A 55,128-nucleotide genomic window follows, 5' to 3' on the forward strand; every position below is an offset into this window, starting at 1 on the left:
CTTGCTCGCGAAGAGGCCGGCACATTCACAGTAGATTCGGGCCTAGTTGAATTCATCCCCAACCGGATACCGGCTGTCGTTCAAGCTCTCCTTGATCTTGCGCAAGTGCGGTTGGAAATCCACCCCGCGACGCAAGGTCATGCCCGTCGCCAGTACATCCAGCACCGTCAACTGAATGATCCGCGAGGTCATCGGCATGTAGATGTCGGTGTCTTCCGGCAACGGAATGTTCAGGCTCACCGTACTGGCCTTGGCCAGCGGGGAATTTTCGGCGGTCACGCCCAGCACCGAGGCGCCGTTTTCCCGCGCAATACGTGCTACTTCCACCAGTTCACGGGTACGCCCGGTGTAGGAAATGATCACGAACAACTCCCCGGTGTGGGCCACCGAGGCGATCATCCGCTGCATCAGCACATCGGCGTGGGCCGTGACCGACAGGTTGAAACGGAAAAACTTGTGCAGCGCGTCCATGGCCACCGGCGCCGAAGCACCCAGGCCGAAGAAGTGGATCTGCCGAGCCTGGATCAGCAGGTCGACGGCCTTGCTGATCAGGTTCGGGTCCAGGGCCTGGCAGGCGCTGTCGAGGGACGCGATGGCACTGCCGAAGATCTTCTGGGTGTAGGCCTCCGGGTTATCATCGGCCTCCACCGCGCGGCTGACATACGCCGCGCCACTGGCCAGGCTTTGCGCCAGCTGCAATTTAAGTTCAGGGTAACCACTCACGCCGAACGAGCGGCAGAAGCGGTTCACTGTAGGTTCGCTGACCGAAGCGGCCTGGGCGAGGGCGGCGATAGAGAAGCGGGTCGCCTGCTGCGGGTTGAGCAGGATGACCTCGGCGACTTTACGTTCAGCCTTGTTCAGTTCTTCGAGGCGTTTCTGGATCTGTTCCAGTAGATTTCGCACGCGGTCCATTCATGTTTCCTTAGGGCGACGATGCAAATAAGGGTCGTCAACCAATCGACGAGCGGCCCTTTGCGGTGGCCTATCCTACTGAGGGTAGTTGAACACCACCACTCGGAATACGTTTTTCGGGAAAATGTTGTGGTTATTACTACATTTTTCCTTGAGTGATGCCTTAAAAAAAGGTATTTGTAGCTTAACTTGATAAAAGAACAAACATCATGCCTTCGATAACCGTAGAACCCTGCACCTTTGCCCTGTTTGGCGCCTTGGGTGATCTGGCGCTGCGCAAGTTATTTCCTGCCCTCTATCAACTCGATGGTGCGGGCCTGCTGCACGAAGACACGCGCATCCTGGCCCTGGCCCGTGAGGCCGGTTCCGAGCAACAGCACCTGGCCCACATTGAAAAAGAATTGCGTGGTTACGTTGGCAAGGAACTGGACGAAACCGTCGCCCAGCGTTTCCTGGCCCGCCTGACGTACCTGCATGTCGACTTCCTGAAGGCCGATGACTACGTCGCCCTGGCAGAGAACGCCGGCACCGAACAACGCCTGATCGCCTACTTCGCTACCCCGGCGGCGGTGTATGGCGCGATCTGCGAGAACCTGTCCAAGGTCGGCCTGGCGGAAAATACCCGCGTGGTCCTGGAAAAACCCATCGGCTCGGACCTGGATTCCTCGCGCAAGGTCAACGACGCAGTGGCGCAGTTCTTCCCGGAAAACCGCACCTACCGCATCGACCACTACCTGGGCAAAGAGACCGTCCAGAACCTGATCGCCCTGCGTTTTGCCAACAGCCTGTTTGAAACCCAGTGGAACCAGAACTACATCTCCCACGTGGAAATCACCGTGGCCGAGCAAGTAGGCATCGAAGGTCGCTGGGGCTATTTCGACAAGGCCGGGCAACTGCGGGACATGATCCAGAACCACCTGCTGCAGCTGCTGTGCCTGATCGCCATGGACCCGCCCGCCGACCTGTCTGCCGACAGTATTCGGGACGAGAAGGTCAAGGTGCTCAAGGCCCTGGCGCCCATCAGCCCGGACGGCCTGACCACCCAGGTGGTGCGTGGCCAATACATCGCCGGCTACAGCGCCGGCAAGCCGGTACCGGGTTACCTGGAAGAAGAGAACTCCAACACCCAGAGCGACACCGAGACCTTCGTCGCCCTGCGTGCCGATATCCGTAACTGGCGTTGGGCCGGGGTGCCGTTCTACCTGCGTACCGGCAAGCGCATGCCGCAAAAACTGTCGCAGATCGTCATCCACTTCAAGGAACCGTCCCACTACATCTTCGCCCCCGAGCAGCGCTTGCAGATCAGCAACAAACTGATCATCCGCCTGCAACCGGACGAAGGGATTTCCTTGCGCGTGATGACCAAGGAGCAGGGCCTGGACAAGGGCATGCAACTGCGCAGCGGCCCGCTGCAACTGAATTTTTCCGACACCTATCGCAGCGCACGGATTCCCGATGCCTACGAGCGGTTGTTACTTGAAGTCATGCGTGGCAACCAGAACCTGTTTGTGCGCAAAGATGAAATCGAAGCCGCGTGGAAGTGGTGTGACCAGTTGATCGCCGGATGGAAAAAATCCGGTGATGCGCCCAAGCCGTACGCGGCGGGGTCCTGGGGGCCAATGAGCTCGATTGCACTGATCACGCGGGACGGGAGGTCTTGGTATGGCGATATCTGATTTGAAACTGCCTCAGGGCGTGACTGCCCATGAGTACCGCAATCCGGTGCTGCTGGCGGATGGCTTGGCCAATGACGTGGCCGAACAACTGCGCGCGGCCATCAGTGCCCGTGGTGAGGCGACCCTGGTGGTGTCCGGCGGCCGCAGCCCGGTGGCGTTCTTCCAGAACCTCGCCAAGCAAGGCCTGGACTGGTCCAAGGTGACCATCACCCTGGCCGACGAGCGCTGGGTGCCGGTGGAACATGCCGACAGCAATGCCGGCCTGTTGAAGAAGTATTTACTGCAAGGCCCGGCGGCCAAGGCCAAGTTCCTGAGCCTGTACAGCGTCGCCGCCACCCTTGACGACGCTGCCGAGCAGGCTGATCGCCTGCTGGCCGAGTTGCCGACGATTGATGTGCTGGTACTGGGCATGGGCGACGACGGCCACACCGCGTCGCTGTTCCCCAACAGCCCGAACCTGGCTGAAGCGTTGAAGCCGGACGGCACCCGTCGTTGCTGGCCGATGCTGGCGCCGACCGTGCCGCACCAGCGCCTGACCATGAGTCGCGCGCTGCTGGCCACCGCCCACTACACCGTGCTGTCGATTTCCGGCAGCTCGAAATTGACCACCTTGAGCGCCGCGCTGGCCAGTGACGACGTTGCTGCCATGCCGATACGCGCGTTTTTGCAACCTACTCTAGAGATTTACTGGTGCCCATGAGCCAAGGATCAGCCGCGATGAACAGCCCTCAACCTACCGTTTCCATGGCGGACAAAGTTGCCTTGATCGACAGCCTCTGCGCCAAGGCGCGGATCCTGCCGGTGATCACCATTGCCCGCGAACAGGACATCCTGCCGCTGGCCGATGCCCTGGCAGCCGGTGGTTTGACCGCACTGGAAGTGACCCTGCGTTCGCAGTTCGGCCTCAAGGCCATCCAGGTACTGCGTGAGCAGCGTCCGGAGCTGTGCACCGGTGCCGGTACCGTGCTGGATCGTCATATGCTGGAAGCGGCCGAAGTGGCCGGTTCGCAATTTATCGTCACCCCCGGGATTACCCGTGACCTGCTGGAAGCCTCGGTACACAGCTCGATTCCGCTGTTGCCGGGCATCAGCAATGCCTCCGGGATCATGGAAGGTTATGGCCTGGGTTATCGCCGTTTCAAGCTGTTCCCGGCTGAAGTCAGCGGTGGCGTGGCGGCGATCAAGGCCCTGGGCGGTCCGTTTGGCGAAGTGAAATTCTGCCCGACTGGCGGGGTTGGCCCGGCCAACATCAAGAGCTACATGGCGTTGAAAAATGTGATGTGCGTGGGCGGTAGCTGGATGCTTGATCCGGAGTGGGTCAAGAACGGCGACTGGGCACGCATCCAGGAAACCACCGCCGAGGCGCTGGCCCTGCTGGACTGATTGGATTTACCGAATCGTTGTTGCTGTGTTCTACGGCATTTTTGCGGTGCACTTGGTCGGTGTGCCGCTTTTTTTTGCCTGCGGAAAATGGCCCACTCCCACTGTAGGAGCGAGCTTGCTCGCGAAAAAACCGAGAGCACCGCTGGGTGTCAGGTTTCCCGTGTCATCGTTAACGACCTTCGCGAGCAAGCTCGCTCCTACAGTGATATCGCGCTCAGTTCGGTGATGGCTTTGATCAGCGCATGAATGTCTGCCGCTGACGTCAAAAAGCCTGGTGTCACCCGAATACAACTGCCGAACGAGGCCCCGCTGCGGGTTGTGGTGAAGAGGTTGTATTCCTTGAGCAGTCGGTCCGCCATCACCTGTTGATCCGGCTGATGAGTGAACTTGAACGACGTAATCGCGCAGTACAGCCGTGGATCATCCGGCGTCAGCACTTCAATCCCCGGCAACTGCCGCACCTCACTCACCCACAAATCCCGCAGGTAGTTGAGTCGGGCACCCTTGGCCTTCGAACCGCCCAACAAGCGATGCTCCTCGAACACCAGCGGCAAGGTCATCAACGCCGGGAAATTCGGCGTACTGTATGGCGTGCGGGCACGTACATCGGTGGCCGGGTAATGAAACTCACCCATGTCCGGATCAATGTCCGCCAAGCGTTGTGGGTCGATGTAGATAAAGCCCAGGGTCAACGGCGCACCGATCCACTTGTGCAGGTTGAAACCGGCAAACGCGATACCCAACTGCGCCAGGTTGAACTCGATCTGCCCCAGCGCATGGGCGCCATCGAGGATCACATCAATTCCATGTTCCCTGGCAGCGCCGGCAATCGCCTCCACCGGCATCACCAGCCCGGTGCGGTGGGTCACGTAGGTCAGTGCCAGCAGTTTCAGGCGGGGATAGCGCAGGAACGCATCGCGATACGTCTGCACCAGGCTGTCGAAACTGGCCGGGTGTTCGTGGGCAATTTCGATCACTTCTACGCCACGATTCTGCGCCAGCCAGCGCATGGCGCCCTTGACGGTGTCGTACTCCAGGTCGCTGATCAGCACCTGGTCGCCGGGCTGCAAGCGGTTGTAGTTGCGGATCAGCGACTGCAACGCATCCGAGGCGCAGCGGGTGAGGGCGATGGCTTCAGGATCGGCGTCCATCAATTGCGCCAACTGGTTACGGATCTCGACGTTTTCGCCCTGCTCGAAACGCTGGCGCACATGGATAGAGTTGCTGCGGTTGATGAAGGCGACGTTGTCCTGATACTGCTCAAGTACCGCGCGGCTCATGCGCCCGAAATAACCGTTTTCGAGGTTGATCGGGCCGGGCTCCAGGTCGTAGCGCTGGGCGATGGCGTGCCAGTGTTGTTCGTCGCGGGTACTGTCCATGTGCGTGCTCTATTAATGACGAGGGGCGGGCTTGCCGTGCTTGGCGCGCAGGGGTTCCAGCAGTTCGGATAAACCGTTGTGGTCGATTTCCTGCATCAGGGCCAGCAACCCGCCCAGTTCGCCGTGGGGGAAACCTTCACGGGCGAACCAGTTCAGGTAGGGGCCGGGCAGGTCGGCAATGATCCGGCCCTTGTACTTGCCGAAGGGCATTTCGCGGGTGATCAGCAGTTCAAGTTTTTCAGGGTTCATTGCGGCTTCAGGTGTTTGAGTCGATGCCTTGGAAAATACAGGCATTCTGCATGGAGGCCAAATGACAGATCATGCAAATAAAGCGGATACAGATTTTTGTGTATTGGCTAACTTATTGAAATTTAAGCAATAAATTGTTTTTCAAAAGCTGGCACGGGCGCTGCAATTACTAATACACGTTTCTTAACCCGCGAAGGAATTGAAAAATGACTGATATCAACAAAGAATCGATCTCCGTACTCAACGACCTGATCGAGACCAGCAAAGACGGCCAGGAAGGCTTCAAGACCTGCGCAGAAGACATCAAGCACCCAGAACTCAAAGCCCTGTTTGCCAAACGTTCCGTTGATTGCGGTACCGCCGCTGCCGAACTGCAGACCGCAGTAAGAGCACTGGGTGGCGATCCGGAAGATTCCGGCAGCGTCGCCGGTGCCTTGCACCGTGGTTGGGTCGACGTGAAATCGATGGTGACCGGTAAAGACGAAGAAGCCGTGCTGAACGAAGCCGAGCGCGGTGAAGACCACGCACTGAAGGCTTACAAAGAAGCGATCGAGAAGATCAACAAGCACAATCTGCTGGGCATTCGTGACCTGGTAGAGCGTCAGTTCCACGGCGCGCAACGCAACCACGACCAGGTGAAAGCCCTGCGTAACCAGGCTCGCGCTCAGTCTTGAGCCCCGCCTGAATAAAAAAAGCCCCGCAGATGCGGGGCTTTTTCATGGGCGTTCGTTCAACCGATGCTGATGGCCGGCAGTTCGGTCAGGGTCACGGTCTGCTGCTTGCGTGGCGCGAGGATCTCGGCTTCGCCATCCACCACCAGTTCATCGCGCTGGTTGAATACGCGGGTGGCGATACGCACGCGGAATTTCGGCAGCTTCTCGAGGATTTCCAGACGCACGGTCAGGGTGTCGCCGATTTTGACCGGCTTCTGGAAGGTCATTTGCTGGCCGATGTATATCGTGCCGGGCCCAGGCAACTCGCACGCAACCGCCGCGCTGATCAGGGCGCCGCTGAACATGCCGTGGGCAATGCGCTCCTTGAACATGGTCGCCTTGGCGAATTCGGCGTCCAGATGCACCGGGTTGTGGTCGCCGGACATTGCCGCGAACAACTGGATATCGCGCTCTTCGACGGTCTTGCTGTAGCTGGCGGTCTGGCCGACTTCGAGGGCTTCGTAAGGCGTGTTGGTAACCTGGGTCATCAGTTGGTGCATCCTGTGGCTAATCAGAAATCTTAATATATTGATTTTAAACGAAAAATCATTCGCAGCGAGTAGGGCGGCGCAGCACTGCTGCCTGGGCCAGCCACGTCAGCACGTCGGCTGTGACCGCATCACGGTTGGTTTCGTTGAATAATTCGTGGCGCGCCTGTGGGTAAATGCTCAGCTCCAGCTGCTGGCAGCCGGCTTCACGCAACGCATTGGCCAGACTTTTGAGACGCTTGCCTTCACTGACCGGATCACATTCACCGCCCATTATCAGGATGGGCAGCCCCGGGTCTATCTGAGCGAGATTGGACGCTTTGCTGATTTGCTGCAAGCCGCCCAGCAGGTCGATCCACAGCTGGTTGGTGCAACGGAAGCCGCAAAGCGGGTCGCTGACGTACTTGTCGACCTCGGCCGGGTCACGGCTGAGCCAGTCGAAAGCGGTGCGATTGGGTTTGAACGCCTTGTTGAACGATCCAAATGACAGGAAATCAATCAGCGCACTGCGCCCGCGCAACCCCTGGCGCAGGCGTTCGACATGGGCAATCACCTTGGCCGCGCCGTACAGCGCCACCGGCTGGAAATTCGAGCCGCTGAGAATCGCCCCGTTAAGGCTCGCGCTGTGGTGCAGCAGGTACGCCTGGGCAATGTAGCTGCCCATGCTGTGGCCCAGCAGGATGATCGGCACCCCCGGCGCCTGCTGGCCGATATGCTGGTTGAGGCTCGCCAGGTCGCCCACCACCTTGTTCCAGCCGTCTTTCTCGGCGAACAGCCCCAGGGTGCCCTCGTCGGCGGTACGCCCGTGGCCGCGCTGGTCGGGGGCGTACAGGCCGTAGCCGGCATCGCACAACGCCTGGGCCAGGCGGGCATAGCGGCCACTGTGCTCGGCCATGCCGTGGGCCAGCATGATCAGCGCCTTGGGCGGCCCGTCCGGCAGCCACTGGTTGACGTACACCCGACTGCGGTCATTCGCGGTCAGCCAGAAAGTGATGTGGTTCATGGCGCTTCCTTTGCTCAGGGTCGTTGCAGTGTATAGCTCATTCACCGCAGGCCGCTGGATCAGCGCTGGCCTTGGCGGGGAGATTCACACAATCAATGACGCATCTTGTTGTATTTGCCTGATTGACCATAGCTGCTAACGTCCCCAAAGCTCCGCTTTCATCGCAACATCAAAAGCGGCCGGACCACTCAGGTAAGAGGACAAGAATAATGCAACCTGATTTCTGGAATGACAAACGCGCAGCCGGGGTTCCCAACGAGATCGACCTCACAGCCTATAAATCGGTGATCGAAGTCTTCGAGCGTTCCTGCAAGACCTTTGCCGATCGTCCGGCGTTCAGCAACATGGGGATCACCCTGACCTACACCGAGCTGGATCGGCGCAGCGCCGCGTTCGCCGGTTACCTGCAGTGGCACACCGACCTCAAGCCGGGTGACCGCATTGCCGTGCAGATGCCCAACGTCCTGCATTATCCGATTGCCGTGTTCGGCGCCCTGCGCGCCGGGCTGATCGTGGTCAACACCAACCCGTTGTACACCCCGCGGGAAATGCGTCACCAATTCAAGGATGCCGGCATTCGTGCGCTGGTGTACCTGAACCTGTTTGGCTCGCGTGTTGAAGAAGTCAGCAAGGACACCGAGATCGAATACCTGATCGAAGCGAAGATGGGCGACTTCATGCCCGCCGCCAAGGGCTGGCTGATCAACACCGTGGTCGACAAGGTGAAGAAGATGGTCCCGGCCTATAACCTGCCGCAAGCCATCTCCTTCAAGCGCGCCCTGCGCATGGGCGCCGGCCAGGCACTCAACCGCCACCCGGTGACCCTCGACGACATCGCGGTGCTGCAATACACCGGCGGCACCACCGGCCTGGCCAAGGGCGCAATGCTTACCCACGGCAACCTGGTGGCCAACATGCAGCAAGTGCGGGCGTGCATGTCGCAACTGGGGGACGACGGCCATCCGCTGATCAAGGAAGGCCAGGAGGTGATGGTGGCGCCGCTGCCGCTGTACCACATCTATGCCTTCACCGCGAATTGCATGTGCATGATGGTGTCGGGCAACCACAACGTGCTGATCACCAATCCCCGGGACATCGGCGGCTTTATCAAGGAGCTGAAAAAGTGGCGCTTCACCGGGCTGCTGGGGCTCAACACCCTGTTCGTGGCCTTGATGGACCACCCGGACTTCAAGAGCCTGGATTTCTCCCACCTCAAGCTCACCAACTCCGGCGGCACCGCACTGGTCAAGGCCACGGCCGAGCGCTGGCAGCAACTGACCGGCTGCGCGATTGGTGAAGGCTACGGCTTGACCGAAACCTCACCGGTGGCCAGCACCAACCCCTATGGCGGCAAATCGAAGCTGGGCACCGTGGGCATTCCGGTGCCGGGCACGGCGATGAAGATCATCGACGACAACGGCGCGGAGCTGCCGCTGGGCGAGCGGGGCGAGCTGTGCATCAAGGGCCCGCAAGTGATGAAGGGCTACTGGCAGCAACCGGTGGCCACTGCCGAGACCCTGGACGCCGAAGGCTGGCTCAAGACCGGCGATATCGCGGTGATCGACCCGGACGGCTTTGTGCGCATCGTTGATCGCAAGAAGGATCTGATCATCGTCTCGGGGTTCAACGTGTACCCCAACGAGATCGAAGACGTGGTGATGGCGCATCCGGCGGTGGCCAGCTGCGCGGTGATCGGCGTACCGGACGAGCGTACCGGCGAGGCGGTGAAGCTGTTTGTGGTGGCCCGTGCCCAGGGCGTGAGCCTTGAAGAGCTGAAGACCTACTGCAAGGCCAACTTCACCGGCTACAAGGTGCCCAAGCATATTGTGTTGCGTGAGTCGTTGCCGATGACGCCGGTGGGCAAGATCCTGCGGCGCGAATTGCGCGACATAGCCTGATTTGAAATAAGGTCAAAAAATGTGGGAGCGGGCTTGCTCGCGAAAGCGGTGTACCAGTCGACATATCCTGTGACTGACACTGCGCTTTCGCGAGCAAGCCCGCTCCCACATTTGGTTTTTATTCATTCAGTTTAAATGCGTAGAAGCCCATTCCAGAGCCCTTTCTTGGCTTATAGAATCTTTGCTCTAAAAATGACCATTAGATATTCTTGAGTCATGTTTATGACCGTAGGGGCCTCTTTTGGCTCTAGGCGGCCCTTGGCAAAGCTGCTACTCTCGGCGCGCTTTGTGACCTCTTGGCCTGCTTTTAACCGCCAGACTCACCCAAAAACAAACAAATAATAATCGCATCAAATGCGATGAATGAATTCGCGTCGCTGAGGAGTGGGCTTCCATGATCGAAGACTTTTGGAAGGATAAGTACCCCGCCGGGATTGCTGCAGAAATCAATCCAGACGAGTATCCGAATATTCAGGCGGTACTGAAGCAGTCCTGCCAACGCTTCGCCAACAAACCGGCTTTCAGCAACCTGGGCAAGACAATCACCTACGGTGAACTGTACGAACTGTCCGGCGCCTTCGCCGCTTACCTGCAACAGCATACCGACTTGCAGCCCGGTGATCGAATCGCCGTGCAACTGCCCAACGTCCTGCAATACCCGGTCGCCGTATTCGGTGCCATCCGTGCCGGCTTGATCGTGGTCAACACCAACCCGCTGTACACCGCGCGGGAAATGGAACACCAATTCAACGACTCCGGTGCCAAGGCCCTGGTCTGCCTGGCCAACATGGCGCACCTGGCTGAAAAAGTCGTGCCCAAGACTTCCGTCCGGCACGTGATCGTCACCGAAGTCGCCGACCTGTTGCCGCCGCTCAAGCGCCTGCTGATCAACAGCGTCATCAAGTACGTGAAGAAGATGGTCCCGGCCTATCACTTGCCCAAGGCGATCAAGTTCAACGACGTATTGGCCAAGGGCCACGGCCAGCCGGTGAACGAAGTCAGCCCCGCCAGCGACGAAGTCGCCGTGCTGCAATACACCGGCGGCACCACGGGCGTGGCCAAGGGCGCGATGCTGACCCACCGCAACCTCGTCGCCAACATGCTGCAGTGCAAGGCGCTGATGGGCTCCAACCTGAATGAAGGTTGCGAGATCCTGATTACCCCGCTGCCGCTGTACCACATCTATGCCTTCACCTTTCATTGCATGGCGATGATGCTGATCGGCAACCACAACATCCTGATCAGCAACCCGCGCGACCTGTCGGCGATGGTCAAGGAACTGTCGAAGTGGAAGTTCAGCGGCTTTGTCGGCCTGAACACGCTGTTCGTTGCGCTGTGCAACAACGATGCCTTCCGCAAGCTGGATTTCTCGGCGCTGAAAGTCACCCTGTCCGGCGGCATGGCCCTGCAACTGGCGGCGGCCGAGCGCTGGAAAGCGGTCACCGGCTGCTCCATCTGCGAAGGTTACGGCATGACCGAAACCAGCCCGGTGGCCACCGTGAACCCGATCCAGAACATCCAGATCGGCACCATCGGCATCCCGGTGCCGTCGACCCTGTGCAAGGTCATCACCGATGACGGCGTCGAGCTGGCGCTGGGTGAAGTGGGCGAGTTGTGCGTCAAGGGCCCGCAAGTGATGAAGGGCTACTGGCAGCGCGAAGACGCCACCGCCGAGATCCTCGACAGCGAAGGCTGGCTGAAGACCGGTGACATCGCGATCATCCAGCCGGATGGCTACATGCGCATTGTCGACCGCAAGAAGGACATGATTCTGGTCTCCGGTTTCAACGTCTACCCCAACGAGCTGGAAGACGTGCTGGCGACCCTGCCGGGCGTGCTGCAATGCGCGGCCATTGGTGTGCCGGACGAGAAGTCCGGGGAACACATCAAGATCTTCATCGTGGTCAAGCCGGGTGCCAGCCTGACCAAAGACCAGGTGATGGAGCACATGCGCGCCAACGTCACCGGCTACAAGGTGCCCAAGGCCGTGGAATTCCGCGATGCGCTGCCGACTACCAACGTGGGCAAGATCCTGCGCCGCGAACTGCGGGACGAAGAACTGAAAAAGCTGGGTTTGAAGAAGTAAATCGGCCCCAACAAAAAGCCCCGCAGATGCGGGGCTTTTTATTGAACGCTGATTTTCCCGCATTGAAATGCAATCCAAATGTGGGAGCGGGCTTGCTCGCGAAAGCGGTGTGCCAGTGATATACCGGTTACTGACACACCGCATTCGCGAGCAAGCCAGCTCCCACAGGTTTTACCGTATTCCTACAGTGCGAACTGCGCGAAGCTCACACCGGCACCGGCCGGGCGTACGTCCTTGAGGAACGAGTCCTTGTCGGCACTCAGCTCCAGGGTAATCTCCGGCTTGCGCTTGCCGGCATTGCGCACCACCAGGCCTTCCAGCTTCTCGCGCAAAAACACCGTTGGCACCTTCAGGTGCAGCAACTGGTCGCTCTCGGCGTTGTGCATCAACAAGTGGATCCACTCGTACTGGCCCACGGCAATCCGGCCCACCGGCAGGTCGAACCACCAGATGTTGCGTTTGCGGTCCAGGTCGGTGAAGTGGCAGTTGTTGACACCGAGTACGGCACCGCCCAGTTCCTGGTTTCTGCGGGCAATGGCCTGTGCTTTATTGAGTTTCATAACCTTCCTACGGGATCTGTTACCCAGCGCTTGCGCCTGGATGTGCCCGGCATTCTCGTGGGTTGGCCGCAAAACATAAAGCCAAACCTGTACGGCGCGATGAAATGCCGCTGAAAAAATAATTGAAACTCTCTGGAAAGGCCAAGGGTCAACGATTACGTAGTGACCAAAATCCTTGATTGTTCCCAGGAGAAATACCATGAGCAGCACATCGGATAAGGCAAAAGGTTTGGCGAACGAAGCCGTAGGCAACATCAAGCAAGGTGTTGGCAAAGTCACCGGCAACGACAAGTTGCGGGCTGAAGGCGTGGTTCAGGAAAAGAAAGGTGAAGTGCAAAAAGCAGTCGGCGACACCAAGGACGCAGTAAAGAAAGCGGTCAAATAGTCCCGACCTGGCTGCCTGCACTCCAGCAGCCCGACGGCCATCCACGGATGGCCGTTTTTGTGTCACCTGCAGTGATTAAAGTTTGGAAATTGTTTCAAGGTCGCCAAATGGGCTACCTTGATGTAGAAAACGGCCCCTGAGTCGCCCACGAACTCAACTTTTTGCGGCGAAAGGAGACGCTATGATTTTTCCGGTATTACAAGGCTTGCCCCTGCACAAAGTGCTGGTGCGCACTGTCACAGAGTTCCTCGATGACGAGATGCCTACGTACGCCTCGGCGCTGGCCTACCAGATGCTGTTCTCGCTGTTTCCCTTCCTGCTGTTCCTGATTGCCCTGATCGGTTTCCTGCACCTGCCGGACTTCTTCACCTGGCTGCGCATGCAATCGGAACTGGTATTGCCGCCCCAGGCCCTGGAGCAGGTCAACCCGGTGATCGACCAGTTGCAGCAATCCAAGGGTGGCCTGTTGTCGGTGGGTATCGTGATCGCGCTGTACACCGCCTCGGCGGGTGTGCGCCTGATGATGAGTGCGATGAATGCCGCCTATGACGTGGTGGAAGGCCGACCGATCTGGAAGCGCTTCCCGCTGTCGATTTTCTACACCGTAGGCTTCGCCGGCATGCTGTTGGCCGCCGCCGCCTTGATGGTGCTCGGGCCCCAGGTGATGGAATGGCTGGCGGGGCAGATCGGCATGCAGGAATTCGTGGTCACGCTGTGGACCATCCTGCGTTGGCCGCTGATCGTCATCCTGTTGATGTTCTCCGTGGCGTTGATGTACTACGTGATGCCTGACGTGAAACAGAAGTTTCGCTTTATCACCCCGGGATCGGTGCTGGCGGTGGTGGTCTGGATCGTCGCTTCCCTGGGGTTTGGCTACTACGTCAAAACCTTTGCCGACTACAACGCCATGTATGGCAGTATCGGCGCGATCATTGTGCTGCTGTTGTACTTCTACATCTCGGCTGCCGTGCTGTTGCTGGGGGCGGAGATGAATGCGGTGATCGAACACATGTCGGCCGAAGGCAAGGATCCTGGTGAAAAGGACTTTGGCGAGCACGACGAAAAAAAGCATGTCTCAGGCCTTGGCCGCGACCCTTCCCTAAAGCCCACTACCGATGAAGTCTGATCGATGATCCGTGAAATCCTGAAAATGGGCGATGAGCGCCTGCTGCGCATTGCCCCGCCGGTTCCGCCGGAAATGTTCGACAGCCCCGAGCTGTGGCAGTTGATTGATGACATGTTCCAGACCATGGAACACGTCGGCGGCGTCGGCCTGGCCGCACCGCAGATTGGAGTGGACCTGCAACTGGTGATCTTCGGTTTCGAGAGCAGCGAACGCTACCCGGACGCGCCCGCCGTGCCCCAGACCATCCTCATCAACCCGCTGATCACGCCCCTTAGCCCGGTGCTGGAAGAAGGTTATGAAGGGTGCCTGTCGGTGCCTGGTTTGCGTGGGGCAGTGGACCGTTACCAGCAGATTCGCTACGAAGGGTTTGACCCCAAGGGCGAGCCGATTGTGCGGATTGCCGAAGGCTTTCACGCGCGGGTGGTACAGCACGAGTGCGATCACCTGATCGGCCGGCTGTACCCGTCGCGGATTACCGATTTCAGCAAGTTCGGGTTTATCGAAGTGATGTTCCCGGATATGGATCCTACGGCAGACGAATAACCCTCAGGCAAAACACACATCAAACTGTGGGAGCGGGCTTGCTCGCGAAAGCGGAGTGCCAGTCACCGAAGATATAGACTGATCCACCGCATTCGCGAGCAAGCCCGCTCCCACATTTGTTCTGTGTGCATTCAGCTTATTTTGCGGGCTTCACAAACCGCAACGTCATCCGGTCCGACTCACCAATCGCCACATACTTCGCCTTGTCCTTTTCCCCCAACGTCAACGCCGGCGGCAAGGTCCAGACCCCATCCGGGTAGTCCTTGGTATCTTTCGGGTTGGCATTCACCTCGCTCTGCCCCTCAAGCTTGAACCCCGCATCCGTCGCCAGTTTCACCACATACGCGGTGGTCAGGTAACCGCTGTGCTTGATGTCTTCCAGCGATGCCCCGTCCTTGGCCCGGTGATCCACCACCCCCAGCACGCCGCCCGGTTTCAACACCTTGAAGAACGCCTCGAACATCGCCGGCGCCGTATCCGCCATCACCCAGTTATGCACGTTGCGAAAGGTCAGCACGGTGTCGGCCGAGCCAGGCTTGCCCAGCACCGGAGCCTTGGGGTCGAACTCGGCGAAGCCGGCCTTGGAATAATGCACCGGGTCTGCGGCGAATTTCTTTTTCAGGTTTTCTTCTGATGTACGCGCGTAGGCACTGCTGTTCGGCGCCTGCACGGCAGCGATGTAGTGGCCGTTATCCTTGAGCAGCGGCGCCAGCAGCTCGCTGTACCAGCCGCCACCGGGGGTGATTTCGATCAGGGTCTGGTCGGCCCGCAGGCCAAAGAATTCCAGGGTCTGCTGCGGGTGACGATACCCATCACGCGCGCTGTTGGCCGGCACGCGCCAACTGCCGGCGAGCACGGTTGCATACTGCTCGGCGGAAACCGGCGCTTCGGCTGCCTGGCTCAAGGCCGGGGCGAGGAGGGCTGCAAGGGATAAGGCTGCAAGGGTCGCTTTCATGATCATCCTGTAATGGGCCGCTGGTGCCGCCGAGGCTAGCATGGGGCCCACAACGGCTGATCACACTTTATTGAAGGTCGACCTCACCAACGGTTCTAAGCCCATGGCGATCATCGGCTTGTTGCGCTTGTAGCGCACCAGGCGCTCCGACAAGGACTGCGGCAGCAACGTGTCCTGGGTAAAACCCTGGCGTTGATAAAAGCCTTCCAGGTCCGGATGGCACAGCAGCCACACCGTGCCTTCAACGCTTGCGACCGAGGCGCGAATCAATTGCGCCGCCAGCCTCTGGCCACGCAGCGCCGGGTCGACAAACAGCCCGGTCAACCACTGCCCACCCACCACCGGCGTCAGGCACAGGCCCGCGACAATCTCGCTGCCCCTGGCCACCCACAACTGGCCACCCTTGAGGGCCTTCATCGGTGAGTTATGGCTGCGATAGAACTTGTTCAGCAGCGGCCACAACGGCTCTGCCAGTCGGTCAATGTGCAACTCGGGCATGGTTTTCAAACACGCGAATCCAGGGGGCGCAGATTATAAGTCGGGCAAAGCGCCTTCTGTTGGGCAATCGGTGTTATACCCAGTGTTACATCCCCTGTAAGTGGAGCACGCATCATGGCCAAAGGTCTGAATTCCAAGAAAGCTGACAAGAAGAAACCGGCAAAGACCGCCGATGAAAAACGCGCCGAGAAAAAGGCCAAGAAAACCGACAGCAACCTGTTTGGTCATTAAGTTCTAAGCTAAGCACCAAACGATCTGCAAGATTTTCCCGCCCCATTGCACAGAGCAGGATGAAGCCGACTTTTTCGTCGGCCACGCCTGCCCTGAGCTGCCGATGTCCAACTACCTTGATGAAACCCAGCGCCGGGAAATCGAAGCCCTGGCCCAGACCTTTACCGCCCGCACCGAGTGGCCGACCTGGCTGCTGTTGATCGGCGTCTATGCCGGCTGGTTTGCCGTGATCCTCGCCAGCCACTGGCTTGGCCTGTGGCTGAGTACCGCACTGTTGATCCCGCTCGTGACGCTGTGGATGTCCCTGCAACACGAACTGCTGCACGGCCATCCCACGCGCTTCACTGCTTTGAACAAACTCCTCGGCTACGCACCGTTTGCCGTCTGGTACCCCTACACCCTGTACCGCAACTGCCACCTGGTGCACCACAACGACGAAGACCTGACGGTGCCCGGTGTCGACCCGGAAAGCCGCTACCTGAATCAGCGGCAGTGGGATGACAGTTCGCTGTTCGAGCGCACCTTGCATTGGCTGACCAAGACCGTCCTGGGGCGCTTCCTGTTGGGTTCGCCGCTGGCGCTGTGGAAGCTGGCGCGCAACGAGGTCAGGCGCCTGCGCAAAGGCCAGCGCCAGGCGTGGCTGATGTGGCTGAGCCATGGCACCGTGACCGTGCTGATGCTGACCTTCATCGCCCACTACAGCGTGCTGCCGGTGTGGCACTACGTGGCGCTGGTCAGCGTGCCGGCCTTGTCGGTGGCGGCGATCCGTTCCTACTATGAGCATCGCCCGCACCCACAACCGGAACAGCGCACGGTGCTTAACGAAGCCGCCTGGCCGTGGACCTGGCTGTTCCTCAACAATAACCTGCACCTGGTGCATCACGACTTGCCGAAGCTGCCGTGGTATTTGCTGCCCACCGTGTACCGCGCGCGCCGCGAACAATGGGTGGCGCGCAGCGGCGGGTTCCTGGTGCAGGGTTACGGCCAGTTGATCGGCCGTCACGGGCTCAAGGCCATCGACAGCCCACGGCACCCCTTTGCTTGAGAGACGACCATGAGTGACCGCTACGCCGAACTGCTGATGTACGTGGCGCCGCAGCAGGTGCAACAGGCCAATGAGCGCTGGCTTTCGCGCATCCTTGAGCGCCTGGGCGCGACCCGCCGCAAGGCTGATCATCTCGACCTGCGCAGCCTGTGGCGCGCCCCGCAATTGCTGCTGACGCAAACCTGCGGCTACCCGCTGATGACCGAGCTGCGCGGGCAAGTCCAGGTGATTGGCCGCCCGCGCTACGAACTGCCCCACAGCAGCGGCGGCCAGCATTGCAGCCTGCTGCTGACCCGCGACGACAATCCCCGCGTTGCCTTGGCGGACTTCCAAGACAGCCGCGGCGTGATCAACGGCCATGACTCCAACAGCGGCATGAACCTGCTGCGCGAACGCCTGGCGCCGCTGCAGCAGGGCGGTCGGTTCTTTGCCGAAGTCGGCATCAGCGGCGCCCATCGCGAAAGCCTGCGCTGGCTGCGGGAAAACCGCGCCGACCTTGCCGCCATCGACAGCGTGACCTACGACTACCTCGCCCGTTTTGCGCCAGAGGAAGTGGCCGGGCTGAGGATCGTCACTCGCAGCGCGCCCAGCCCGACGCTGCCTTACATCAGCGCGCCGGGCTCAAGTGAACACCTGCGGGAGGCCATGAACCTGGCCTTGCAGGATCTGCCCGAAGTGGTGCAAACCCTCGGCGTACACGAAGTGCTGCCCGCCACCGAAGCGGATTACCAGGTGCTGCTGGATTACCGGCAGCAGGCTGAAGCCGTGGGTTATCCACGCCTCCAATGATCGTTCCCACGCTCCGCGTGGGAAGGCATCCTGTGACGCTCTGCGTCACCATTTCAAAGCAGACGCAGAGCGTCCAAGGCGGCATTCCCACGCAGAGCGTGTGAACGATTGGTTATATAAAAATACCTTTTAAATATTATTAAAGAATAAGCAGCCTTGCTAGGATCGCTCCACCGGAACACCGGACATAACGCGCAACCTACTCAGATGGAGCCACTATGTCCGGCGCCGACACTTCTCACAGCGATTACGTGGGCGGATTGTTCCGCAGTCATTACGACTGGCTGTGCGGCCGTTTGCACCGCCATCTCGATTCCCGTGCCCACGCCGAAGACATCGCCGCCGACACCTTCGTCCAGCTCCTGAGTTCCCCGGGCGTGGCGCCGATCCGCCAGCCACGGGCCTTGCTCACCACCATTGCCCAACGCCTGATGTACCAGCTGTGGCGTCGCCGTGACCTGGAGCGCGCCTACCTCGACGCCCTCGACCAGGACGAAACCTCGCCCGCGCCATCCCCTGAAGATTTGGCGCAGATGCTCGAAGCCCTGCAGGCCATCGACCAGTTGCTCGACGGCTTGCCGGCCAAGGTCAAGGCGACCTTTCTGCTGTCGCAACTCAATGGCCTGACCTACCCGGAAATCGCGGCCGAGCTGGGCATTTCCCAACGCTCGGTCAGCGACTACATGACCCGTGCCGTCAACCGCTGCCTGCGGCTGTGCCTGGAATGAGCGACGAACTGATCGACAGCGCCACTCGCTGGGTGGTGTTGCTGCGCTCCGGCGAGGCGAGTGCCGCCGACTGGCAGCGTTACCATCAGTGGCGCGCCGCAGACCCGCGTCACGAAGCCTTGTGCCAACAACTGGAAACCCGCCTCGGTGTGTTTCAAATTCCGCAGGCCCAAGGCGTCAGCGGCAAGGTATTGCAGCAGGCACTGGACGCGCCATCCAGCCGCCGCACCGTATTGCGCGGTGCCCTGGTGGGCGCTGGCCTGATGCTGGGCGCCGGTTGGCTGGCCCGGCCGGTGGTGGAGGATTTGACCGCCGATATCCGCACCGGCACCGGCGAACGGCGCACTGTAGAGCTGGCGGATGGCAGCGAGTTACTGCTCAACGCCCGCAGTGCCGCCGACATCCAGTTCGACCCACAACACCGCGTGGTGCGCCTGCGCGATGGCGAGTTGCTGGTGAAGATTGCCAGGGACAGCAACCGTCCGTTTTTCATCCAGACCGATCAAGCTCGACTGCATGCCTTGGGCAATCGCCTGTTGCTGCGCGAGCGCGAAGGGCAGGGCCATGTGGTGGCGCTCAACGGCGCCCTGGAGATCGACGGCCAGAACGGTGAACGCCTGCAACTGGAGGCCGGGCACGAGGTGACTTATGACCGCTTCGGCTTCGGCCCGGTGCTGGCCAGTTCCTCGGGGGCGACGGCGTGGATCGACGGTTTCCTGCAAGTGCGCGACCGCCCGCTGGTGGAAGTGATCGACGCACTGCGCCCGTATCACAACGGTGTGCTGCGCCTCGATCCGGCGGTGGCAGGGTTGCGGGTCAGCGGCCTGTACCGCCTCGACAATCCCGACCAGATCCTCGACACCCTGGCACGCACCCTGCCGATCCACATCACCCGCCGGACCGGGTTGTGGGTGACCGTCAGTGCCGCCTGAAAACGGTTCACCTCGGTCAATGTGGGAGCTGGCTTGCCTGCGATGCGAGCACCTCGGCCTCTCAGATGTACCGCAGCGATACCATCGCAGCCTCGCTAAAGCTCGACAGCTCCCACAGTTGACCGCGTCGTTTCCGAATGTCGGTTCTATCGACATAACCAAACGATCTGCAAGTTTTCCCCCGGCCATCCCACATCACTCCCGTAAGCGCTGCGGGGAGCAGCGCTCAGGAGTTTCCTTGGGGGGAGCCAACGTGAGCCCATTCAACCGTACACCGCTTCGAACCTTTGCCCTGGTGCCGTTGGCCAGTCTGTTCCTGTCTTTCGCTGCCAGCGCCGAAGAGGCGCGCCAGGTCTACCACATCGCGCCCGGCCCGCTGGACGAAGTGCTGCTGAACATCAGCCGCCAGAGCGGCCAGGTGATTTCCTTCACGCCGCAGCTGGGCAATTATTCCTCGGCGCGGGTCGACGGTTCGCTGTCGGCGCAACAGGCGGTAGACGCCGCGCTCAAGGGCACCGGCCTGCAAGTCCAGGTCAGCCCGGACGGTGCATTCATCATCAAGGAAGGCGCCAAAGTCGCGCCTGCCAGCAACAGCATCAAGGCGCAAACCGCCGAAGCCCAGGCGCCGACCCTCGACCGTGTGGTCGCCATCGGTACCCGTCGCAGCGACGCCACGGCCCTGACCAGCAGCGCCCCGGTGGATGTGATAAACGCCGAGGAACTCAAGCAAACCGGCGCCACCAGCCTTAACCAGGCGCTGTTCCAACTGCTGCCCTCGTTCAACTTTCCACAGAACAACAGCGCCACCCGCGGCCAGGATCCGAAAGGCGCCTCCCTGCGCGGCTTGTCCCCGGACCAGACCCTGGTGCTGATCAACGGCAAGCGCCGACACACCTCGGCGGTGGTGAACATTTCCGGTGGCGTGCCGTTCATTGGCGCGCAGCCGGTGGACCTCGACATGATCCCCATCAGCGCCATCGACCACGTCGAAGTGCTGCGCGACGGTGCCTCGGCGCAATACGGTTCGGACGCGGTGGCGGGGGTGGTCAACATCGTGCTCAAGGAGCGCGACAGCGGTGGCGGCATCAACACCCAACTGGGCAAATACGCCCAGGGCGACGGCTTCAGCAAAACCACCGATGGCTGGTACGGCATCGGCTTGCCGGGGGATGGTTTCCTGACCCTGAGCTTCAATACCCTGAACAACAAACCCGATGACATCGGCGACAAATACGTCGCCGACGGCCAGGTACAAGACCCGCGCTGGGGCGGTGCCGGGCGCGACAAATACAACCTGGCGGCCAACGCCGAAATCGGCCTGAACGACCAATGGCGCCTCTACAGTTTCGCCACCTTCGGCCAGGACACTTCGGTAAACAACACGCCGCCGCTGCTGGCCAGCAGCCCGAACAACGTGGCCGGGATCTACCCTAACGGCACCATCCCGAAATACCGCTATCGCTATGAAGACGGCGCCGTCACCGTCGGCACCCGCTATGAAGACGAGAGCATCGGCCGCTTCGATTTGAGCGCCACCTATGGCCGCGACGAGCACGACGAACTGGCTTTCAACACCGTCAACCCGAGCTACGGGATCAACAGCCCGACCAAGTTCAACGTCGCCACCCTGGTCAACGACCAGACCAACATCACCCTGGATTACGCCAAGGATCTGAACGTCGACTGGTCGAGCCATCCACTCACCGTTTCAGCGGGCGTCGCCTACCGGCATGAGCAATACCGGCTGGAGGCCGGCGACTACGATTCCTATTCCTACGGTGGCATCGACGGCGTGCAGGTTGGCGCGGTGCAGGCTTCGGGCCTGACCCCGGACGACGCCGGCACCTTTAAGCGTGATGTGGGCGGCGTGTATTTCGGCCTGGAAAACCAGGTCACCGACAAGCTCCAGGTGGGCATTGCCGGGCGTACCGAGCACTACTCGGACTTCGGTTCAGCCACCACCGGCAAACTCTCGGCGCGCTATGACTTCACCCCGAAAGTCGGCCTGCGGGCCACGGTCAACAATGCCTACCACGCGCCCAGCCTGGGCCAGATCGGCACCTCCTGGACCACCACCACCAACCTCGACGCCAACGGCAACCCGGTGCTGACCCGCATGCTGCCGGCCGACAACCCGGCCGCCCGTGCCCTCGGTGCGCAGCCGCTGAAGCCCGAGAAGTCCACCAACTTCTCCCTGGGCCTGGTGCTGCGCCCAACCGACCAGGCCTCGCTGACCATCGACGCCTACCAGATCTCGATTCGTGACCGCCTGCTGTTCAGCGGTGGCATTTCCGGGCCGCTGGCCGAGCAGATCCTCAAGGACGCCGGCTACGGCCAGTACTCCTGGGCGCAGTTCATGACCAACGCCGCCGACACCCGCACCCGCGGCGTTGACATCGTGGGCAAGTACAACCTGGACCTTGAGCAGTTCGGCAACCTGAACCTGTCGGCGGGCTACACCAAGGCCCGCACCGCCATCGAGAAGGTTCACGAAAACCCCAACGGTTTTGAAGTGCTGACCCGTGAATCCCGTGGCTTCCTGGAGCACGGTTACCCGGAAGACAAACTGGTGTTTGGCGCGGTCCACAAGCTCAACCAATGGACCATTGCCCTCAACGAAACCCGTTACGGCAAGTACCGCAAATATGCGTCCAGCGAAGCCAACGCCCAGTACGACCAGACCTTCAGCGCGCAATGGACCACCGACCTGGACGTGAACTACGCCTTCACCAAACAACTGCGGGTGTCGGTGGGCGTCAACAACCTGTTCGACAGCAAGCCTGACGACTACAACACCCGTTTGCGCCAGACCCCGGGCCAGCAATACAGCTACCTGTCGCCGACGGCGCCGGAAGGGGCGTTTTACTACACGCGGCTCAGTTATGACTTTTAAACCCTGATCTTGAAGGGTGTGGAGATCAACTGTGGGAGCTGGCTTGCCTGCGATTGCATCACCTCGGTCTTCCTGGAAAACCGAGGTGTCTGCATCGCAGGCAAGCCAGCTCCCACACTGACACTGCCCACTCTGGATCTGTCTTGAATCTCCAAGAGGCTACTCATGAGAACACTAAAAAACCTGCTCGGTGGCTCGCTATTGGCACTCACCGTCCTGGCACAATCAGCCACGGCCGCCGAACCTGCCAAACCGATCCACTTCGGTGACATCACCTGGGAAAGCGGCAGCCTGATCACCGAAGTGCTGCGCCTGATCGTCGAGAAAGGCTATGGCCTGCCCACCGACACCTTGCCCGGCAGCACCGTGAGCCTGGAGGCCGCCCTGGCCAAGGACGATATCCAGGTGATCGGCGAAGAGTGGGCCGGGCGCAGTCCGGCGTGGGTCAAGGCCGAAAGCGAAGGCAAGGTGTTCGGCCTGGGCGACACCGTCAAAGGCGCCACCGAAGGTTGGTGGGTGCCGGAATACGTGATCAAGGGCGACGCCGAACGGGGCATCAAACCCCTGGCCCCGGAGCTTAAATCCGTCGCCGACCTGGCCCGCTACAAAGACGTGTTCCGCGACCCCGAAGACCCGACCCGTGGGCGCTTCCTCAACAGCCCCACCGGCTGGACCTCGGAGATCGTCAACAGCCAGAAACTCAAGGCCTATGGCCTGACCGACAGCTACGTCAACTTCCGTACCGGCTCCGGCGCGGCGCTGGATGCCGAGGTTGCATCCTCGATCCGTCGCGGCAAGCCGGTGCTGTTCTACTACTGGTCGCCGACGCCACTGCTGGGGCGCTTCAAGTTGATCAAACTGGAAGAACCACCGTTCAACGCCGAAGCCTGGAAGACCCTGGCCGACGCCAACAACCCGCACCCCATCGGTACTCGTTCGATGCCAGCGCACCTGGCGATTGGCGTGTCGGCGCCGTTCAAGGCGCAGTACCCGCAACTGGTGACTTTCTTTGAAAAAGTCGACCTGCCGATTGACCTGCTCAACGGCATCCTCGCGCAAATGGCCGAGAAACGCACCGCGCCGCGCCAGGTGGCCGAAGCGTTCCTGAAAGAACAGCCGCAGGTCTGGCAGCAATGGGTGCCGGCGGACGTCGCGGCCAAGGTCAAGGAGAGTCTCTGATGCGCAAGCTCATCGCAGCCACACTGCTGGCACTGTGCGCCGGGCCGCTGCTGGCGGCAGAACCGGCCACCCTGCGCGTCGGCTACCAGAAAAGCTCGGTGAGCATGGTGCTCGCCCGTGAGCATCACCTGTTCGAGCAAGGGTTGCCGGGCACCAAGGTCGAGTGGATCGAATTCCTCGGCGGCCCGCCGCTGATCGAAGCCCTGAATGGCGGCAGCATCGACATCGGCAATATCGGCGACATCCCGCCGATCTTCGCCCAGGCTGCCGGCATCGACATTCGCTACATCGGCGTCGAGCCCAATGACGGACGCACCGAAGCCATCCTGCTGCCCAAGGACAGCACCGTGCAAAGCGTGGCCGAACTCAAGGGCAAGCGCGTGGCGTTGCTCAAGGGTTCCAGCGCCCACAACCTGTTCCTCAAAAGTTTGTTGCGTGCCGGCTTGCAGTGGAAGGACGTGAACGTGGTGTACCTGTCGCCCTCCGACGGCCGTGCCGCGTTTGAACAAGGCAAGGTCGACGCCTGGGTGGTGTGGGACCCGTACTACTCGGCGGCCGTGGTGGACGGTTCGGCGAAGGTGCTGGGGGATGGCCAGGGGCTGAACCCGGCGGGCAGTTTCTTCATCGCCAGCGGGCCGTTTGCCAAGCAGCACCCGCAGGCGATTGCGGCGATTCTCAAGGTGTTTGCCCAGGCGCAGCGGTTGTCGCTGGACCAGCATGACGAAAGCGTCGCGCTGATGGCCAAGACATTGGGCTTGCAGCCGGCGGTGGTGGAGAGTTACTTCCAGCACCGCTCGCCGACGCCGAGCCGGCCATTGGAAGCGGTGGATATCGCCAACCAGCAACGTACGGCCGACGCGTTTTTTGCCAACGGCCTGATCCCGAAAAAGGTCGATGTGCAGCAGGTTGTGTTCAAGGCCCCATAACTTTATCCCTGTGGCAAGGGAGCTTGCTGTAGGGAGGGAGCTTGCTGTGGCAGGGGAGCTTGCTTTAGGGAAAGAGCTGTTGTGCCGAGGGAGCTTGCTGTGGCGAGGGAGCTTGCTCCCGCTGGGCTGCGTAGCGGCCCCAAAAAAAGCGGGAGCGCTGCGCACTCCAGCGGGAGCAAGCTCCCTCGCCACAGCAAGCTCCTCACCACAGCAATCTCCCTCACCCCATAAAAGCATCTTCAGCATCGACCTTCGCAACCCATCAGTGAGCAGACCATGCAACCGATCTACATCGACTTCCTCAACGGCCTGGACATCGACGAACTGGCCCTGACCAACGACGAAATCCTCAACGCCATCGAATCCAGCCTGGCGATCCAGGGCCGCAGCGAGGCGGTGATCGAGCCGCGCATGCACCTGATTCCCGGCGGTGAAATCAACGGCCACTTCAACGTGCTGCGCGGTGTATTGGGCGGCGCAATCGGCTACGCCGGGGTCAAGGTGGTGGGCGACTTTGTCGATAACTACCGCAAGGGCCTGCCCTCGGAACTGGCGATTCTCAACCTGCTGGACCCGGCCACCGGCATCCCCAAGGCCATCCTGGACGCCTCGGCGATTACCGACATGCGCACCGGCGCCGTCACCGCCATCGGTGCCAAATACCTGGCCCGTCCCGACAGTAAAGTCCTCGCGCACATCGGTGCCCGTGGCACGGCGTATTGGAACGTGCGGCTGCTGGACCACCTGTTCGACTTCGACGAAATCCGCGTGCACTCGCGCCGCAGTGAAAGCCGCGAAGCCTTCGCCGAACGCCTGCGCCGCGACCTCGGCAAGCCGGTGATTGTCACCGACGACTGGGAGTCCACGGTGCGCGGCGCCGACATCGTGGTGGAAGCTTCACGCCTGGATCAGCCGCAACCGTTGCTGCACACCGAGTGGATCAAGCCCGGTGCCTTCGTCGTGCCCTACGGCACCATGAGCGCGGTGGAACTGTCGTTGACCGACATCATGCACAAGCTGGTGGTGGACGATTGGGGCCAGTGCAAGGGCGGGATGTTCGGCGCATTGCGCGCCCATGTCGACGCCGGAAAACTCAGCGCCGAGACCTTGCATGCCGAGTTGGGGCAGATCGTCGCCGGCTTGAAAACCGGCCGGGAAACCCCCGAGGAAACCATCCTGTTCTGGCACCGTGGCTTGAGCCTCAGCGATATCGCCCTGGGCCACGCACTGCTGGAAAAATCCAAACGCCTGGGGATCGGCCAGCGGTTGCGCTGGGCATGATTCACTTCGATCCCGCCGGTTTGACGATTGAGGATTTGCTGTCGATTGCCCGCCAAGACGCACCGGCTGACTTCAGCGATGCGGCCCGCCAACGTATCGACGAAGGGCATCGACTGTTGCTGCGCCTGGTGGCTGAAGGCACGCCGATTTACGGGGTGACCACCGGCCTCGGTGCGGCGGTGGATACGCAGGTCGCGCCGGAACAGGCAAACATTCCTTTGGGGCGTGCGGTGGGCGTTGGCCGCCTGGCCACGCGTGAGGAATTACGCGCGATCACCGCAGCCCGCTTGGCGGGGTTGGCCCAGGGGCGTTCGGGTATTTCGCCGGGTGCGGCGCAGGCGCTGTTGGCGTTACTCAACTGCGGCATGGAGCCCGCGGTGCCGTTGCTCGGCTCGTTGGGCGAGAGCGACCTGGCGCCGTTGGCGCATTTGAGCCTGGCGCTGAACGTGCCATTGACGGGCAAGGATGGCCTGGCGCTGGTGTCGGCCAACTCGGCCAGTATCGGCCTTGGCGCGTTGCTGGTGGCCGAGGCCGAACAGGCTTTGCAGGCCGTGTTGGCGGGGCTGGCGTTGTCGTGTGAAGGCTATCGGGCCAACCTCAGTCCTTTCCAGCCGTGGGCTTCGCGGTTGCGCCCGGCGCCGGGGCAAAGCGGGCAATCAGCTACGTTGCTGGAATTGCTGGCGGGCGGCGAATTGGCCGATAACCCGCGCCGGCTACAGGACCCGCTGAGCTTTCGCTGTGCCACGGTGGTTCAAGGCGCGGCGCATCAAGCGATGCTGCAACTGCGTGAACTGGTTGAGCTGGAGCTTGCCAGCGGTGCGGACAATCCGGCGTTGATCAGCGAAGACGCGTTGGTGCTGGCCACGGCCAATTTCGACAGCACCCATCTCGCGCTGGCGGCCGAAGGCTTGGGCCTGGCGTTGAGCCGTGTGGCGGTGTGCAGCGCCGAGCGGATTGCCAAGTTGCTGTCGCCGGCTTCCAGTGAACTGCCGCGCTTTCTGATCGACCAGCCCGGGCACGTGGGCATGGCCGCCTTGCAGCGCACCGGTTCGGCGTTGGTGGCGGAGATCGGGCACTTGGCCAATCCGATCCCGGCGGTGAGCGTGCCGGTAGCGGATCGCGTGGAAGATTATGCGGGGCAGGCGCTGGCGGTGGTCGAGAAAACCCGGCAACTGGTGCAGCGCGTGGTGTGGCTGGGCAGCATTGAGTTGATCGTGGCGGCGCAGGCGGTGGACCTGTGCGGCACGGTTCAACTGGGGCAGGGCACCCGGCGTATTCATCAGGCGGTGCGTCGCCAGGTGGCGCACCTGGATCAGGATCGTTCGGGGTCGGTGGATGTGTTGGCGTTAAGCGCATTCATCGAAAACGATGGCTTGAAACCCATTCTCTAAAACTATGAAGATCAACTGTGGGAGCTGGCTTGCCTGCGATAGCGGTGTTGGATTCACCATCGCTATCGCAGGCAAGCCAGCTCCTACAGGTTGATCGCATTTCAGGTCATGGATTTTCAGCGGCCAGGGCGGCAATCACCGCCGGCCGCTCACCGACCCGCTGCTGAAACTTCGCCAACGCCGGCCACTGCTGCAAGTCGATATCAAACAACCCCGCCCAGCGCAGCACCACAAACAGGTACGCATCCGCCACTGAGTACTGCGCGCCCAGCAGGTAATCCTGGCGCTCCAGGGTCTGTACCAGAATCGCAAAACGCTTGAACAGCGTGGCCTTGAACAGCGCCTTCACCTCATCGGGAATCGCGTCCTTGAACAACACTCCCAGCCCGCCATGAATCTCGCTGGAGACAAAGTTCAGCCATTCCTGCAAACGCACCCGCTCCCAGCTGCCATTGGCCGGCGCCAGGCCCGCTGCGGGTACCCGGTCGGCCAGGTATTGCAGGATGGCGGCACCTTCGGTCAGTACCTCGCCGTTGTCCAGTTGCAGTGCGGCCACATAGCCCTTGGGATTGATCTGCAGGAAATCATCACCGTCAGCCGTGAGCTTTTTCTGGTTGTCGACGCGAATCAATTCAAACGGCAGGGCCAATTCCCGCAGCGCGATATGGGAGGCGAGGGAACAGGCATTCGGGGAAAAATACAGCTTCATCGGGGCGACTCCGCAGGACAGTTGCCTTCAGTCTCGTGGGCATGGCACCTTGGGTAAAATTAATCTTTCAGAATCCTGCCATAAGGACAGCTACTGCCATGATGAACCTGATGCACTGGCGCCTGCTGGTGGCCGTGGCGGACAACGGCAGCATCACTGCCGCCTCCGAACGAGTGGGCATGACTCAGTCCGCCGCCAGCCAGGCGATGGCGGCCATGGAGGCCAACCTCGGTGCGCAGTTGTTTGTGCGTGAGGCGCGTCAGACCGTGCCTACCGCCCTGGGCCTGCAAGTGATCGAGCAGGCGCGGGTGATGCTCGGGGCCTTGCAGGCGATTCGCACCACCGTGGACGAAGCGCGGCCGATGCTGCGTGGGACGATTCGCATCGCGAGTTTCCCCATGGTGCTGGCGGTGTTCCTGCCGCCGCTGCTGCGTCGGTTCAACCAGCTTTACCCCGGCATCGAGGTCACGGCCCTGGAAGTGACCGACGATGAAGTGAACACCTTGCTCGACGCGAATCTGATCGACCTGGGCGTGGTGCTCAACCCGCCGTCCGAGCGCAATGCCGCCGTGCTGGGGCGCGATAACTGGGTGGCGGTGCTGCCGATGGCCCACGGGTTTTCCCGGCGCCCGGCGCAGGCAACGGTCACGCTGGAAGAGTTGGTGGAGCAACCGTTCGTGCTTGCCACCGGCGGCTGCACCGTCAACGCCCGCAGCCTGGCGCAGGAAGCCGGCCTGGTGCTGCGCGAGGTGCGGGTGGAAGTGCGCGAATGGAACAGCGCTTTCAGCCTGGTGCGTGAAGGCGTGGGAGTGACGCTGGTGCCCGAGATGACCCTGCCGGCCCAGCGCCAAGGCTTGCGCATCATGCCCCTGGCGGAGCCGGTGCATCGCGAGTTTGCGTTGGTGACATCACGCCACCAACCGCCCTCCGCAGTGGTTAATGCTTTGTTGCAAATGCTGGCTGACTAGTGGCCTTGCATAGCGCCAACGCCTGTCTATGCTCACCCAGAACCGTTGATGACGCTCGGCATATAAAGCGTTTCGGATAGGTTTCTCCATAAAGGTCTGCGATCAAGATTCAAACCGTGAATGGAATGCGCCCGCCTGGGCGTCGGGAAAATAAAGGGTGATCTGACATGTTCAACCGCCAACACAAATCCGACCTGCTGGAAATCGAACGTTTCTCCTGCGCCCTTACCGAAGCCAAAGCCAAATTGGCCGCCATCAGCCGTTCCATGGCAATGATCGAGTTTGATCGCGACGGCATCGTGCTGGATGCCAATGAAAACTTCTGCAAGACCATGGGCTACCGCGCCGAAGAAATTCGCGGCAAGCATCACCGGATTTTCTGCGAAGAGGCCTACACCCACACCGATGCCTACGCCAAACTCTGGCGCGACCTGGCGCGGGGCGAGCCCCTCAGTGGCACCTTCATGCGGTTGAACAAGCATGGCCAGGAAGTGTGGCTGGAGGCCAGTTACATGCCGGTAATCGGTGCCGACAACCAGGTGCAGAGCGTGATCAAGGTGGCCTCGGACATCTCGGCGCGGATTCACCGCGAGCATGAAAACCAGAGCCTGATCGACGCCATCGGCCGCTCCATGGCGGTCATTGAATTCACCCCGCAAGGCCAGATCCTGAATGCCAACGACAACTTCCTGAAGACGGTGAAGTATTCCCTCAGTGAAATCGTCGGCCAGCACCACAGTCTGTTTTGTCATCGCGGTGAGACCGATTCGCCGGCCTACAAGGCATTCTGGGCCTCGCTCAACCGCGGCGAATATCACTCCCACCGCTTTGAGCGCAAAGATAAATTCGGCCAAACGCTGTTCCTGGAAGCCTCCTACAACCCGATCTTCGATGCCAACGGGCGCCTGTACAAAGTGGTGAAGTTCGCCAGCGACATCACCGACCAGGTCACCACCTTGCGCACGGCTGCCGACTCGGCTCACGCCACCTCGGTGCAAAACGACGCCTGCGCCCGCAAGGGTTCGGAAGTGGTGCAGCAGACCGTGCAGATCATCGAAGAAATTTCCCGTGACCTTAACGAAGCGGCCGTGAGCATCGACGCAGTGAGCAAGCAGTCGGACATCATCGGCACCATCGTCCAGACCATCCGCGGCATCGCCGACCAGACCAACCTGCTGGCGCTGAATGCGGCGATCGAAGCGGCCCGGGCGGGCGAGCATGGGCGCGGGTTTGCGGTGGTGGCGGATGAGGTGCGCAGCCTTGCGGCGCGAACCAGCCAGGCGACGATCGAGATTGTGGATGTGGTGCGCAAGAACCACGACCTGTCGATCAGCGCGGTGTCGAGCATGCAGTCGAGCCTGAGCCGCACGGGGCTTGGGGTGGAGCTGGCGAATGAGGCGGGGCAGGTGATCCTGGAGATTCAGGAAGGGTCACGGCATGTGGTGGATGCGATCAGTCAGTTCAACTCGACACTGCAATTGCAGTAACACCGCAGATCAAATGTGGAATGAGCTTGTGTGGGAGCGGGCTTGCTCGCGAATGCGGTGTGTCAGTCAGCACATGGATTGACTGACACACCGCATTCGCGAGCAAGCCCGCTCCCACATTTGGTTTGTGGTGTGGCTTAGATCGCAGCCAGGGTTTCTTTCACCGTCTGCGCCTGCGGGTCAGCCGTCTTCGCCGCTACCTGCTGCGCCTGCTGCTCCTTCAGGCGTTCTGCAACTTCCTTGGAAATAGCATCCTGCTTGTCCTGAGGCATGTTCTTCACATCATCCTCGGTCAAACCCTGTTCCTTGAGCAGTTGCTCGCGGATGCGCTCGGCCGGGCTTTTTTTCATGTAGTCGGTGAAGTCACTGCGGGCCGACGTGGTGGAGTCAGTCTTGGCCGTATCGGTGGTCGAGGCGGTTGCGGTGGTGGCTTGCAACTGCACACGGGTCTTGGCGAAGGCGGCATTGATGTTGTCGGCAGTGGCGTCGGCCGCTGCCTGTGTGGTCGATACAGTGGTAGTGCCCTGTTGCACGTTTTGCGCAGCACCGCTGTACAGCGCGCTGGCCGCGGCGTTGGCCGGGTCCATGTCTGCGCGCTTGATGCGTTGGATCGTCGACTGAGCCTGGGGATTGTTGTTGATCAGCATGATCAGGACACCTGTGGATGTGGGCGGTGCCACAGGTGGAGCAATTAGCGTGCCCAGTGGTATGGCCCCGTGTTTACGGGGCTTTTGGTCGCTACCGTCGGCAAGCGTTGGCGTGCCGCCGGCCATTGTTTGCCGCTAGTGGGCAATGTTCTCCAGCGCCAGGTTGCGGGTGCGCGGGCCGAACCAACTGATGGTGATCATCACGATCAACATGCTGCTGGCGATAAACGCCAACACGCCGGGCGTGCCGAGGTGTTCGAGGATCACGCCGATCAACAGGCTGCTGAACACCGTCGACAACCGGCTGAACGAATAGCAGAAACCCACCGCCCGGGCGCGGATGTTGGTGGGGAACAGTTCGCTCTGGTAGGAGTGATAACTGAAACTCAGCCAGGCGTTGCAGAAGGTGATCATCACCCCACAGATCACCAGGCCCACGGCGGTGGTTTGCAGCGCGAACAAACTGCCGAAGATCACCGCGCCGAGCGCCGAGCCGACAATCTGCCATTTGTTCTCAAACCGGTTCGCCACCTTCACAAACAGCAGCGGCCCCAACGGGTAGGCGAGGGTGATGATGAAGGCATAGCCCAGGCTGTGAGTGACGCTCACGCCCTGGCCCGAGAGCAGGGCCGGCAGCCAGTTGCCGAAGCCAAAAAAACCGATGGCCTGGAACACATGAAACACAATCAGCATCAACGCCCGGCGCCGGTACGGCGGTTGCCAGATATCGGCGAAGCGCCCTTGGCCCTGCACGCTGACGGCTTGCGGTTCCGGCTCATCGAGTGGCTTGCCGTGGTCTTTCCGGCAGCGCGCTTCGAGGCTGTCCATGATCTGCCCGGCTTCCTCGAAACGGCCTTTTTGTGCGAGCCAGCGCGGCGATTCCGGCAGGCGCTTGCGCAGTTGCCAGATAAACAGCGCAAATACCGCACTGCTCACCACTACCCAGCGCCAGCCGGAAATCCCGAACGGTGCCTGGGGTACCAGCCACCACGACATCAACGCCACCGCCGGCACCGACAGGAACTGGATGAAAAACGCAAAGGCAAACGCCGAGCTGCGCATGCGCTTGGGCACCAGTTCCGAGAGGTAGGCGTCGATGGTCACCAGCTCGATGCCCAAACCAATGCCCACCAGGAAGCGCATGCAGATGATGCCCAGGGCGGAGGTCTGGATACCCATCAACACGGTGGCGACGGTGTACCAGATCAACGCAAAGGTGAAGATCGCCCGGCGCCCGTAGCGGTCGGCAATCGGGCTGAGCAGGCTGGCGCCGAGGAACAGGCCGAGAAAGGTCGCCGAGGCAAAGGCCGCCTGGTCGGAGAAGCCGAATACGCCCTGGCTGCCGGTGTGGAAAATTCCGTCACTGATCAGGCCGGGGCTGATATAGGCAGTCTGGAACAAGTCATACAGCTCGAAAAAGCCGCCAATCGACAGCAGCGCCACCAGGCGCCAGACAGTGGCGACGGCGGGCAACCGATCAATGCGCGCGCTGATGTGCGCGGCGCGGATCGGGTCGATACCGTCTGCAAGAGAGGGTGAAGACATGGGCAGAAGACTCAATAAGTGATCGGGATCTCGAATGCCTGGAACGCATCATCCACCGGTTGGTAACCCAGCACACGGGTTGTTTCGCTGAGGTCCAGGCGTTTGAAACGGTTATTGGAAATGCCATGGGCGATCAGGTGTTTCACCCCGATGGTTTCCACCGAGCGTTGCAGCAGTTGCACGGCGTCGCGGGGGCTGAGCCAGGCGCTGAGGTCGCGGGCGTTGTTCAGGTCGTGGGTTTCGGGGAATTCAAACGCACCGATGCGCAGGGCGATGGTGGAGAGCGGGGTTTTGGCCGCGTAAAAACCGCACAGGGCTTCGCCGTAGCATTTGCTCACGCCGTACAGGTTGGCGGGCAATACAGGCATGCCCGGCGTGATCTGCCGGTCTACCGGGTAGCCTTCGATGGTCTGGGCACTGCTGGCGAATACCAGGCGCTTCACACCTGCGGCCACGGCGGCTTCGAACAGGTAGGTGGTGGCCAGGATATTGTTGGGCAACAACTCGTCGAAGGTCGCGCTGGCGTGGGGGATGCCCGACAGGTGCACGATCACGTCAATCCCGTCGAGCAGGGCGGCGAGGGCGGTTTTGTCGCTCAGGTCGGCGTGGATGAAACGGTGCTCGCCGAGGGCGAAATCCGGCTCGATGCGGTCGGTGAGGGTGAAGCGGTAGCGGTCTTTCGACGCTTCGAAAAACGTCTTGCCGATGCGGCCACAGGCGCCGGTGAGTAGTACGTTGAGTCCGTTCATTGTGTAGTCCTTGTTTTTAGTTGTGGCCGTCGAGGGCGAAGGTTTTGAAGCCGGGGCGTTGGCTGAGGGTTTCGTAGTAAGCGCTGACCGCCGGGTAGGACGGATGCTCCATGGGCGTCATCCACCAGCGGTGCACCGACAGGCCGATGAGGATGTCGGCCAATGTGAAGTCTTTACCGGCGACGTAGGCACCGGTTTTGATCAGTTGTTCTTCGAGCAGGCCCATCTTGTCGTTCCAGGCCTTTACCGCGGCGGCGATGGCTGGCGCGTCCAGGCCGTCCGGGTTGTTGCGCACCAGGGCGGTAAACGCAGCACCCCAGGAACGGTTGAGTTCGATGGCTTGCCAGTCTATCCATTGCTCGACTCTGGCCCGGGCTGCCGGCTCGACAGGCAACAGGTCGTGGCGTTGGTGCAGGCCCATGAGGTAGCGGCAGATGGTATTGGATTCCCACAGCACGCCGTTGTCGTCGATGATCACCGGGACTTGGGCGTTGGGGTTCAGGGCCAGGAATTCGGGGGACTGGGTGGAGGCGAAGCCGATGCCCCAGTCTTCGCGGTCGTAGGGGATATCCAGTTCCTGGCAGGTCCACAGGACTTTTCGCACGTTGATGGAAGAAGTGCGACCGAGGATTTTCAGCAAATGGCCCATGGTGCTTTCCTGACGAGGGTGAGAAGGCAGGGGGCAATTTAGCAGGGGCCAGAAGGCACGGCGAGGTTGTTAAGTGGGCAGGATCAAAAATGTGGGAGCGGGCTTGCTCGCGAATGCGGTGTATCAGTGATGGAAAGCTCGGCTGACACACCGCATTCGCGAGCAAGCCCGCTCCCACAGTTTGACCGCGTGCGGTCTGTTAGATCAGTGGTGATTCCTGGTCCATCAGCTTGCCCATCAGCAATACGCCCAACTCACTCAACTGGTGAATCGCCAATGCGGTGTCGCGGTCTTTGCCGGTGAGTTCATCAGACAGGTCGAGCAATAACGTGCTGACCGAGGAAAACGTCTCGTAGCTGTTGGCGATCAGGCTTTCGCTGCTGGCGTCGGGGCTGACGGTGAATAAGGCGGGAGGATTTGGAGTTGCTTTGAACATAGTAAGTGCCCTGTATTAGGCCACCCCCATATCGCTACTAAACAATAAAGGAGGCAGCTGCGCGCAGGTTAGTAGACCGGTGGACACTCATAGCCGGCGCACCCGAAGGTGCCCTACGCACAGCCGCCATCAAGCACAGACAAAATCGTCTGACAGATGAAGCTCATGCACTAAGAGTGAACCAGTTCGGGCTACTAAACCCGATCACTGAGAAATTCAGCGACCGGGCAACCTTAGAGAGCCCTACCCAGGCGCACAAGCCGGCGGATTCTGACGTACCTGTAGGTAACGGAGCAAGGCGCTGCCATCAACACCAGCCACTTCCTACAGCTACCGCCTAGGTACTCTCGCGCACCTTCAACTCAAACCCCATGTCCACCACCGGCCGGGCGATCTTGTTGCCCGCCATCACCGTCAACAAATGCTCTGCCGCCCGCCGGCCAATGGCTTCGCGCGGCGTGCTGATGCTGCTCAAGCGCGGCACCATGAACGAGGAAGACGGCAGGTCATTGAAGCCCAGCACCGAGATCTGCTCCGGCACCTTGATGCCATGGCGCAGCGCTTCCAGCAGCGCACCTTGAGCCAGGTCGTCGTTGCCAAAGAAGATCGCGTCCACATCCGGATGGCTGGCCAGCAACTGCAGGAACAATTCACCACCCAGGCCCAGCGACGATGGCCGTGGCGTCAACACTTCGAGTGCCGGGTCATACAACCCCGCCTGTTGCAGAGCGCGCCTGAAACCCTCACCGCGCAACAACGTGCGCTGGTCCAACTGAGCGCCAATGTAGGCCAACCGCTTGCGCCCCCGTGAGATCAAATGCGCCGCCGCTGTTTCCCCGGCGTTCAACTGCGAGAATCCTACGCAGTTCAGTCCGGCGCCCGGGTCCAGGTCCATCATGTACACACACGGCACATTGCTCGATTCCACCATGCGCCGGGCGCTTTCCGTACGGTCAAACCCGGTCAGCAGCAAACCCCGTGGCTGGTAGGCCATGTAGTTGCGCAGCAGGTCTTCTTCTTCGTCACGGGAATAGTGGGTGTTGCCGATCAGCACTTCAAAGCCCTTGGGCCGCAGCACCTGGTGGATGGCTTCCAGGGTTTCGATAAACAGCAGGTTGGACAGCGACGGCACCAACACCACCACCGACTGGCTCTGTGCCGAAGCCAATGCACGGGCGGCCGGGTTGACCACGTAGCTCAGTTCGGCGGCGGCTTTTTGCACTTTTTCCACCAGTTCGGTGGCCACGGTGCTGATGCCGCGCAAGGCCCGGGAGGCGGTAATCGGGCTGACGCCAGCCAGGCGGGCCACTTCATTGAGGGTAGGGCGGCCCGTGGTGCGGGTATTTTTATCGTTCTTGGGAGTCATCAGGCGGCTTGCCAAACAAAAATCGAGGCACTAAGGTAGCGCTGTCTCCAAGACCCTGCAAATTCTTGAACGTCGGGATGCCTGTTCCCGTTCAAACCTTTGGAGCAGATGCACGCGTCACTCCATAAAAATGACAAGACGGCGCGGGAAAAGCCTGTTTTTGCACTAGCCTTACAGCGTGCAAAGGTAGCGCTATCTGCGTCTTGAGGTGTTTCATGAGTCAACCTGTTACTGCCCTCGTGATCATGGGTGTTTCCGGCTGTGGCAAGTCCAGCGTCAGCGAGGCCCTGTGCCTGCTGAACGGCGCCACTGCCATCGAAGGCGACAGCTTTCACCCCGCCGCGAACATCGAAAAGATGAGCGCCGGCCATCCCCTTAACGACGAAGACCGCGCCGGCTGGCTCGACATCCTGTGCGATGAGCTGCGCCGCTCGCTTAAGGCTGGCGAGCATCCGGTGCTCACCTGTTCGGCCCTGAAGAAGAAATACCGCGACCACCTGCGCGAAGCCGCGCCGGGCCTGGGGTTTGTGTTTCTGGAGCTGACCCGCGAAGTCGCCGCCGACCGTGTATCCCATCGCCCCGGCCATTTCATGCCGGCCAGCCTCATAGACAGCCAGTTCGCCACCCTGGAATCCCCGGTGGGCGAGCCGTTGACCCTGGCCCTCAACGCCAGTGAAGACAGCGTTGAAGAACTGGCCGAGCAAACCAATGCCTGGTGGCTCGAACACGGCTTTGAACCAAACAAATAATTTTTTGCCGGACAAGATAGCGCTGTCCGCCTGCACTGAATTTTTTACCGGCTTTAATAACAACAACAAACAGGAGAGACCCCCATGTTTGGCTTGTCCCACGATACCTATCTGCTGCTCGATGCAGTGGTGACCATCATCGGCCTGATCGTGTTGATCACCCGGTTCAAAGTCCACCCGTTCATTGCGCTGATCATCGCCGCAGGCTTTCTCGGCCTGACCTCGGGCATGCCCGTGGACAAGATCATCAAGGCCTTCCAGGACGGCTTCGGCGGGGTGCTCGGCTTTGTCGGGATTATCCTCGCGCTGGGTACGATGCTCGGCAAGATGATGGCCGATTCCGGCGGTGCCGATCAGATCGCGCAAACCCTGGTGCGGGCCTTCGGCAAGGAGAAGGTGCAGTGGGCAATGATGTTCGCCGCGTTCCTGGTGGGCATTCCGCTGTTCTTCGAGATCGGTTTTGTGTTGCTGATCCCGCTGGTGTTTATCGTCGCGCGCCGTACCGGTGTGTCGCTGATCAAGATCGGCATTCCGCTGCTGGCCGGCCTGTCGGCGGTGCACGGCCTGGTGCCACCGCACCCGGGCCCGCTGCTGGCGATCGGCGTGTTCGGTGCCGACATCGGCAAGACCATTCTCTACGGCCTGATCGTCGCGCTGCCTACGGCGATCATCGCCGGCCCGCTCTACGGTTCGTTTATCGCCAAGTACATCCCGGGCAACCCGTCCCAGGAACTGGTGGACCAACTGGCCAGTGAGCAACCGGAATCCAAGACCCTGCCGAGCTTCAGCATCACCCTGATCACCGTGCTGTTGCCGGTGTTCCTGATGCTGCTGAAAACCTTCGCCGACGTCGCCCTGCCGGACGGCCATGTGATCCGCAACTGGATGGACATGATCGGTCACCCGATCACCGCCTTGCTGCTGGCCTTGCTGTTGTCGCTGTACACCTTTGGCCATCGCCAGGGCATTGGCTCCAAGCAAATCCTCAAGCTGCTCGACGCCAGCCTGGCGCCGACTGCAGCGATCATCCTGATCATCGGCGCCGGTGGTGGCTTCAAGCAGATGCTGGTGACCAGCGGCGTAGGTGATGTGATCGGCCATATGGCGGTGACCGCGCAGATCAACCCGATCCTGCTGGCCTGGCTGGTGGCGGCGGTGATTCGTGTGGCTACCGGTTCTGCGACGGTGGCGACCATTACCGGTGCCGGCATTGTAGTGCCGGTGGTAGGGATGATTCCGGGGGTGAACCGCGAGTTGCTGGTATTGGCGACGGGGGCGGGCTCGCTGGTGCTGTCTCACGTCAACGATGCGGGGTTCTGGCTGGTGAAGCAGTACTTCAATATGACCGTGGCCGAGACGTTCAAGACCTGGACGGCGATGGAGACCATTCTGTCGGTGGTGGCGTTGGGCTTTATCATGTTGCTGTCGCTGGTGGTCTAACAGGCACACCGCAAAACAAAATGTGGGAGCGGGCTTGCTCGCGAAGGCGGTGAATCAGTCGACATATGAGTTGACTGAACCACCGCCTTCGCGAGCAAGCCCGCTCCCACATTGATTGGGTTCCTGCCGTTGGATCGGGTCAGGCGTCAGCTTTCTTGACCAGCCCATCCGCCCGGAACATCGCCCGGATGCCCCGCACCGCCTGGCGAATCCGGTCCTGGTTTTCGATCAGTGCAAAGCGCACGTGGTCGTCACCATACTCACCAAAGCCAATCCCCGGCGACACACACACCTTCGCCTCAAGCAGCAGCTTCTTGGCAAACTCCAGCGAGCCCATCGCGGCATACGCCTCGGGAATCTTCGCCCAGACGTACATCGACGCCTTCGGGTTCTCGACCATCCAGCCCAGCTCATGCAGGCCTTTCACCAGCACGTTACGGCGCTGGCGGTACTGCTCGGCAATGTCTTTCACGCACTGCTGATCGCCTTCCAGCGCCGCAATCGCCGCCACTTGCAGCGGGGTGAAGGTGCCGTAGTCGTGGTAACTCTTGATCCGCGCCAGGGCGTTGACCAGTTCCGGGTTGCCCACCATGAAACCGATGCGCCAGCCGGCCATGTTGTAGCTCTTGGACAGGGTGAAAAACTCCACCGCGATGTCCTTGGCGCCCGGCACTTGCATGATCGACGGAGCTTTCCAGCCGTCGTAGACGATGTCGGCGTAGGCCAGGTCATGCACCACCAGCACATCGTACTGCTTGGCCAGGGCGATCACCCGTTCGAAGAAGTCCAGCTCCACGCACTGTGCGGTGGGGTTGGACGGGAAGCCGAGGATCATCATCTTCGGCTTGGGGATCGAGCCACGAATCGCACGTTCCAGTTCAGCGAAGAAGTCCACCCCCGGAATCAGCGGCACCGAACGCACCTGGGCGCCGGCAATCACGGCACCGTAGATGTGAATCGGGTAGCTGGGGTTGGGCACCAGCACCGTGTCGCCCTGGTCCAGGGTGGCCAGCATCAAGTGCGCCAGGCCTTCCTTGGAACCGATGGTCACGATGGCTTCTGTTTCCGGGTCGATGTCCACTTCGTAGCGGTCTTTGTACCAGCGCGAAATCGCCCGGCGCAGCCGCGGAATGCCTTTGGAAGTGGAGTAACCGTGGGTGTCTTCGCGTTGGGCGACGGTGACCATTTTTTCCACGATGTGCGGTGGAGTGGCGCCGTCCGGGTTACCCATGCTCAAGTCGATGATGTCTTCGCCGCGCCGACGCGCAGCCATCTTCAGCTCGGCAGTGATATTGAACACGTAAGGGGGGAGTCGATCTATGCGCGCAAAGCGGCGCGGCGAACGGGGTTCGGCCATTGTTGCCTCGAAATACGTAAGCGCCCGGAACCGTCCGAGCGACGTCGGCCACTGCGGTGGCCTGCGGGGCAGACAATACGGTCGATGATGGCCAATTGTCCAGATGCTGTGGGAAAAATTTCTGTTTGGAGTGCGACGGGGATATGCCCCTATACTCGACGCGGGTATGTTCCCTCATAAGAAGGAGACTGTTCAGATGGATCAACAGACAAAACTGCCGTTACAGCCGCGCATGGAAGAGGGCAAGGCCCTGGTGATCGCGGGTGTGCAAGGGCGTTATTCAAAGGCCACGATTGGCGATATTCCCAAGTTGTGGGAGCTGTTCGACAGCTGCTTCAAAGAGATCAAGAAACGCGTCGGCGGCGTGACCTATGGCGTGTGCTACAACGCCAAACACGATGAATTTGACTACCTGGCCGGCGTTGAAGTACCGGCCAAGGGCGATGTACCGAGCAACTTCCAGTCGATTGAAATCCCGGCCCATCGCTATGCCGTGTTCCCGCATTTTGGCCCGGTGCAGGCGCTGGCGCAGACCTATGAACGCATCATGTTCGAATGGCTGCCGGCCTCCGGGTACAAGGTGGTCGGGGCTGATTTTGAGCGCTACAGCGCCGATTTCGATGTGGGTAAAGGCACGGGCTCCGTGGAAATCTGGATCCCGATCAACGCCGAATCCGCCTGACCGCGCCACCGGCAGGAGCGAGCACGTTCGCTCCTGCAATGGCCTCTCAATACAGCGTGGCCTTGACCCGCTCCGGCATCTCGCGGTCATAGGCTTCGGCGTCGAACGCCCCATCATTCAAGCGCTTGTGAAACGCCCCGGCGGAGGGCAGTGCCGAGCGATCCAGATGCTTTTCCGGGTTCCAGCAATCGGAGCGCACAAAGGCTTTGGAGCAATGGAAATATGCCGCCTCCACCTGCACCAGAATCACCGAACGGGCCGCTTTGCCATTTACTGCAAAGCTCTCCAGCAACTCAGGCTCGATGGAAATCTGCGCCCGGCCATTGACCCGCAACGTCTCGCCAATGCCCGGGATGATGAACAGCAACGCTATACGCGGGTCCACCACCAGATTGCGCAGGGTGTCGAGGCGGTTATTCCCCGGCCGATCCGGAATCGCCAACGTGCGCTCGTCGATAATTCGTACAAAACCTGGCACGTCGCCACGGGGCGAACCGTCGATGCCGTCCGGGCCGGATGAACTCACCACCACCAAGGGTGACGCGCGGACCATGGCCTGGTAGTCCTCGTTGAGAAACGGGATTTCCTTGCGCACGGCCCGTTCGTGGGGGAGGCCGTAGAGGGATTCGAGTTGTTCCAGGGTTGTTAGCATCTTCACCAGCTCCTTATTGTTTAAAACACCCACGCCAACCGGCGCTCATACCCAATCCGCCCCTTATACGCCTCCCCGCTGTCCACCCAACCCTGCTGCAAATACAGCCCCATCGCCGCCACATTGTCCGTGTCCACCGACAGCTCCAGCGCCTTGATCTGCGGCCAAACCAGGCGCGCGGCGGCGGGGAGGGCTTGCAGGCAGGCTTTGCCAAACCCCAGGCCTTGCTGATGGCGATCGACTTGCAACGCATGCAGCGTGGCGCTGTGTTCATCCGCCCAATGGGGCAGGCAGGGTGGGCGTTTGAGCAGCAGGAAGGCCACGGGAATCTCGTCGGCGAGTAACGCAAAGCCTGTCACGCCAGGGTTCGGATTGACCAGCAGGGTGTTCAGCGCACAGTAGATATCGCCGGAAAAACCCAGTTGTTCGGGATGCACTTCCAGGGCGTTGAGTTGCTGTTGTTGCAGGGCAGTCAACGTCTGATAGGCGACGAGGCGGGTTTCCATCGGCGTAGCATCCGAAATCCTACAAAGAAGCGCGGATTCTAGCGGGTTTGCGGTAGTCGCAATTATTTTTTGCGGGACTGTCGATTGGCCCGGGGCTCAGTCGACTAAGGGTGTCTTCAGTGATTTTTCCCGCAAGGAGTATTGCCATGAGCACCGCAATCAGCAGCTTGATCGAACAATGGAAACAGGCGGTCACCGCCAAGGATGTCGAGAAGATTGTCAGCTTTTACGCCGACGATATCGTCGCGTTCGACGCCGTCAGCGCCCTGCAGTTCAAGGGCAAGGCCGCCTATCAGGCGCACTGGAAGGCGTGCATGGAGTTCTGCCCGGGCCCCGGGGTCTTTGACTTCCATGAGATGCGTATCGTCACCGGCGATAACAGCGCCTTTGCCCACTGGCTCGCGCACTGTGGCGGCACCGGGCCCGACGGCGTACTCAAGACCTGCTGGATGCGCGTCAGCGCCGGCTACCAGCGCGTTGGCGGCGAGTGGAAAGTGGTGCATGAACATTGGTCGGCACCGTTCGACATGGAAACCGGCGCCGGTCTGTTCGACCTGAAACCTTGAGCGCCGCGAACTATAGTCAGTTGTCCGAAAACGGAGAATCCCATGAAATACCTCTGCCTGATCTATAGCAACGAACAGGTGCTGCACGACTCGCCCGACAGCCCCAAGGACCCGGAATGTTTCGCCTATGGCCAATCCGTGCAGGCCAGCGGGCGCATGCTCGCCGCCGAGCCGCTGGAGTCGGTGAGCACCGCCACCACCGTGCGCATGCGCAATGGCAAGTTGTCGATCACCGACGGGCCGTTTGCCGAAACCAAGGAGCAGCTCGCCGGGTTTTACCTGATCGAAGCCAAGGACCTGAATGAAGCGATCCAGGTGGCCGGCGGCATACCGGCGGCCCGGGTCGGCAGTGTGGAAGTGCGCCCGGTGCGTGAATTGAATCTCTGATCACAACAATAAAACCCAGGAGGTTTCCCATGAGCATTCAACCCAAACCCGCCGAATTTGAACTGTCCATCAGTCGCTTGATTGATGCCCCTCGCAGCCGCGTGTTTCGCGCCTGGACCGAGCCAGCCTTGTTGCAGCAGTGGTGGGGCCCACACGGCATGACCACTCCCGAGTGCGAAATGGACCTTTGGGTGGGTGGGCAATTTCGCACGCTGATGCGCGCGCCGGACGGCAGCGAATACCCGACCCAGGGCGTATTCCTGGAGATTACCGCCCCCAGTCGGCTGGTGTTTACCGACGCCTTCACCCCCGGCTGGATCCCTTCGGGCCAGCCATTCATGACCGCCGAAGTCACCTTTGAAGAAGTCGGCGGCAAGACCCTGTACACCGCCCGCGCCATGCACTGGAGCGCCGAAACCAAGCAGGCCCACGAAGCCATGGGCTTTCACGAGGGCTGGGGACAGAGCCTCGACCGGCTGGTGACGCTGGTGACCGAAGGCCTGCGCGATTGACGGTGCAGGCCCGGGTTGAAGCGGTTTATCGCAGCGAATCGCGGCGCATCCTGGCGACCCTGATTCGCTTGCTTGGCGATTTCGACCTGGCTGAAGAAGCCTTGCACGAGGCGTTCTTGGTCGCAGTCGAGCGCTGGGGGCAGGACGGTGTGCCGGATAACCCCCGGGCCTGGCTGGTCTCGACCGGGCGCTTCAAGGCCATCGATCGTTTACGTCGCCAGGCGCGTTTTACCCCGTTGTTGCAGGCGCAAGCCGATGCGCTGGAAGCGGCAGACTGGAGCGTTGAAGACGTGGAAGACGACCGCCTGCGCCTGATCTTCACCTGCTGCCACCCGGCGCTGGCGGCGGATGCCCAAGCGGCGCTGACCTTGCGTGAGATCTGCGACCTCACCACCGAGGAAATCGCCCGGGCGTTTCTCGCCACGCCCACTAGCATCGCCCAGCGCATCGTGCGGGCCAAGGGCAAGATCCGCGAAGCGAAGATCCCCTATCAGGTGCCATCCCTGGCGGAGTTGCCCGAGCGCCTGGACAGTGTGCTGCGGGTGATTTACCTGGTGTTCAACGAAGGCTATTCGGCGTCCATGGGCGCCGACCTGACCCGTGAAGACCTGACCCGCGAAGCGATTCGCCTGGGCCGCTTGCTGATGGAGTTGTTGCCGGAGCCGGAAGTGATGGGCTTGCTGGCGCTGATGTTGCTCCACCAATCCCGGCGCCCGGCACGCACTTCGGCCGGCGGTGAGTTGGTGTTGCTGGATGAGCAGGACCGTTCGCTGTGGGATGCGTCGTTGATTGCTGAAGGATGCGCCCTGGTGGAGAAATCCCTGACCACACGCCGCTTCGGGCCCTACAGCCTGCAGGCAGCGATTGCGGCGGTACACGCTGAAGCCGTGAGCGCCGATGAGACTGATTGGCCGCAGATCGTCGGGCTGTATGACGTGTTGCTTGGAGCGATGCCATCGCCGGTGATCGAGCTGAATCGCGCGGTGGCCGTTGCGATGCGCGATGGAGCGCAGGCCGGTTTGCAATTGGTGGACGGCATTCTGGCGCGGGGGGAGTTGGTGGACTATCACCTGGCGTACTCGGCGCGGGGCGAGTTTTGTCGGCGATTGGGGCGAGTGGAGGACGCGCGGCGAGCGTTTGAACGGGCGCTGGCATTGACCCAGCAAGTGCCCGAAAAGCGCTTTATCGAGCGGCGTTTGGCCGAACTCAAATAGTGCAGGCGCCGGAGATCCAAATGTGGGAGCGGGCTTGCTCGCGAATGCGGTGTGTCAGTCAACATTTCAGTGACTGATCCACCGCATTCGCGAGCAAGCCCGCTCCCACATTTGTTCGATGTTGTCTTGATGAATGAGTTACGGCTGCTGACGCGTCGCCGCCAACACGATCTCGCGAATGCACACATGCTGCGGCTGCTGGTAGGCATAGGCAATCGCCGAAGCCACATCATCGGCGCTCAGCACGGTGCCGCCCATGTCCTGTTTCCACGCCTGGTAGCCGGTCTTGATGGCTTCGTCGGTGGTGTGGCTCAGCAGTTCGGTTTCCACCGCGCCCGGCGCAATGGTGATCACACGCACATTGTGCGGCGACATTTCTTCCCGCAGGTTTTCCGAAATTCCATGCACGGCGAACTTGGTGCCTACATAGGCGACGTGGTTGGGGAAGGTCTTGCGCCCGGCTACCGAGCTGACGTTGATGATGGTGCCGCCCTTGCGCTTGACCATGCTGCCAGCCACCGCATGGATGCCGTTCAGCAGGCCTTTCACGTTGACGTCGAGCATCTGCTCCCACTGTGCCGGGTCCTGTTCGCTGACCGCGCCCAGCAGCATCACGCCGGCATTGTTGATGAGTGCATCGGCCGGGCCGAATTGCGCTTCGGCTTCCTTCACCGCCGCCACCAGCGCAGCGCGATCGGTGATGTCGACACCGCGACACAAGGTGTTCGGCAACTCCAGCGCATTCAGCCGGTCGATGCGGCGGGCCAGCAGCAACAGCGGGTGGCCGGCGGCCGACAGCAAGCGCGCGGTGGCTTCGCCAATGCCCGAACTGGCGCCGGTGATGATGATCAATGGCTTGCTCATGATGGAACTCCTGAAATAAGAAAAACAAATAACTGAACGTGGCGCGCAGTATATTTAGCCCTCGACTGGCTGAAAAATGCCTTATTCCTCTGTCTGTCATCGGTATTAACTATGGATGTGCGTCATCTCAAGGCGTTTCTCGCGGTATTCGAGGAACGCAATATCACCGCCGCCGCCCAGCGCCTGTTCATCAGCCAGCCGACGTTGTCGGTGACTATCAAGCAACTGGAAGAAGAACTGGGCGTGGCGCTGTTTCTGCGCCAGCCTCGTGGGGTCGAGGTCAGTGACGAGGCGCGGGTGCTGTACCCGCAAGCCCGGCGCATGGTGGCCGAGGCCGACGCATTGAGCCGCTTGTTTCGCGGGCGCGAAAACCGCATCGCCCTGGAACTGGGGGTGGAAGGGGATATTGCCGACAGCCAGATCGAAACTTTCCTGCGCATGGCGCACCAGGGCCTGCCGGGTTTGCTGCTGACCTTGCAGGAAGGCTGCGAAGGAGAGGGGCGCCTGGCGGTAGAGGAAATGTGCTGCGAGGACGAATTATTCCTGCCGCTTTGGGAAGAGTCCTACGTGATGGCACTGCCGATTGCGCACCCGATGGCGGCGGGCGGCAAGGAGCAGGCCTGGGCGCCGATCGAAGACTGGATCACCTGCCCGCAGCATGATTCCCACCAACGGCTGATGGCCTTGTACGGCCGCTCGCCCCAGGCGGTGGCCGGGCATGCCGGTTCGTTGACCCAGGCGTTGCACATGGTGGCGGCCGGTGTCGGCGTGGCGATGTTGCCGCAGTCGCTGGCGGCGGAGCGGGCCGGGGTGGTGATTCGCCCTTGGCACCTGCCGGCACCGACGCGCCGGGTGGGGTTGTGCTTTGCCGCCCAGGCCCTGGAGTTGCCGGCGTTGCGGGCCTTGCATGAGTATTTCCAGAACAACCGCCCGCCGCAGATTGAAGCCGCCTGACGGCGCCTTTGAATGCACCGCAAATTCAATGTAGGAGCTGGCTTGCCTGCGATAGCGGTGGTGACTGACACACCGCTATCGCAGGCAAGCCAGCTCCCACATTTGATCTTCATCGTTGCGAATAGTGTGTTCCGGCGTTATTCCAGCATCTTGCCCAGCAACCAACTGCCGGCCGGGCCGGGCGGATGCTGGCGTGACCACAACGCGTCCACCGCCACCGAGCGCGGCCAGCCCCGGGCCTTGATTTCACACAGGTGGTCGCCGCCAAACCGCTCCACCAGCCAGCGCGGCAGCGGTGCCCAGCCAAAACCCAGCTGCGCCATTTCCATCAGCATCAGGTAACTGGGCGCTGACCACACTCGGCCCAGGCCGCGGGTTTCATTCGGGTTGATGATGCTCGCCAGGCGCAGTTCGCGGTGTTGTTCCAGGGTGTGCTGGTCGATGTCCGCAAGGTTCGCCAGCGGATGTCTGGGTGAGACAAACAGCGCGATTTCCGTGCGCTCTTCCACGGTGGTGCTGGTGAGGTCCGGCGGGTAAACCTCCTGCATCTCGATAAACGCAATCTGCGCCCGGCCACTTTGCACCAGGGCGATCAAGTCCTCGCATTCGGCGATCAGGCATTCCAGCTCCAAGTCCGGGTAGCGCTGCTCGAAGGCACTGAGGGCGGTTTCGAAACGGTCCGACTGGTACGTATCGGACATCGCGATACTCAGCTTCGGCTCCAATCCCTGGGATAACTGACTGGCCGCCAACTCCAGGCGGCTGCTGGCTTCCAACACCTGCTCGGCGCGTTGCAGCAGCACATGCCCGGCCGGGGTCAGCGTCGGCTTGCGGCTGCTGCGATCAAACAGCACCACATCCAGGTCAATCTCCAGGCTGGCCACCGCCGCGCTGACGGTGGACTGGCTCTTGCCCAGCTTGCGCGCCGCCGCTGAAAACGAACCGTGGGTCGCCGCCTGCACAAACGCCTGAAGCACTTCGTGGGATGCCATGACTATCGCCTTGATCGATGGTTACTGGTTATGAAGTATCGAGTCAAAGGGTAATGATGGCAACCATCGTCACTCACGGAGAACGGGTCATGACACCCACCAAGTCGATTACTGAACGCGTTTGGCAGGCCATTGGTTTTGAAGGTTTGGCCTTGTTGATCTGTACACCGCTGCTGGCGTGGATCATGGATAAACCGGCCCTGGAGATGGGCGTCGTGACCTTGGCCATCAGCCTTATGGCACTGGCCTGGAACGTGATTTTCAACGGCCTGTTCGACCGTCTCAAGGCGCGCCTGCAACTGTCTGGCGGGGTGTGGACCCGCGTGCTGCATGCGTTGATGTTTGAAGGCGGGCTGGTGGCGATCTGTGTGCCGTTGATTGCCTGGTGGCTGAACATCAGCCTGATGCAGGCGTTTATCCTCGACATCGGCGTGTTGCTGTTTTTCCTGCCATACACCTACGTGTATCACTGGGCGTATGACGCCGCGCGGGAGCGGATTATGCAGAAACGGATGCGCACCGCGTAGGAGTCCGGCTTGCCGGCGATGGCGATTTTGGATACGTCATCGCCGGCAAGCCAGCTCCTACAGGGGTTGTAGGGCGGCCACAAAATCGAGGAATGCCCGCACCTTGGCCGCCGGCAAATGCCGCGACGGGTAGAAGGCATACAACGGGAAACGCTCGTCGGGCCAGTCGGGAAACAACTCGATCAACGCGCCGGATTTCAGCGCCGGTGCCAGCCCAAGGTCGAGCATTTGCGCCACTGCATGGCCGTGTTCGCACACGCTGTACAAGGTCCCTGCGTCGTTGACCACCAGCCGCCCGCTGGTGGCGATGTTGACCTGCTCGCCCGGCCGGTGGAATTCCCAGCCAAACGGCCGGCCGGTCTGGGAGTCGCGAAAGTCGATGCACACGTGCTGGCCGTCTTCCAGGTCCTTGGGGTGTGAAGGGCGACCATGCCGCTCGAGATAAGCTGGCGAGGCCAACGTCAGCACTCGCACTTCCATCAGCTTGCGGGCGATCAGCGAGGACGATTGCGGAATGCCAAAACGGATGGCCAGGTCAAAGCCATCCGCCACCAGGTCCCCGAGTTGATCCCGCGTGTGCAGGTCCAACTGCAGCTGCGGGTATTGGCTCATGAATTCACCCAGCACCGGCCCCAGCACCAGCCGCGAAAAGTACGGGTCGATGTTCACCCGCAACCGCCCGCGAACCGTCAGGGCGCTGTCGGCCGCCGAGCTGGCGGCTTCTTCCAGGCCGGCCAGCAGGGGGGCGATTTCCTGGTAGAAACGCCGACCTTCGTCGGTCAATTGCACCGAGCGGGTAGTGCGGTCGAACAGGCGGATGCCCAAGCGTTTTTCCAGCCGCGAAATAGCCCGGCTGACCCCCGAAGGCGTCATCTCGAGGCTGTCGGCGGCGCGGGCGAAACTGCCGCTGTCGACCACGGCGGCCAGTACGCCCATGCCACCGGCCAGTCCTGGATCAAAACTCATGGGTGATTGCCTGTCAGGTATCCGAAAGCATTGATGCTAGCGGAGAATCCGAGCGCGTTACAGAAACATCCCGCCCGAGGCCTCGACCCGTTGCCCGGTGATCCAGTTGCTGCCGTCGGCCAGCAGGGTGGAAATCGCCCCGCCGATATCATCCGGCAAGCCTGCGCGACCGAGGGCGGTGTTGTTGGCGACCATCGCGTTCACGTCCGGATTGTCGCGCACCACGCCGCCGCTGAAGTCGGTGGCAATCGCGCCGGGGGCCAGGGTGTTCACGGTGATGCCACGGGCACCCAGTTCCTTGGCCTGGTAGCGGGTCAGCACTTCCACCGCGCCTTTCATCGAGGCATAGGCCGAATAACCCGGCAGGCTGAAGCGCGCCAGGCCGCTGGAGATATTGATGATGCGGCCACCGTCGCTGATCAGCGGCAGCAGTTTCTGGGTCAGGAAAAACGGGCCCTTGAAGTGGATCGCCACCAGTTGGTCGAACTGCGCTTCGGTGGTGTCGGCGAAGCTGGCGTGGGCGCCGATCCCGGCGTTGTTGATCAGGAAGTTGAAGTGCGCCTGGCCGAATACGTCCTTCAATACCGAGCCGACCTGGGCGGTGAACGCATCGAAGGTGGAACTCTGGCTGACGTCCAGTTGCAGCATGGCCGCCTTGCCGCCCAGCGCTTCGACTTGGGCGACCACGGCCTGGGCTTCGTCCGCCGCGCTGTTGTAGGTACCGATAATGTCGACGCCTTGTGCCGCCAGGTGCAGCGCAGCGCTTTTGCCCAGGCCGCGGCTGGCGCCGGTGATGAGTGCGATTTTACGGGTCATGGTGAAGTCCTCGAGGGTGTGATGGTTCGTGGGACTGAGTGTATTTGTCCGGCCATAACGTGATAAACAGAGCTATGCCGGAATCACTGGCCGGATAAGGCGAACAATCCCATGAACAAACTAGAGTTGCTGCGTACCTTCGTGCGCGTTGCCGAACTGTCGAGTTTCACCCAGGCGGGCGAGAGCCTGGGCTTGCCGCGCTCCACGGTTTCCGAGCATGTGCAGGCGCTGGAAGAGTTGCTGGGCGCGCGCCTGTTGCAGCGCACCACGCGCAAGGTTCAGGCGACCCAGGACGGGCGCGTGCTGTATGAGCGCAGCAAGGATTTGCTGTCGCACATGGAAGAGCTGGAAGGCTTGTTTCGCCAGGATGAAGCGCAGCTGGCGGGGCGCATTCGGGTGGACATGCCCAATGTCATGGCCCGGGAATTGATCCTGCCGCGCCTGCCCGAGTTCATGGACCTGCACCCGCTGATCGAGCTGGAAATCAGCAGCACCGACCGCCAGGTTGATTTGCTGGCGGAAGGTTTCGACTGCGTCTTGCGCGTCGGTGCGCAACCGGACCAGTCGGTGGTAGCCCGCTTGTTGTGCAGCATGCCGATGATCAATTGCGCCAGTGCTGCGTACCTGAAACGCCACGGCGTACCCAGGACGCTCGCTGATTTGGCTCACCATCAACTGGTGCATTACGTACGCCCGCTGGGCTCACGTTCCCCAGGGTTTGAATACGTACAAGGCAACAAGGTGCAGCGGATTCCCATGGCCGGGCGCGTCACGGTCAACAGCACCGACGCTTACCGGGCGGCGTGCATCGGTGGCTTTGGCCTGACCCAGGTGCCCGCCCTGGGCATTCACGATCAACTGGCCAGCGGCGAGTTGGTGGCGGTGCTGCCGGACTATCCGGCGCCGGCACTGGACGTGTCCCTGCTGTACGCCGGCCAACGGCATTTGCCGCTGCGGGTGCGGGTGTTCATGGATTGGCTGGCCGCTACCTTGCAGGCTGCTTTCAACGCCGGGCAGACAACTGCTGCGGCGCCAGGAATGCATCATGGAAGTAATCCCGAAACGCCTGCATCGCCGGCGTGAAATCGCGCTCGCGGTGCCAGGCCAGGCCGACGCTCATGGGCGTGACCTTGTCGGTGACGCTCACGGTTTCGATGCGTTTGCCTTCCAGTGACCACGGGCGATGCACCAGGTCTGACAAGATCGCCACGCCGCTGCCGTTGGCGACCATGCTGCGTACTGCCTCCACCGAACTGGTGCGCAGCCGCACCTTGGGGATTTGCCCGGCCTGTTCCCAGTAGCGCATGGCGCTTTGTTCGGCTTCGTCGACGGTGAGGAAAATGTACGGCTCCCTGGCCACATCGGCGAGGCTCACGGCGGGGCGTTCGCACAACGGGTGATGGCTGGGCAGCCACAGGCGGCGTTCGGAGTTGAAGAGGATTTCCGAGACGATATCCGCGTGGGTGAGGTTGGCGGTGAGCACCACAGCCATGTCGAACTGGCCGTTGAGCAGGCCGTGTTCGATGGCCTGGCGTTCCTGTTCGAACACCTCGATGGTCACGTCCGGGTGCCAGTGTTCCATGCGCTGCAAGTGGTGCGGCAGGAAGTAACCGAGCACGGTGTAGCTGGCGGCCACCCGCAATACGCCGCTGGCGCGGTAGTCCGGCAGCGGGCTGTTCAGGGCATCGTCGACGCTGCGCACAATCACATACGCCCGGTTGAGGAAATGCCGCCCGGCGTCGGTCAGGCTCATGCCCTGGGCCGAGCGCACGAATAGCTGCGCGCCGAGCATCGCTTCCAGCTCCTTGATCGCGGTGGTCACCGCCGATTGGGAGATGTTCAGGTGAATCGCCGCCTGGGAGATCTGGCCGATTTCGGCGGTGGCGACGAAGTAGCGGATTTGGCGCAGGGTCAGGGACATTGTTTCTCCGCTCGCTCCCACGCTCTGCGTGGGAACGATCAGTATCTGGTATCTGATTTTCAGAAGATGGGCCATCTGATAATAGATCTTCCCAAGGGGTCAAGGGGCAGCCTAATTTCCATCGCAAGAACTTCAACGGAGCGACCCCGATGCAGGCAGTGGATTTCAATTCGGACATGGGCGAAGGCTTCGGCCCCTGGACCATCGGCGATGGCGTCGACAGTGAACTGATGGCCTACATCAGCTCGGCCAACATCGCCACCGGCTTTCACGCCGGCGACCCGGGCACCATGCGCCGTACCGTCGAACGCGCCAAGCAGTTGGGCGTGGCGATTGGCGCGCACCCGGGTTTTCGCGACCTCGTAGGTTTCGGCCGACGCCATATCAACGCCCCGGCCCAGGAGCTGGTGGACGACATGCTCTATCAGCTCGGCGCCCTGCGGGAAATCGCCCGGGTGCAGGGCCTCACGCTGCAACACATCAAGCCCCACGGCGCGCTGTATATGCACCTGGCGCGGGATGAAGAAGCGGCGCGGTTGCTGGTGGAAAACCTGCAACGGCTGGAGCCCACGCTGCTGCTGTATTGCATGCCGAATTCGGTGATCTGGCGTATCGCCAAGGAACTCGGCCAGCCAGTGGTGCGGGAGTTTTACGCCGACCGTGAGTACGATCTCACCGGCTCCATCGTGTTTACCCGCAATGTGCGGGCGCTGGATCCGGCGACGGTTGCGGCGCGTGTCCTGCGTGCCTGCCAGACCGGCCTGGTGCGCACGGTTGAAGGCGAAGACCTGTTTATCGAATTTGATTCCATTTGCCTGCACAGCGACACCCCCGGCGCCCTTGAACTGGTGGAAGCCACCCGTGAAGCGCTGGATCAGGCGGGCATCGAAGTACGCACACCCCGCTGACCGACACCGGTGCCCAGACACCGGGTCTGATTGATTTTTTGCCTGCCTTTCTACAATGATTCCAAGAGGAACAGACATGGCTGAATCTTCCCCGATCCGCTACAGCTTTGGCGGTGATGAACACCTGTTTGCCGAGGTCAGCGAGAGCATGTCCCTGGAGGCTTTCTTCAAGGGCATGGCCGTCACCCGCGCGGTGGAACGCCTGGCCCTGGACGGTGTGCTGGACGTCTGCCTGGCAAATGCCTCGTTCCAGATTCGCTTCGACCCGGACCGCATCGCGCCCCACGTGTTGCTCGACGCGGTACAAAGCGCCGAAGCCCAGGCCGTGGCCGAACGTACCTTGCACACCCGCATCATCGAAATCCCGGTGCTGTACAACGACCCCTGGACCCATGAAACCCTGATGCGCTTTCGCGACCGTCATCAGGAGCCGACCGGCACCGACCTGGAATACGCAGCGCGGATCAACGGCCTGGCGGATGTGGACGCGTTTATCGCGGCCCACAGTGGCGCGCCGTGGTTTGTCTCGATGGTGGGGTTTGTGGCGGGCTTGCCGTTCATGTTCCAGATGGTGGAACGCGAGCGGCAGTTGCAGGTGCCCAAGTACCTGCGCCCACGCACCGACACGCCGAAATTGACCCTCGGCCACGGCGGCTGCTTTGGCTGTATCTATTCGGTACGCGGCGCCGGCGGTTACCAGATGTTCGGCGTCACCCCGGCGCCGATCTACGACCCGCAACAGCAACTGGCTTACCTGAAAGAGCACATGGTGTTCTTCCGCCCCGGCGACATCGTGCAGTTCAAACCCATGGACCGCGACGCCTATGACCTGGCCGTGGCAGAAGTGGACGCAGGGCGCTTCGACCTGCGCATCCGCCCGGTGGAGTTTTCCCTCGACGCCTTTCTCGCCGACCCCATCGGCTACCCGAAAACCTTGCAGGAGGCGCTGGCATGATCAAGGTACTCAAACCCGGCCTCGCCACCTCCGTGCAGGATCTTGGCCGCGAAGGTTATTACCACCTCGGCATCCCGCCATCCGGCGCCCTGGACCAATACGCGTTGAGCGCGGCCAACCACCTGGTGGGCAACCCCATCGGCGCTGCCGGGCTGGAATGCACGTTGATCGGGCCGGAGCTGGAGTTTCAGCAGGATGCCCTGGTGGCGTTGTGCGGGGCGCTGATGTCGCCGCGCCTGGACGGCGTGGTGGTGCATCAGGACACCGCGTTTGAAGTGCGCGCCGGGCAAGTACTGCGCTTTGAATTTCCCAGGGCCGGCGCGCGGACTTACCTGGCGGTGGCCGGTGGCATCGATGTGCCGCTGGTGTTGGGCAGCCGCTCGACTTACACCCTCGGCGCATTGGGCGGGTTTCAGGGGCGGCGGCTGGTGGAGGGTGATGAACTGCCCGTGGGCGAAGCCAGCGGCAAAGGCCGGGCGGGGAACAGTTTGCCCATGGCGTTGCGCCAATCGGTGGGTGGGGACGTGACCCTGCGGGTGGTGCCGGGGCTGTATTACGAGCGACTGACGCCCGCCGCCAAAAGCAGCTTTTTTGCCGAGCCCTGGACGGTGGGGTCGGAGGCCGACCGCATCGGCTATCGCTTCAAGGGCGGCAATGCCTTGAGCTTTCAGCCACGGGAACAGCCGTTTGGCGCCGGGTCCGATCCGTCGAACATCGTCGACAGTTGCTACCCCATCGGCTCGATCCAGGTGCCGGCGGGCCTGGAGCCGATCGTGCTGCACCGGGACGCGGTGTCGGGCGGGGGCTACGCGATGATTGGCACGGTGATCAGTGCCGACCTGGATCTGATCGGGCAGATGCAACCGAACCAGCGGGCGGGGTTTGTGGCGGTGACGCTGGAGGAAGCGTTGGAGGCGCGGCGGGTGTACAAGAAGCGGCTGAAGCTGATGGGCGGGTTGTTTAATACCTGAGAACGCCGCCGAACCCCTGTGGGAGCTGGCTTGCCTGCGATAGCGGTGTATCAGTCACCACCGCTATCGCAGGCAAGCCAGCTCCCACATTTTTATCGGGTTGTGTCAGAACAATTGGGTGAATAGCCAGTACAGGCTGCCCGATAACAGAATCGCCGCCGGCAAGGTCAGCACCCAGGCCATCAGCAAGTTGCGGATGGTCTTCATCTGCAAGCCACCGCCGTTCGCCACCATGGTCCCGGCCACACCCGACGACAACACATGGGTGGTGGACACCGGCAAGCCATACATGTCTGCCGCGCCGATGGTCAGCATTGCCACCATCTCGGCGGATGCGCCCTGGGCGTAGGTCAGGTGGGTCTTGCCGATCTTCTCGCCCACGGTCACCACGATACGTTTCCAGCCGACCATGGTGCCGAGCCCGAGGGCGATGGCCACGGCGATCTTGACCCACAGCGGGATAAACCGTGTGGCGTTGTCGATCTGTTGCTTGAACAGTTGCAGCTTGTTCTGGGTGTCGGCGTCGAAGTTGCCGACCTTGCCCTTGTCCATCAGGCGGATGGTTTCGCTGGTCAGGTACATGTCGTTACGCACGTTGCCCACGGCCTCGGCCGGAACGGCGGCGAGGGAGCCGTAGCTCTTCACTTCCTCACCGATATGCCCGGTGATGGCGGCCAGGGCGGGCACCAGTTCCGGGGTGGCTTCCTTGGTGCGTACGTAGGTCGACAAGGTGCCGCGAGAGTCGGCGGGGGCCAGTTGCGGCGCCGCTTTTACCAGGGCGGCCTGGGTGACTTCGGCCACCGCGGCAAACTGCAACGACTCACCGGCCGGCATGGTGCGGTTCAGCGCGTAGGCCATTGGCAGGGTGCCCACCAGGATCAACATGATCAGGCCCATGCCCTTCTGGCCATCGTTGGAACCATGGGCGAACGACACGCCGGTGCAGGTGACGATCAGCATGCCGCGAATCCACCATGGCGGCGGGGTATCGCCTTTTGGCGCCTTGTACAGCGAACGGTTTTTCACGAAGGCCCGCAGCGCCAGCAACAGCAGGGCGGCGAAGGCGAAGCCGATCAGCGGCGACAGCAGCAACGCATAACCGATCTTGATCGCCTGGCCCCAGTCCACACCGCTGGTGCCGTCGCGGCCATGCATCAGTGCGTTGGCCACGCCCACGCCGATGATCGAGCCGATCAAGGTGTGGGACGACGACGCCGGCAACCCCAGCCACCAGGTGCCGAGGTTCCACAGGATCGCGGCGATCAACAGCGCGAAGATCATCGCAAAGCCGGCCGAGGAGCCCACCTGCAGAATCAGCTCTACCGGCAGCAGGGCGATGATGCCGAACGCCACCGCGCCGCTGGATAGCAGCACGCCGAGGAAG

56 protein-coding genes and 3 pseudogenes (1 of these 59 only partly in view) are annotated in these 55,128 nt (G+C 61.4%); 34 read left to right on the top strand and 25 right to left on the bottom strand.

Going from position 1 to position 55,128, the window contains the following annotated elements:
* Positions 1-42: 42 nt before the first annotated feature.
* Positions 43-903 carry a MurR/RpiR family transcriptional regulator gene (locus tag HX815_RS00125; RefSeq protein ID WP_173406104.1) on the bottom strand — a complete coding sequence of 287 codons (861 nt, stop codon included), beginning with the start codon at positions 901-903 and terminating at the stop codon, positions 43-45.
* Positions 904-1,121: 218 nt separating this feature from the next.
* On the opposite strand from HX815_RS00125, the gene zwf reads away from it, so the two are divergent.
* From zwf to HX815_RS00140, 3 genes are read left to right on the top strand one after another with little or no spacing between them, the layout of a single operon-like run.
* Positions 1,122-2,588, top strand: coding sequence for a glucose-6-phosphate dehydrogenase (gene zwf, locus HX815_RS00130; RefSeq protein ID WP_003213023.1), 1,467 nt, complete (start codon positions 1,122-1,124; stop codon positions 2,586-2,588).
* Positions 2,575-3,288, top strand: a complete 714-nt coding sequence (gene pgl / locus HX815_RS00135) for a 6-phosphogluconolactonase (RefSeq protein ID WP_177027646.1) — start codon at positions 2,575-2,577, stop codon at positions 3,286-3,288. The genes zwf and pgl overlap by 14 nt, the downstream gene beginning before the upstream one ends.
* Positions 3,289-3,305: 17 nt before the next feature.
* Positions 3,306-3,971: a bifunctional 4-hydroxy-2-oxoglutarate aldolase/2-dehydro-3-deoxy-phosphogluconate aldolase gene (locus HX815_RS00140; protein ID WP_003213027.1), complete on the top strand. Its 666-nt coding sequence runs from the start codon at positions 3,306-3,308 to the stop codon at positions 3,969-3,971.
* Positions 3,972-4,070: 99 nt separating this feature from the next.
* On the opposite strand, the pseudogene HX815_RS31535 reads toward HX815_RS00140, so the two are convergent.
* The 3 genes and pseudogenes from HX815_RS31535 to HX815_RS00150 form a co-directional block, all read right to left on the bottom strand.
* Positions 4,071-4,178, bottom strand: a pseudogene (locus HX815_RS31535) (outer membrane lipoprotein carrier protein LolA); the annotation flags it as partial.
* Complete coding sequence (locus tag HX815_RS00145; RefSeq protein WP_134327216.1) at positions 4,169-5,350, bottom strand: aminotransferase class V-fold PLP-dependent enzyme; 1,182 nt, start codon at positions 5,348-5,350, stop codon at positions 4,169-4,171. The pseudogene HX815_RS31535 and the gene HX815_RS00145, both read right to left, overlap by 10 nt.
* Before the next feature lie 12 nt (positions 5,351-5,362).
* Complete coding sequence (locus HX815_RS00150) at positions 5,363-5,599, bottom strand: DUF3820 family protein (protein ID WP_003213031.1); 237 nt, start codon at positions 5,597-5,599, stop codon at positions 5,363-5,365.
* A gap of 206 nt (positions 5,600-5,805) precedes the next feature.
* On the opposite strand from HX815_RS00150, the gene HX815_RS00155 reads away from it, so the two are divergent.
* Positions 5,806-6,273 carry a PA2169 family four-helix-bundle protein gene (locus HX815_RS00155; protein ID WP_003213033.1) on the top strand — a complete coding sequence of 156 codons (468 nt, stop codon included), beginning with the start codon at positions 5,806-5,808 and terminating at the stop codon, positions 6,271-6,273.
* Between the two features lie 56 nt (positions 6,274-6,329).
* Here the strand turns inward: HX815_RS00155 and HX815_RS00160 are convergent, their stop codons facing one another.
* Both HX815_RS00160 and HX815_RS00165 read right to left on the bottom strand, forming a co-directional pair.
* Positions 6,330-6,800, bottom strand: coding sequence for a MaoC family dehydratase (locus HX815_RS00160; protein ID WP_003213034.1), 471 nt, complete (start codon positions 6,798-6,800; stop codon positions 6,330-6,332).
* 58 nt (positions 6,801-6,858) lie between these two features.
* Positions 6,859-7,803: an alpha/beta hydrolase gene (locus HX815_RS00165; RefSeq protein ID WP_177027647.1), complete on the bottom strand. Its 945-nt coding sequence runs from the start codon at positions 7,801-7,803 to the stop codon at positions 6,859-6,861.
* Positions 7,804-8,012: 209 nt separating this feature from the next.
* Here HX815_RS00165 and fadD2 point away from each other — a divergent pair, with 209 nt between their 5' ends.
* Positions 8,013-9,701, top strand: coding sequence for a long-chain-fatty-acid--CoA ligase FadD2 (gene fadD2, locus HX815_RS00170; protein WP_177027648.1), 1,689 nt, complete (start codon positions 8,013-8,015; stop codon positions 9,699-9,701).
* 394 nt (positions 9,702-10,095) lie between these two features.
* Entirely contained in the window at positions 10,096-11,787 is a 1,692-nt protein-coding gene (gene fadD1 / locus HX815_RS00175; protein WP_003213041.1) for a long-chain-fatty-acid--CoA ligase FadD1, read from the top strand.
* 182 nt (positions 11,788-11,969) lie between these two features.
* On the opposite strand, the gene HX815_RS00180 is transcribed toward fadD1, so the two are convergent.
* Positions 11,970-12,347, bottom strand: a complete 378-nt coding sequence (locus HX815_RS00180; RefSeq protein WP_003213043.1) for a hypothetical protein — start codon at positions 12,345-12,347, stop codon at positions 11,970-11,972.
* A gap of 199 nt (positions 12,348-12,546) precedes the next feature.
* Between HX815_RS00180 and HX815_RS00185 the strand changes: the two genes are divergently transcribed.
* From HX815_RS00185 to def, 3 genes are all read left to right on the top strand, one after another.
* A complete protein-coding gene (locus HX815_RS00185; protein ID WP_003213044.1) occupies positions 12,547-12,732 on the top strand; it encodes a CsbD family protein in 186 nt (61 codons plus the stop codon).
* 181 nt (positions 12,733-12,913) lie between these two features.
* Positions 12,914-13,858 (top strand): YihY/virulence factor BrkB family protein, encoded by a 945-nt coding sequence (locus tag HX815_RS00190; protein WP_003213047.1) that lies wholly within the window; start codon positions 12,914-12,916, stop codon positions 13,856-13,858.
* A 3-nt stretch (positions 13,859-13,861) separates the two neighbouring features.
* Positions 13,862-14,401, top strand: a complete 540-nt coding sequence (gene def / locus HX815_RS00195) for a peptide deformylase (protein WP_003213049.1) — start codon at positions 13,862-13,864, stop codon at positions 14,399-14,401.
* A 136-nt stretch (positions 14,402-14,537) separates the two neighbouring features.
* Here the strand turns inward: def and HX815_RS00200 are convergent, their stop codons facing one another.
* Both HX815_RS00200 and HX815_RS00205 read right to left on the bottom strand, forming a co-directional pair.
* Positions 14,538-15,356 (bottom strand): class I SAM-dependent methyltransferase, encoded by an 819-nt coding sequence (locus HX815_RS00200; RefSeq protein ID WP_177027649.1) that lies wholly within the window; start codon positions 15,354-15,356, stop codon positions 14,538-14,540.
* A gap of 60 nt (positions 15,357-15,416) precedes the next feature.
* Entirely contained in the window at positions 15,417-15,854 is a 438-nt protein-coding gene (locus HX815_RS00205; RefSeq protein WP_177027741.1) for a GNAT family N-acetyltransferase, read from the bottom strand.
* Between the two features lie 334 nt (positions 15,855-16,188).
* Here HX815_RS00205 and HX815_RS00210 point away from each other — a divergent pair, with 334 nt between their 5' ends.
* The 9 genes from HX815_RS00210 (at position 16,189) to HX815_RS00250 (ending at position 27,249) form a co-directional block, all read left to right on the top strand.
* Positions 16,189-17,130 (top strand): fatty acid desaturase, encoded by a 942-nt coding sequence (locus HX815_RS00210; protein ID WP_008431594.1) that lies wholly within the window; start codon positions 16,189-16,191, stop codon positions 17,128-17,130.
* A 9-nt stretch (positions 17,131-17,139) separates the two neighbouring features.
* Complete coding sequence (locus HX815_RS00215) at positions 17,140-17,919, top strand: phosphate/phosphite/phosphonate ABC transporter substrate-binding protein (RefSeq protein ID WP_177027650.1); 780 nt, start codon at positions 17,140-17,142, stop codon at positions 17,917-17,919.
* A 218-nt stretch (positions 17,920-18,137) separates the two neighbouring features.
* Positions 18,138-18,647 carry a sigma-70 family RNA polymerase sigma factor gene (locus HX815_RS00220; RefSeq protein ID WP_003213062.1) on the top strand — a complete coding sequence of 170 codons (510 nt, stop codon included), beginning with the start codon at positions 18,138-18,140 and terminating at the stop codon, positions 18,645-18,647.
* Positions 18,644-19,579: a FecR domain-containing protein gene (locus HX815_RS00225; RefSeq protein ID WP_003213064.1), complete on the top strand. Its 936-nt coding sequence runs from the start codon at positions 18,644-18,646 to the stop codon at positions 19,577-19,579. Before HX815_RS00220 ends, HX815_RS00225 begins: the two co-directional genes overlap by 4 nt.
* 253 nt (positions 19,580-19,832) lie before the next feature.
* The gene (locus HX815_RS00230) at positions 19,833-22,472 is read left to right on the top strand and encodes a TonB-dependent receptor (protein ID WP_177027651.1); all 2,640 of its coding nucleotides are present in this window, start codon (positions 19,833-19,835) and stop codon (positions 22,470-22,472) included.
* Positions 22,473-22,637: 165 nt separating this feature from the next.
* A complete protein-coding gene (locus HX815_RS00235; RefSeq protein ID WP_177022235.1) occupies positions 22,638-23,651 on the top strand; it encodes an ABC transporter substrate-binding protein in 1,014 nt (337 codons plus the stop codon).
* Entirely contained in the window at positions 23,651-24,577 is a 927-nt protein-coding gene (locus tag HX815_RS00240) for an aliphatic sulfonate ABC transporter substrate-binding protein (RefSeq protein WP_008431606.1), read from the top strand. Before HX815_RS00235 ends, HX815_RS00240 begins: the two co-directional genes overlap by 1 nt.
* A 276-nt stretch (positions 24,578-24,853) precedes the next feature.
* On the top strand, positions 24,854-25,858 hold the full coding sequence (locus tag HX815_RS00245) for an ornithine cyclodeaminase family protein (RefSeq protein ID WP_177027652.1): 1,005 nt from the start codon (positions 24,854-24,856) through the stop codon (positions 25,856-25,858).
* Positions 25,855-27,249, top strand: a complete 1,395-nt coding sequence (locus HX815_RS00250; protein WP_177027653.1) for an aromatic amino acid lyase — start codon at positions 25,855-25,857, stop codon at positions 27,247-27,249. Before HX815_RS00245 ends, HX815_RS00250 begins: the two co-directional genes overlap by 4 nt.
* A gap of 106 nt (positions 27,250-27,355) precedes the next feature.
* Here HX815_RS00250 and gstA read toward each other — a convergent pair whose 3' ends face one another.
* Positions 27,356-27,958 (bottom strand): glutathione transferase GstA, encoded by a 603-nt coding sequence (gstA, locus tag HX815_RS00255; RefSeq protein WP_008431610.1) that lies wholly within the window; start codon positions 27,956-27,958, stop codon positions 27,356-27,358.
* Positions 27,959-28,056: 98 nt separating this feature from the next.
* On the opposite strand from gstA, the gene HX815_RS00260 reads away from it, so the two are divergent.
* The 3 genes and pseudogenes from HX815_RS00260 to HX815_RS31855 all read left to right on the top strand — a co-directional run.
* Positions 28,057-28,926, top strand: coding sequence for a LysR family transcriptional regulator (locus tag HX815_RS00260; RefSeq protein WP_008431612.1), 870 nt, complete (start codon positions 28,057-28,059; stop codon positions 28,924-28,926).
* A gap of 272 nt (positions 28,927-29,198) precedes the next feature.
* Positions 29,199-29,822, top strand: a pseudogene (locus HX815_RS31850) (PAS domain-containing protein); the annotation flags it as partial.
* Positions 29,823-29,987: 165 nt separating this feature from the next.
* Positions 29,988-30,413: pseudogene (locus tag HX815_RS31855) on the top strand (methyl-accepting chemotaxis protein); the annotation flags it as partial.
* Positions 30,414-30,550: 137 nt separating this feature from the next.
* Here the strand turns inward: HX815_RS31855 and HX815_RS00270 are convergent.
* From HX815_RS00270 to HX815_RS00295, 6 genes are all read right to left on the bottom strand, one after another.
* Entirely contained in the window at positions 30,551-31,060 is a 510-nt protein-coding gene (locus HX815_RS00270; protein WP_003213081.1) for a hypothetical protein, read from the bottom strand.
* A gap of 135 nt (positions 31,061-31,195) precedes the next feature.
* Complete coding sequence (locus HX815_RS00275) at positions 31,196-32,605, bottom strand: MFS transporter (RefSeq protein WP_177019375.1); 1,410 nt, start codon at positions 32,603-32,605, stop codon at positions 31,196-31,198.
* An 11-nt stretch (positions 32,606-32,616) separates the two neighbouring features.
* Positions 32,617-33,354 (bottom strand): NAD(P)-dependent oxidoreductase, encoded by a 738-nt coding sequence (locus tag HX815_RS00280; RefSeq protein WP_177027654.1) that lies wholly within the window; start codon positions 33,352-33,354, stop codon positions 32,617-32,619.
* 16 nt (positions 33,355-33,370) lie between these two features.
* On the bottom strand, positions 33,371-34,003 hold the full coding sequence (locus HX815_RS00285; protein ID WP_177027655.1) for a glutathione S-transferase family protein: 633 nt from the start codon (positions 34,001-34,003) through the stop codon (positions 33,371-33,373).
* 199 nt (positions 34,004-34,202) lie between these two features.
* Positions 34,203-34,439, bottom strand: a complete 237-nt coding sequence (locus tag HX815_RS00290) for a DUF6124 family protein (RefSeq protein ID WP_003213089.1) — start codon at positions 34,437-34,439, stop codon at positions 34,203-34,205.
* Positions 34,440-34,776: 337 nt separating this feature from the next.
* Positions 34,777-35,808 carry a LacI family DNA-binding transcriptional regulator gene (locus HX815_RS00295; protein ID WP_167665540.1) on the bottom strand — a complete coding sequence of 344 codons (1,032 nt, stop codon included), beginning with the start codon at positions 35,806-35,808 and terminating at the stop codon, positions 34,777-34,779.
* 212 nt (positions 35,809-36,020) lie between these two features.
* Here HX815_RS00295 and HX815_RS00300 point away from each other — a divergent pair, with 212 nt between their 5' ends.
* Positions 36,021-36,554 carry a gluconokinase gene (locus tag HX815_RS00300; protein ID WP_087693163.1) on the top strand — a complete coding sequence of 178 codons (534 nt, stop codon included), beginning with the start codon at positions 36,021-36,023 and terminating at the stop codon, positions 36,552-36,554.
* 84 nt (positions 36,555-36,638) lie between these two features.
* The gene (locus HX815_RS00305; protein ID WP_008431626.1) at positions 36,639-37,994 is read left to right on the top strand and encodes a GntP family permease; all 1,356 of its coding nucleotides are present in this window, start codon (positions 36,639-36,641) and stop codon (positions 37,992-37,994) included.
* A 139-nt stretch (positions 37,995-38,133) separates the two neighbouring features.
* On the opposite strand, the gene alaC is transcribed toward HX815_RS00305, so the two are convergent.
* Positions 38,134-39,351, bottom strand: a complete 1,218-nt coding sequence (alaC, locus tag HX815_RS00310; RefSeq protein ID WP_003213096.1) for an alanine transaminase — start codon at positions 39,349-39,351, stop codon at positions 38,134-38,136.
* A gap of 196 nt (positions 39,352-39,547) precedes the next feature.
* Between alaC and HX815_RS00315 the strand changes: the two genes are divergently transcribed.
* Positions 39,548-40,033: a GyrI-like domain-containing protein gene (locus HX815_RS00315; protein ID WP_003213098.1), complete on the top strand. Its 486-nt coding sequence runs from the start codon at positions 39,548-39,550 to the stop codon at positions 40,031-40,033.
* 46 nt (positions 40,034-40,079) lie between these two features.
* Here HX815_RS00315 and HX815_RS00320 read toward each other — a convergent pair whose 3' ends face one another.
* Both HX815_RS00320 and HX815_RS00325 read right to left on the bottom strand, forming a co-directional pair.
* Positions 40,080-40,685: a pyridoxamine 5'-phosphate oxidase family protein gene (locus HX815_RS00320; protein WP_063027754.1), complete on the bottom strand. Its 606-nt coding sequence runs from the start codon at positions 40,683-40,685 to the stop codon at positions 40,080-40,082.
* Positions 40,686-40,705: 20 nt separating this feature from the next.
* Positions 40,706-41,191, bottom strand: coding sequence for an N-acetyltransferase (locus HX815_RS00325; protein ID WP_177027656.1), 486 nt, complete (start codon positions 41,189-41,191; stop codon positions 40,706-40,708).
* A 146-nt stretch (positions 41,192-41,337) separates the two neighbouring features.
* On the opposite strand from HX815_RS00325, the gene HX815_RS00330 reads away from it, so the two are divergent.
* Genes HX815_RS00330 through HX815_RS00345 form a run of 4 tightly spaced genes read left to right on the top strand, consistent with a single transcriptional unit; the run spans position 41,338 to position 43,870 of the window.
* On the top strand, positions 41,338-41,757 hold the full coding sequence (locus tag HX815_RS00330) for a nuclear transport factor 2 family protein (protein ID WP_177027657.1): 420 nt from the start codon (positions 41,338-41,340) through the stop codon (positions 41,755-41,757).
* Positions 41,758-41,799: 42 nt separating this feature from the next.
* Complete coding sequence (locus HX815_RS00335) at positions 41,800-42,144, top strand: YciI family protein (protein WP_003213107.1); 345 nt, start codon at positions 41,800-41,802, stop codon at positions 42,142-42,144.
* Positions 42,145-42,173: 29 nt separating this feature from the next.
* The gene (locus tag HX815_RS00340) at positions 42,174-42,656 is read left to right on the top strand and encodes an SRPBCC family protein (RefSeq protein ID WP_177027658.1); all 483 of its coding nucleotides are present in this window, start codon (positions 42,174-42,176) and stop codon (positions 42,654-42,656) included.
* Between the two features lie 2 nt (positions 42,657-42,658).
* A complete protein-coding gene (locus HX815_RS00345; RefSeq protein WP_177027742.1) occupies positions 42,659-43,870 on the top strand; it encodes an RNA polymerase sigma factor in 1,212 nt (403 codons plus the stop codon).
* 138 nt (positions 43,871-44,008) lie between these two features.
* On the opposite strand, the gene HX815_RS00350 is transcribed toward HX815_RS00345, so the two are convergent.
* Positions 44,009-44,734 (bottom strand): SDR family oxidoreductase, encoded by a 726-nt coding sequence (locus HX815_RS00350; RefSeq protein ID WP_102369745.1) that lies wholly within the window; start codon positions 44,732-44,734, stop codon positions 44,009-44,011.
* Between the two features lie 111 nt (positions 44,735-44,845).
* Between HX815_RS00350 and HX815_RS00355 the strand changes: the two genes are divergently transcribed.
* Entirely contained in the window at positions 44,846-45,688 is an 843-nt protein-coding gene (locus tag HX815_RS00355) for a LysR family transcriptional regulator (RefSeq protein ID WP_003211429.1), read from the top strand.
* A 137-nt stretch (positions 45,689-45,825) separates the two neighbouring features.
* Here HX815_RS00355 and HX815_RS00360 read toward each other — a convergent pair whose 3' ends face one another.
* Positions 45,826-46,680, bottom strand: coding sequence for a LysR family transcriptional regulator (locus tag HX815_RS00360; protein WP_102369744.1), 855 nt, complete (start codon positions 46,678-46,680; stop codon positions 45,826-45,828).
* A gap of 89 nt (positions 46,681-46,769) precedes the next feature.
* Between HX815_RS00360 and HX815_RS00365 the strand changes: the two genes are divergently transcribed.
* Positions 46,770-47,207 (top strand): multidrug/biocide efflux PACE transporter, encoded by a 438-nt coding sequence (locus HX815_RS00365; RefSeq protein WP_087693157.1) that lies wholly within the window; start codon positions 46,770-46,772, stop codon positions 47,205-47,207.
* A gap of 57 nt (positions 47,208-47,264) precedes the next feature.
* Here HX815_RS00365 and HX815_RS00370 read toward each other — a convergent pair whose 3' ends face one another.
* Together HX815_RS00370 and HX815_RS00375 are read right to left on the bottom strand one after the other, a co-directional pair.
* Complete coding sequence (locus HX815_RS00370; RefSeq protein WP_003211434.1) at positions 47,265-48,173, bottom strand: LysR family transcriptional regulator; 909 nt, start codon at positions 48,171-48,173, stop codon at positions 47,265-47,267.
* A 57-nt stretch (positions 48,174-48,230) separates the two neighbouring features.
* On the bottom strand, positions 48,231-48,989 hold the full coding sequence (locus HX815_RS00375; RefSeq protein ID WP_177027659.1) for an SDR family NAD(P)-dependent oxidoreductase: 759 nt from the start codon (positions 48,987-48,989) through the stop codon (positions 48,231-48,233).
* A gap of 111 nt (positions 48,990-49,100) precedes the next feature.
* On the opposite strand from HX815_RS00375, the gene HX815_RS00380 reads away from it, so the two are divergent.
* Positions 49,101-50,072, top strand: a complete 972-nt coding sequence (locus HX815_RS00380; protein WP_008432970.1) for a LysR family transcriptional regulator — start codon at positions 49,101-49,103, stop codon at positions 50,070-50,072.
* On the opposite strand, the gene HX815_RS00385 is transcribed toward HX815_RS00380, so the two are convergent.
* Complete coding sequence (locus tag HX815_RS00385) at positions 49,993-50,910, bottom strand: LysR family transcriptional regulator (RefSeq protein ID WP_087693153.1); 918 nt, start codon at positions 50,908-50,910, stop codon at positions 49,993-49,995. The two genes, HX815_RS00380 and HX815_RS00385, sit on opposite strands and share 80 nt — an antisense overlap.
* Positions 50,911-51,059: 149 nt before the next feature.
* On the opposite strand from HX815_RS00385, the gene HX815_RS00390 reads away from it, so the two are divergent.
* From HX815_RS00390 to HX815_RS00400, 3 genes are all read left to right on the top strand, one after another.
* Positions 51,060-51,818 (top strand): 5-oxoprolinase subunit PxpA, encoded by a 759-nt coding sequence (locus HX815_RS00390; RefSeq protein WP_003211441.1) that lies wholly within the window; start codon positions 51,060-51,062, stop codon positions 51,816-51,818.
* 76 nt (positions 51,819-51,894) lie between these two features.
* Positions 51,895-52,773 carry an allophanate hydrolase subunit 1 gene (locus tag HX815_RS00395; protein WP_177027660.1) on the top strand — a complete coding sequence of 293 codons (879 nt, stop codon included), beginning with the start codon at positions 51,895-51,897 and terminating at the stop codon, positions 52,771-52,773.
* Positions 52,770-53,744 (top strand): biotin-dependent carboxyltransferase family protein, encoded by a 975-nt coding sequence (locus HX815_RS00400; protein ID WP_177027661.1) that lies wholly within the window; start codon positions 52,770-52,772, stop codon positions 53,742-53,744. The genes HX815_RS00395 and HX815_RS00400 overlap by 4 nt, the downstream gene beginning before the upstream one ends.
* 105 nt (positions 53,745-53,849) lie before the next feature.
* Here the strand turns inward: HX815_RS00400 and HX815_RS00405 are convergent, their stop codons facing one another.
* Positions 53,850-55,128, bottom strand: the 3' portion of a protein-coding gene (locus tag HX815_RS00405) for an inorganic phosphate transporter (protein ID WP_177027662.1). 338 nt of this gene lie beyond the right edge of the window; only the last 1,279 of its 1,617 coding nucleotides appear in the window; the start codon falls outside the window, past its right edge; the stop codon is at positions 53,850-53,852.

It is taken from the genome of Pseudomonas sp. E6002, assembly GCF_013385565.1.
Taxonomy (GTDB): domain Bacteria; phylum Pseudomonadota; class Gammaproteobacteria; order Pseudomonadales; family Pseudomonadaceae; genus Aquipseudomonas.

Excerpts from the sequence above, each read along its gene's own strand:
- HX815_RS00330 (WP_177027657.1), top strand. The coding sequence starts at position 41,338 with ATGAGCACCGCAATCAGCAGCTTGATCGAACAATGGAAACAGGCGGTC.
- HX815_RS00335 (WP_003213107.1), top strand. The coding sequence starts at position 41,800 with ATGAAATACCTCTGCCTGATCTATAGCAACGAACAGGTGCTGCACGAC.
- fadD1 (WP_003213041.1), top strand. The coding sequence starts at position 10,096 with ATGATCGAAGACTTTTGGAAGGATAAGTACCCCGCCGGGATTGCTGCA.
- zwf (WP_003213023.1), top strand. The coding sequence starts at position 1,122 with ATGCCTTCGATAACCGTAGAACCCTGCACCTTTGCCCTGTTTGGCGCC.
- HX815_RS00210 (WP_008431594.1), top strand. The coding sequence starts at position 16,189 with ATGTCCAACTACCTTGATGAAACCCAGCGCCGGGAAATCGAAGCCCTG.
- HX815_RS00205 (WP_177027741.1), bottom strand. The coding sequence starts at position 15,854 with ATGCCCGAGTTGCACATTGACCGACTGGCAGAGCCGTTGTGGCCGCTG.
- HX815_RS00180 (WP_003213043.1), bottom strand. The coding sequence starts at position 12,347 with ATGAAACTCAATAAAGCACAGGCCATTGCCCGCAGAAACCAGGAACTG.
- HX815_RS00325 (WP_177027656.1), bottom strand. The coding sequence starts at position 41,191 with ATGGAAACCCGCCTCGTCGCCTATCAGACGTTGACTGCCCTGCAACAA.
- HX815_RS00165 (WP_177027647.1), bottom strand. The coding sequence starts at position 7,803 with ATGAACCACATCACTTTCTGGCTGACCGCGAATGACCGCAGTCGGGTG.
- gstA (WP_008431610.1), bottom strand. The coding sequence starts at position 27,958 with ATGAAGCTGTATTTTTCCCCGAATGCCTGTTCCCTCGCCTCCCATATC.
- HX815_RS00240 (WP_008431606.1), top strand. The coding sequence starts at position 23,651 with ATGCGCAAGCTCATCGCAGCCACACTGCTGGCACTGTGCGCCGGGCCG.
- HX815_RS00185 (WP_003213044.1), top strand. The coding sequence starts at position 12,547 with ATGAGCAGCACATCGGATAAGGCAAAAGGTTTGGCGAACGAAGCCGTA.
- HX815_RS00360 (WP_102369744.1), bottom strand. The coding sequence starts at position 46,680 with ATGGCATCCCACGAAGTGCTTCAGGCGTTTGTGCAGGCGGCGACCCAC.
- HX815_RS00155 (WP_003213033.1), top strand. The coding sequence starts at position 5,806 with ATGACTGATATCAACAAAGAATCGATCTCCGTACTCAACGACCTGATC.
- alaC (WP_003213096.1), bottom strand. The coding sequence starts at position 39,351 with ATGGCCGAACCCCGTTCGCCGCGCCGCTTTGCGCGCATAGATCGACTC.
- HX815_RS00260 (WP_008431612.1), top strand. The coding sequence starts at position 28,057 with ATGATGAACCTGATGCACTGGCGCCTGCTGGTGGCCGTGGCGGACAAC.
- HX815_RS00355 (WP_003211429.1), top strand. The coding sequence starts at position 44,846 with ATGGATGTGCGTCATCTCAAGGCGTTTCTCGCGGTATTCGAGGAACGC.
- HX815_RS00390 (WP_003211441.1), top strand. The coding sequence starts at position 51,060 with ATGCAGGCAGTGGATTTCAATTCGGACATGGGCGAAGGCTTCGGCCCC.
- HX815_RS00395 (WP_177027660.1), top strand. The coding sequence starts at position 51,895 with ATGGCTGAATCTTCCCCGATCCGCTACAGCTTTGGCGGTGATGAACAC.
- HX815_RS00245 (WP_177027652.1), top strand. The coding sequence starts at position 24,854 with ATGCAACCGATCTACATCGACTTCCTCAACGGCCTGGACATCGACGAA.
- HX815_RS00275 (WP_177019375.1), bottom strand. The coding sequence starts at position 32,605 with ATGTCTTCACCCTCTCTTGCAGACGGTATCGACCCGATCCGCGCCGCG.
- def (WP_003213049.1), top strand. The coding sequence starts at position 13,862 with ATGATCCGTGAAATCCTGAAAATGGGCGATGAGCGCCTGCTGCGCATT.
- HX815_RS00290 (WP_003213089.1), bottom strand. The coding sequence starts at position 34,439 with ATGTTCAAAGCAACTCCAAATCCTCCCGCCTTATTCACCGTCAGCCCC.
- HX815_RS00220 (WP_003213062.1), top strand. The coding sequence starts at position 18,138 with ATGTCCGGCGCCGACACTTCTCACAGCGATTACGTGGGCGGATTGTTC.
- HX815_RS00365 (WP_087693157.1), top strand. The coding sequence starts at position 46,770 with ATGACACCCACCAAGTCGATTACTGAACGCGTTTGGCAGGCCATTGGT.
- fadD2 (WP_177027648.1), top strand. The coding sequence starts at position 8,013 with ATGCAACCTGATTTCTGGAATGACAAACGCGCAGCCGGGGTTCCCAAC.
- HX815_RS00160 (WP_003213034.1), bottom strand. The coding sequence starts at position 6,800 with ATGACCCAGGTTACCAACACGCCTTACGAAGCCCTCGAAGTCGGCCAG.
- HX815_RS00340 (WP_177027658.1), top strand. The coding sequence starts at position 42,174 with ATGAGCATTCAACCCAAACCCGCCGAATTTGAACTGTCCATCAGTCGC.
- HX815_RS00215 (WP_177027650.1), top strand. The coding sequence starts at position 17,140 with ATGAGTGACCGCTACGCCGAACTGCTGATGTACGTGGCGCCGCAGCAG.
- pgl (WP_177027646.1), top strand. The coding sequence starts at position 2,575 with ATGGCGATATCTGATTTGAAACTGCCTCAGGGCGTGACTGCCCATGAG.
- HX815_RS00400 (WP_177027661.1), top strand. The coding sequence starts at position 52,770 with ATGATCAAGGTACTCAAACCCGGCCTCGCCACCTCCGTGCAGGATCTT.
- HX815_RS00370 (WP_003211434.1), bottom strand. The coding sequence starts at position 48,173 with ATGAGTTTTGATCCAGGACTGGCCGGTGGCATGGGCGTACTGGCCGCC.
- HX815_RS00305 (WP_008431626.1), top strand. The coding sequence starts at position 36,639 with ATGTTTGGCTTGTCCCACGATACCTATCTGCTGCTCGATGCAGTGGTG.
- HX815_RS00350 (WP_102369745.1), bottom strand. The coding sequence starts at position 44,734 with ATGAGCAAGCCATTGATCATCATCACCGGCGCCAGTTCGGGCATTGGC.
- HX815_RS00140 (WP_003213027.1), top strand. The coding sequence starts at position 3,306 with ATGAACAGCCCTCAACCTACCGTTTCCATGGCGGACAAAGTTGCCTTG.
- HX815_RS00235 (WP_177022235.1), top strand. The coding sequence starts at position 22,638 with ATGAGAACACTAAAAAACCTGCTCGGTGGCTCGCTATTGGCACTCACC.
- HX815_RS00150 (WP_003213031.1), bottom strand. The coding sequence starts at position 5,599 with ATGAACCCTGAAAAACTTGAACTGCTGATCACCCGCGAAATGCCCTTC.
- HX815_RS00380 (WP_008432970.1), top strand. The coding sequence starts at position 49,101 with ATGAACAAACTAGAGTTGCTGCGTACCTTCGTGCGCGTTGCCGAACTG.
- HX815_RS00270 (WP_003213081.1), bottom strand. The coding sequence starts at position 31,060 with ATGCTGATCAACAACAATCCCCAGGCTCAGTCGACGATCCAACGCATC.
- HX815_RS00315 (WP_003213098.1), top strand. The coding sequence starts at position 39,548 with ATGGATCAACAGACAAAACTGCCGTTACAGCCGCGCATGGAAGAGGGC.
- HX815_RS00225 (WP_003213064.1), top strand. The coding sequence starts at position 18,644 with ATGAGCGACGAACTGATCGACAGCGCCACTCGCTGGGTGGTGTTGCTG.
- HX815_RS00385 (WP_087693153.1), bottom strand. The coding sequence starts at position 50,910 with ATGTCCCTGACCCTGCGCCAAATCCGCTACTTCGTCGCCACCGCCGAA.
- HX815_RS00300 (WP_087693163.1), top strand. The coding sequence starts at position 36,021 with ATGAGTCAACCTGTTACTGCCCTCGTGATCATGGGTGTTTCCGGCTGT.
- HX815_RS00280 (WP_177027654.1), bottom strand. The coding sequence starts at position 33,354 with ATGAACGGACTCAACGTACTACTCACCGGCGCCTGTGGCCGCATCGGC.
- HX815_RS00285 (WP_177027655.1), bottom strand. The coding sequence starts at position 34,003 with ATGGGCCATTTGCTGAAAATCCTCGGTCGCACTTCTTCCATCAACGTG.
- HX815_RS00250 (WP_177027653.1), top strand. The coding sequence starts at position 25,855 with ATGATTCACTTCGATCCCGCCGGTTTGACGATTGAGGATTTGCTGTCG.
- HX815_RS00145 (WP_134327216.1), bottom strand. The coding sequence starts at position 5,350 with ATGGACAGTACCCGCGACGAACAACACTGGCACGCCATCGCCCAGCGC.
- HX815_RS00375 (WP_177027659.1), bottom strand. The coding sequence starts at position 48,989 with ATGACCCGTAAAATCGCACTCATCACCGGCGCCAGCCGCGGCCTGGGC.
- HX815_RS00200 (WP_177027649.1), bottom strand. The coding sequence starts at position 15,356 with ATGAAAGCGACCCTTGCAGCCTTATCCCTTGCAGCCCTCCTCGCCCCG.
- HX815_RS00320 (WP_063027754.1), bottom strand. The coding sequence starts at position 40,685 with ATGCTAACAACCCTGGAACAACTCGAATCCCTCTACGGCCTCCCCCAC.
- HX815_RS00190 (WP_003213047.1), top strand. The coding sequence starts at position 12,914 with ATGATTTTTCCGGTATTACAAGGCTTGCCCCTGCACAAAGTGCTGGTG.